The sequence below is a fragment of the Bradyrhizobium sp. UFLA06-24 genome (assembly GCF_054967145.1).
In genome coordinates this window covers 54833-110122 of sequence record NZ_JADFUE010000022.1, presented here as the reverse complement: position 1 = coordinate 110122, position 55290 = coordinate 54833, and the positions used below count along the sequence as shown (strand labels likewise).

At 64.2% G+C, this 55290-nt stretch carries 55 protein-coding genes, 1 tRNA gene and 2 pseudogenes (2 of these 58 only partly in view); 26 read left to right on the top strand and 32 right to left on the bottom strand.

Annotated features, from left to right (window positions below; translation table 11 throughout):
- From IF809_RS19535 to IF809_RS19525, 3 genes are all read left to right on the top strand, one after another.
- Positions 1-534, top strand: partial view of a hypothetical protein gene (locus IF809_RS19535; protein WP_453997646.1) — the 3' portion only. 24 nt of this gene lie to the left of the window's left edge; the window shows 534 of its 558 coding nt (coding positions 25-558); its start codon lies beyond the left edge, outside the window; its stop codon occupies positions 532-534.
- A gap of 159 nt (positions 535-693) precedes the next feature.
- On the top strand, positions 694-1152 hold the full coding sequence (locus IF809_RS19530) for a hypothetical protein (protein WP_453997248.1): 459 nt from the start codon (positions 694-696) through the stop codon (positions 1150-1152).
- Between the two features lie 149 nt (positions 1153-1301).
- Positions 1302-1378 (top strand) — tRNA-Arg (locus IF809_RS19525).
- Between the two features lie 75 nt (positions 1379-1453).
- Here the strand turns inward: IF809_RS19525 and IF809_RS19520 are convergent.
- Both IF809_RS19520 and IF809_RS19515 read right to left on the bottom strand, forming a co-directional pair.
- Entirely contained in the window at positions 1454-2419 is a 966-nt protein-coding gene (locus IF809_RS19520) for an AraC family transcriptional regulator (RefSeq protein ID WP_453997250.1), read from the bottom strand.
- Positions 2420-2869: 450 nt separating this feature from the next.
- Positions 2870-3154: a hypothetical protein gene (locus tag IF809_RS19515; protein WP_453997252.1), complete on the bottom strand. Its 285-nt coding sequence runs from the start codon at positions 3152-3154 to the stop codon at positions 2870-2872.
- Positions 3155-3469: 315 nt separating this feature from the next.
- On the opposite strand from IF809_RS19515, the gene IF809_RS19510 reads away from it, so the two are divergent.
- The gene (locus IF809_RS19510) at positions 3470-3931 is read left to right on the top strand and encodes a baeRF12 domain-containing protein (RefSeq protein WP_462838230.1); all 462 of its coding nucleotides are present in this window, start codon (positions 3470-3472) and stop codon (positions 3929-3931) included.
- A gap of 33 nt (positions 3932-3964) precedes the next feature.
- Here the strand turns inward: IF809_RS19510 and IF809_RS19505 are convergent, their stop codons facing one another.
- Complete coding sequence (locus tag IF809_RS19505) at positions 3965-4225, bottom strand: hypothetical protein (RefSeq protein ID WP_453997255.1); 261 nt, start codon at positions 4223-4225, stop codon at positions 3965-3967.
- A gap of 302 nt (positions 4226-4527) precedes the next feature.
- Between IF809_RS19505 and IF809_RS19500 the strand changes: the two genes are divergently transcribed.
- The 3 genes from IF809_RS19500 to IF809_RS19490 all read left to right on the top strand — a co-directional run bounded on the left by IF809_RS19500 (position 4528) and on the right by IF809_RS19490 (position 6771).
- Positions 4528-4971, top strand: a complete 444-nt coding sequence (locus tag IF809_RS19500; protein ID WP_453997257.1) for a hypothetical protein — start codon at positions 4528-4530, stop codon at positions 4969-4971.
- Between the two features lie 89 nt (positions 4972-5060).
- On the top strand, positions 5061-5939 hold the full coding sequence (locus tag IF809_RS19495; RefSeq protein WP_453983410.1) for a DMT family transporter: 879 nt from the start codon (positions 5061-5063) through the stop codon (positions 5937-5939).
- An 88-nt stretch (positions 5940-6027) separates the two neighbouring features.
- On the top strand, positions 6028-6771 hold the full coding sequence (locus IF809_RS19490; protein ID WP_462838229.1) for a hypothetical protein: 744 nt from the start codon (positions 6028-6030) through the stop codon (positions 6769-6771).
- A gap of 48 nt (positions 6772-6819) precedes the next feature.
- Here IF809_RS19490 and IF809_RS19485 read toward each other — a convergent pair whose 3' ends face one another.
- Positions 6820-7116 carry a histone gene (locus IF809_RS19485; RefSeq protein WP_453997261.1) on the bottom strand — a complete coding sequence of 99 codons (297 nt, stop codon included), beginning with the start codon at positions 7114-7116 and terminating at the stop codon, positions 6820-6822.
- Positions 7117-7184: 68 nt separating this feature from the next.
- The gene (locus IF809_RS19480) at positions 7185-8576 is read right to left on the bottom strand and encodes a cryptochrome/photolyase family protein (protein ID WP_462838232.1); all 1392 of its coding nucleotides are present in this window, start codon (positions 8574-8576) and stop codon (positions 7185-7187) included.
- Between the two features lie 168 nt (positions 8577-8744).
- Here IF809_RS19480 and IF809_RS19475 point away from each other — a divergent pair, with 168 nt between their 5' ends.
- Positions 8745-10475, top strand: coding sequence for a methyl-accepting chemotaxis protein (locus tag IF809_RS19475; protein WP_462838228.1), 1731 nt, complete (start codon positions 8745-8747; stop codon positions 10473-10475).
- A gap of 118 nt (positions 10476-10593) precedes the next feature.
- Here the strand turns inward: IF809_RS19475 and IF809_RS19470 are convergent, their stop codons facing one another.
- Positions 10594-11253, bottom strand: coding sequence for a peroxiredoxin (locus tag IF809_RS19470; RefSeq protein WP_128966773.1), 660 nt, complete (start codon positions 11251-11253; stop codon positions 10594-10596).
- A gap of 391 nt (positions 11254-11644) precedes the next feature.
- Between IF809_RS19470 and IF809_RS19465 the strand changes: the two genes are divergently transcribed.
- On the top strand, positions 11645-12217 hold the full coding sequence (locus IF809_RS19465; RefSeq protein WP_164938738.1) for a hypothetical protein: 573 nt from the start codon (positions 11645-11647) through the stop codon (positions 12215-12217).
- Positions 12218-12256: 39 nt separating this feature from the next.
- On the opposite strand, the gene IF809_RS19460 is transcribed toward IF809_RS19465, so the two are convergent.
- Both IF809_RS19460 and IF809_RS19455 read right to left on the bottom strand, forming a co-directional pair.
- Positions 12257-14122, bottom strand: a complete 1866-nt coding sequence (locus IF809_RS19460) for an alkaline phosphatase family protein (protein ID WP_453997265.1) — start codon at positions 14120-14122, stop codon at positions 12257-12259.
- 217 nt (positions 14123-14339) lie between these two features.
- Positions 14340-14621: a hypothetical protein gene (locus IF809_RS19455; RefSeq protein ID WP_453983415.1), complete on the bottom strand. Its 282-nt coding sequence runs from the start codon at positions 14619-14621 to the stop codon at positions 14340-14342.
- Between the two features lie 287 nt (positions 14622-14908).
- Between IF809_RS19455 and IF809_RS19450 the strand changes: the two genes are divergently transcribed.
- On the top strand, positions 14909-15370 hold the full coding sequence (locus IF809_RS19450; protein ID WP_462838227.1) for a hypothetical protein: 462 nt from the start codon (positions 14909-14911) through the stop codon (positions 15368-15370).
- Between the two features lie 144 nt (positions 15371-15514).
- Here the strand turns inward: IF809_RS19450 and IF809_RS19445 are convergent, their stop codons facing one another.
- A complete protein-coding gene (locus IF809_RS19445; protein WP_462838226.1) occupies positions 15515-15865 on the bottom strand; it encodes a hypothetical protein in 351 nt (116 codons plus the stop codon).
- A 446-nt stretch (positions 15866-16311) separates the two neighbouring features.
- Between IF809_RS19445 and IF809_RS19440 the strand changes: the two genes are divergently transcribed.
- Both IF809_RS19440 and IF809_RS19435 read left to right on the top strand, forming a co-directional pair.
- Positions 16312-17145 carry a hypothetical protein gene (locus IF809_RS19440; RefSeq protein ID WP_453983418.1) on the top strand — a complete coding sequence of 278 codons (834 nt, stop codon included), beginning with the start codon at positions 16312-16314 and terminating at the stop codon, positions 17143-17145.
- 102 nt (positions 17146-17247) lie between these two features.
- Positions 17248-17952, top strand: coding sequence for an SDR family oxidoreductase (locus IF809_RS19435; RefSeq protein WP_462838225.1), 705 nt, complete (start codon positions 17248-17250; stop codon positions 17950-17952).
- A 35-nt stretch (positions 17953-17987) separates the two neighbouring features.
- Here the strand turns inward: IF809_RS19435 and IF809_RS19430 are convergent, their stop codons facing one another.
- The gene (locus tag IF809_RS19430; protein ID WP_462838224.1) at positions 17988-19091 is read right to left on the bottom strand and encodes a serine hydrolase; all 1104 of its coding nucleotides are present in this window, start codon (positions 19089-19091) and stop codon (positions 17988-17990) included.
- 255 nt (positions 19092-19346) lie between these two features.
- On the opposite strand from IF809_RS19430, the gene IF809_RS19425 reads away from it, so the two are divergent.
- Both IF809_RS19425 and IF809_RS19420 read left to right on the top strand, forming a co-directional pair.
- Positions 19347-19751: an ArsR/SmtB family transcription factor gene (locus tag IF809_RS19425; RefSeq protein ID WP_462838223.1), complete on the top strand. Its 405-nt coding sequence runs from the start codon at positions 19347-19349 to the stop codon at positions 19749-19751.
- A gap of 2 nt (positions 19752-19753) precedes the next feature.
- Complete coding sequence (locus IF809_RS19420; protein ID WP_453983421.1) at positions 19754-20245, top strand: SRPBCC family protein; 492 nt, start codon at positions 19754-19756, stop codon at positions 20243-20245.
- Positions 20246-20347: 102 nt separating this feature from the next.
- Here IF809_RS19420 and IF809_RS19415 read toward each other — a convergent pair whose 3' ends face one another.
- Entirely contained in the window at positions 20348-20686 is a 339-nt protein-coding gene (locus tag IF809_RS19415) for a hypothetical protein (RefSeq protein WP_128966764.1), read from the bottom strand.
- A gap of 283 nt (positions 20687-20969) precedes the next feature.
- Between IF809_RS19415 and IF809_RS19410 the strand changes: the two genes are divergently transcribed.
- On the top strand, positions 20970-21467 hold the full coding sequence (locus IF809_RS19410) for a ferritin-like domain-containing protein (RefSeq protein WP_128966763.1): 498 nt from the start codon (positions 20970-20972) through the stop codon (positions 21465-21467).
- Between the two features lie 88 nt (positions 21468-21555).
- On the opposite strand, the gene IF809_RS19405 is transcribed toward IF809_RS19410, so the two are convergent.
- Both IF809_RS19405 and IF809_RS19400 read right to left on the bottom strand, forming a co-directional pair.
- Positions 21556-22407 carry an MBL fold metallo-hydrolase gene (locus IF809_RS19405; protein ID WP_453983422.1) on the bottom strand — a complete coding sequence of 284 codons (852 nt, stop codon included), beginning with the start codon at positions 22405-22407 and terminating at the stop codon, positions 21556-21558.
- 36 nt (positions 22408-22443) lie between these two features.
- Positions 22444-23010 carry a NuoB/complex I 20 kDa subunit family protein gene (locus tag IF809_RS19400; RefSeq protein ID WP_453983423.1) on the bottom strand — a complete coding sequence of 189 codons (567 nt, stop codon included), beginning with the start codon at positions 23008-23010 and terminating at the stop codon, positions 22444-22446.
- 215 nt (positions 23011-23225) lie between these two features.
- On the opposite strand from IF809_RS19400, the gene IF809_RS19395 reads away from it, so the two are divergent.
- Positions 23226-23492 carry a hypothetical protein gene (locus tag IF809_RS19395; RefSeq protein ID WP_453983424.1) on the top strand — a complete coding sequence of 89 codons (267 nt, stop codon included), beginning with the start codon at positions 23226-23228 and terminating at the stop codon, positions 23490-23492.
- Between the two features lie 30 nt (positions 23493-23522).
- Here IF809_RS19395 and IF809_RS19390 read toward each other — a convergent pair whose 3' ends face one another.
- From IF809_RS19390 to IF809_RS19380, 3 genes are read right to left on the bottom strand one after another with little or no spacing between them, the layout of a single operon-like run.
- Entirely contained in the window at positions 23523-24743 is a 1221-nt protein-coding gene (locus IF809_RS19390; protein ID WP_453983425.1) for an ABC transporter substrate-binding protein, read from the bottom strand.
- 22 nt (positions 24744-24765) lie between these two features.
- Positions 24766-25734, bottom strand: coding sequence for a Bug family tripartite tricarboxylate transporter substrate binding protein (locus IF809_RS19385; RefSeq protein ID WP_462838222.1), 969 nt, complete (start codon positions 25732-25734; stop codon positions 24766-24768).
- Positions 25735-25770: 36 nt separating this feature from the next.
- Positions 25771-26649 (bottom strand): IclR family transcriptional regulator, encoded by an 879-nt coding sequence (locus tag IF809_RS19380; RefSeq protein WP_453997288.1) that lies wholly within the window; start codon positions 26647-26649, stop codon positions 25771-25773.
- Positions 26650-26858: 209 nt separating this feature from the next.
- Here IF809_RS19380 and IF809_RS19375 point away from each other — a divergent pair, with 209 nt between their 5' ends.
- Entirely contained in the window at positions 26859-27701 is an 843-nt protein-coding gene (locus tag IF809_RS19375; protein WP_453997290.1) for a hypothetical protein, read from the top strand.
- 3 nt (positions 27702-27704) lie between these two features.
- Here the strand turns inward: IF809_RS19375 and IF809_RS19370 are convergent, their stop codons facing one another.
- The 4 genes from IF809_RS19370 to IF809_RS19355 form a co-directional block, all read right to left on the bottom strand.
- Positions 27705-28913 (bottom strand): ABC transporter substrate-binding protein, encoded by a 1209-nt coding sequence (locus IF809_RS19370; protein ID WP_462838221.1) that lies wholly within the window; start codon positions 28911-28913, stop codon positions 27705-27707.
- Positions 28914-28955: 42 nt separating this feature from the next.
- On the bottom strand, positions 28956-29807 hold the full coding sequence (locus tag IF809_RS19365) for a fumarylacetoacetate hydrolase family protein (protein WP_453983429.1): 852 nt from the start codon (positions 29805-29807) through the stop codon (positions 28956-28958).
- Between the two features lie 24 nt (positions 29808-29831).
- A complete protein-coding gene (gene mhpA, locus IF809_RS19360; protein ID WP_453997292.1) occupies positions 29832-31328 on the bottom strand; it encodes a bifunctional 3-(3-hydroxy-phenyl)propionate/3-hydroxycinnamic acid hydroxylase MhpA in 1497 nt (498 codons plus the stop codon).
- Positions 31329-31402: 74 nt separating this feature from the next.
- Positions 31403-32194 (bottom strand): DNA-binding transcriptional regulator, encoded by a 792-nt coding sequence (locus tag IF809_RS19355; RefSeq protein WP_462838220.1) that lies wholly within the window; start codon positions 32192-32194, stop codon positions 31403-31405.
- Positions 32195-32342: 148 nt separating this feature from the next.
- Between IF809_RS19355 and IF809_RS19350 the strand changes: the two genes are divergently transcribed.
- Together IF809_RS19350 and IF809_RS19345 are read left to right on the top strand one after the other, a co-directional pair.
- Positions 32343-33326 (top strand): VOC family protein, encoded by a 984-nt coding sequence (locus IF809_RS19350; RefSeq protein ID WP_453983431.1) that lies wholly within the window; start codon positions 32343-32345, stop codon positions 33324-33326.
- Positions 33327-33371: 45 nt separating this feature from the next.
- Positions 33372-34334: an MBL fold metallo-hydrolase gene (locus tag IF809_RS19345; RefSeq protein WP_462838219.1), complete on the top strand. Its 963-nt coding sequence runs from the start codon at positions 33372-33374 to the stop codon at positions 34332-34334.
- Between the two features lie 9 nt (positions 34335-34343).
- Here the strand turns inward: IF809_RS19345 and IF809_RS19340 are convergent, their stop codons facing one another.
- Both IF809_RS19340 and IF809_RS19335 read right to left on the bottom strand, forming a co-directional pair.
- Complete coding sequence (locus tag IF809_RS19340; protein ID WP_453997296.1) at positions 34344-34997, bottom strand: response regulator; 654 nt, start codon at positions 34995-34997, stop codon at positions 34344-34346.
- Complete coding sequence (locus tag IF809_RS19335) at positions 34994-36379, bottom strand: sensor histidine kinase (protein WP_453983434.1); 1386 nt, start codon at positions 36377-36379, stop codon at positions 34994-34996. Before IF809_RS19335 ends, IF809_RS19340 begins: the two co-directional genes overlap by 4 nt.
- Positions 36380-36564: 185 nt before the next feature.
- Between IF809_RS19335 and IF809_RS19330 the strand changes: the two are divergent.
- A pseudogene (locus IF809_RS19330) lies at positions 36565-36996 on the top strand (DUF2380 domain-containing protein); the annotation flags it as partial.
- A gap of 5 nt (positions 36997-37001) precedes the next feature.
- On the opposite strand, the gene IF809_RS19325 reads toward IF809_RS19330, so the two are convergent.
- From IF809_RS19325 to IF809_RS19315, 3 genes are read right to left on the bottom strand one after another with little or no spacing between them, the layout of a single operon-like run.
- Positions 37002-38033 carry an L-idonate 5-dehydrogenase gene (locus tag IF809_RS19325; protein ID WP_453997297.1) on the bottom strand — a complete coding sequence of 344 codons (1032 nt, stop codon included), beginning with the start codon at positions 38031-38033 and terminating at the stop codon, positions 37002-37004.
- 24 nt (positions 38034-38057) lie between these two features.
- On the bottom strand, positions 38058-38825 hold the full coding sequence (locus IF809_RS19320; RefSeq protein ID WP_453983436.1) for an SDR family oxidoreductase: 768 nt from the start codon (positions 38823-38825) through the stop codon (positions 38058-38060).
- Between the two features lie 12 nt (positions 38826-38837).
- Entirely contained in the window at positions 38838-40037 is a 1200-nt protein-coding gene (locus IF809_RS19315; protein ID WP_462838218.1) for a mandelate racemase/muconate lactonizing enzyme family protein, read from the bottom strand.
- Between the two features lie 179 nt (positions 40038-40216).
- On the opposite strand from IF809_RS19315, the gene IF809_RS19310 reads away from it, so the two are divergent.
- Positions 40217-40984 (top strand): GntR family transcriptional regulator, encoded by a 768-nt coding sequence (locus tag IF809_RS19310; RefSeq protein ID WP_128966745.1) that lies wholly within the window; start codon positions 40217-40219, stop codon positions 40982-40984.
- 24 nt (positions 40985-41008) lie between these two features.
- Positions 41009-42373, top strand: a complete 1365-nt coding sequence (locus IF809_RS19305; protein ID WP_453997304.1) for an MFS transporter — start codon at positions 41009-41011, stop codon at positions 42371-42373.
- A gap of 52 nt (positions 42374-42425) precedes the next feature.
- Here the strand turns inward: IF809_RS19305 and IF809_RS19300 are convergent, their stop codons facing one another.
- The 5 genes from IF809_RS19300 to IF809_RS19280 all read right to left on the bottom strand — a co-directional run bounded on the left by IF809_RS19300 (position 42426) and on the right by IF809_RS19280 (position 48320).
- Entirely contained in the window at positions 42426-42653 is a 228-nt protein-coding gene (locus tag IF809_RS19300) for a hypothetical protein (RefSeq protein WP_462838217.1), read from the bottom strand.
- Positions 42654-42751: 98 nt separating this feature from the next.
- Complete coding sequence (locus tag IF809_RS19295) at positions 42752-44002, bottom strand: arsenic transporter (RefSeq protein ID WP_453997308.1); 1251 nt, start codon at positions 44000-44002, stop codon at positions 42752-42754.
- Between the two features lie 24 nt (positions 44003-44026).
- Positions 44027-45310 carry an MFS transporter gene (locus IF809_RS19290; RefSeq protein ID WP_462838216.1) on the bottom strand — a complete coding sequence of 428 codons (1284 nt, stop codon included), beginning with the start codon at positions 45308-45310 and terminating at the stop codon, positions 44027-44029.
- Between the two features lie 82 nt (positions 45311-45392).
- Positions 45393-45833: an EamA family transporter gene (locus IF809_RS19285; RefSeq protein WP_453997312.1), complete on the bottom strand. Its 441-nt coding sequence runs from the start codon at positions 45831-45833 to the stop codon at positions 45393-45395.
- A gap of 12 nt (positions 45834-45845) precedes the next feature.
- Positions 45846-48320, bottom strand: coding sequence for a hybrid sensor histidine kinase/response regulator (locus IF809_RS19280; protein ID WP_462838215.1), 2475 nt, complete (start codon positions 48318-48320; stop codon positions 45846-45848).
- Positions 48321-48532: 212 nt separating this feature from the next.
- On the opposite strand from IF809_RS19280, the gene IF809_RS19275 reads away from it, so the two are divergent.
- The 4 genes from IF809_RS19275 to IF809_RS19260 all read left to right on the top strand — a co-directional run bounded on the left by IF809_RS19275 (position 48533) and on the right by IF809_RS19260 (position 53109).
- On the top strand, positions 48533-49615 hold the full coding sequence (locus IF809_RS19275) for a zinc-binding metallopeptidase family protein (RefSeq protein WP_462838214.1): 1083 nt from the start codon (positions 48533-48535) through the stop codon (positions 49613-49615).
- A gap of 178 nt (positions 49616-49793) precedes the next feature.
- On the top strand, positions 49794-51809 hold the full coding sequence (locus IF809_RS19270) for an acetyl-CoA carboxylase biotin carboxylase subunit (protein ID WP_453997318.1): 2016 nt from the start codon (positions 49794-49796) through the stop codon (positions 51807-51809).
- A 137-nt stretch (positions 51810-51946) separates the two neighbouring features.
- Entirely contained in the window at positions 51947-52813 is an 867-nt protein-coding gene (locus IF809_RS19265; RefSeq protein WP_462838213.1) for an isocitrate lyase/PEP mutase family protein, read from the top strand.
- Entirely contained in the window at positions 52810-53109 is a 300-nt protein-coding gene (locus tag IF809_RS19260) for an acylphosphatase (RefSeq protein ID WP_128966735.1), read from the top strand. Before IF809_RS19265 ends, IF809_RS19260 begins: the two co-directional genes overlap by 4 nt.
- A 63-nt stretch (positions 53110-53172) precedes the next feature.
- Here IF809_RS19260 and IF809_RS19255 read toward each other — a convergent pair whose 3' ends face one another.
- Together IF809_RS19255 and IF809_RS19250 are read right to left on the bottom strand one after the other, a co-directional pair.
- Complete coding sequence (locus tag IF809_RS19255) at positions 53173-54693, bottom strand: ATP-binding protein (protein WP_462838212.1); 1521 nt, start codon at positions 54691-54693, stop codon at positions 53173-53175.
- A 298-nt stretch (positions 54694-54991) separates the two neighbouring features.
- A pseudogene (locus IF809_RS19250) lies at positions 54992-55290 on the bottom strand (LysR family transcriptional regulator); it runs 573 nt beyond the window's last position.

Genomic DNA, 55290 nt, shown 5'->3' with positions numbered 1-55290 from the left:
GGACTGCGAAATCTCGTCGGGAATGGCGAGGCTTCGCCGCGATCCGGGTCTGCCACGAACGTTTGGTTCACGCGCGGCCTGTTGGGACTGCTGGCCGGGTTCCTGGTTGGCGGGGCTGTCTGGCTGCTGATGCTGCCCTCTCAGAATAACATTGTGCAAGCCGAGCCGGTGAACTTGGCGCTGGCAAGCGTCGATCCTGTGCTCCCGGCATCAGCCTCAGATACCGCCGCGACCCCAGGGGCAGGCCTCGACGGCCTCAAGATATCATCGCAGACCTGGCGCCGCGGCGGGCTCGGCTCCAAGGCGCTAGTCACGTTCACCGTGCGAAATGACAACGATTATGCCGTAAAGGATATCGAGATCGTCTGCGCTTTCACGCGGCGCGACGGCAGCCATCTGACTGACCGTAGCCGCGTGCTGGCCGACACCGTCGGTATGAAGAGCCGCAAGACCTTTGCACGCGTCTCCATCGGATTCGTCAACGTGAACGCCGATCAGGCGAAGTGTTCACTGGTCACGGCGCGACGCGTCTAACGGCCTGCGTTTCCGCTAGCGGAAACGTTACTGATCTCTCCCCTTGGCCAAAATCTTGGCGTTGCCATTTGAACCGAAGGCTGGGCCCAGGAACCAACTGAAGGATCGCCGGTTAAGGCGAAAAGCCCACGCGGGGATGCGGGGGGCGGAGCGCGGCCAATGCCCATCTTTCGGTATTTCATGTTCGTCGGTGGAGCGCTGCTCGCACTGTTGTTCGCAGCCGATTTCGTCTGGCCTGCGTCGCCGCCCCCGCAGGCTGTTGCGAGTGCAGGCTACGACCAGCCGCTGATCCGGATCCGGTCCGACCGTCATCTACCTGATCGTGTGGTGCTCGATACCAGCCAGCCGACCATTGCCGCGCCAGCGGTCAAGACGGAGGCCGCCGCACCGGCCCAGCCGCCGGCGCAGGCGGATGTGCTGGCCGACATGTCCGCGAAGGCCCGAGTGCGCGAGACTTTCGCCCAGCTCACGCCGAAGGCCGAGGCCAAACCGCAGGTCCATGCCCCCGTTCAGCCCCGGCGCAGGATGGCTCGTTCGCGTCCGACGCCGCAGCGCGGCCAGCCGATGATGCTGGTTGCACAGCAGCCGCATTTCGGCCTTTTCAATACGACTTGGTAAGGAAGCCCGTTCGCCTCGATTCAGGCGGGGAGGGGCTTTTTATTGTCTGACCGCTCTGCTAATTCCATCCGATCCGAGCGTCGTCGATGTGCTGGCCTGCCAGTATATGTCCGTGACGGTTCGGTTTAGCCCGCCACCACCCGGGCAGGGCGCTCGTAGCTCAGCTGGATAGAGCATCGGATTTCGATTCCGAGGGTCGGGAGTTCGAATCTCTCCGAGCGCGCCATTTGTCAGCCCGAAGCCGTCGGAGGCTGGCCTTTGCATCAGTCCGAGTCAGGGCAGGCGTAGCGCGGTACTGTGGTCAATTGGCTGAAAGACCAGTTTGCCGGGCTCGCGCCAGCGTTTCCGAAGGCGTCTCGTGGAAGGTTGCACGGTAAGCTGCGGCAAACTCGCCGAGATGATGAAAGCCATGGGCGCGCGCGCACGTGCCGACCGAGGCACTGCCACTCCTGAGGAGCTGCATGCGGGTGGCCCACAGCCGCTTCAGGCGAATGTATTGATGCAGGCTCATGCCGCGCACTTTGCTCACCGCGCCACTGAGCGTACGGACCGAGACGCCGAATTCGCCGGCGAGGTCGGCGGTATAGATCGGTGCAGTCGGATAGGCCGAGACATAATCGTCGACCTGCTGCACCAGCTTTGCGGAACGCGCGCCTGCGCTCGGCGCTATGCGCTCGGACAATGGGTCGATCTGAAACAGATCGTCGAGGGCGAGCAGCAGGCCCTCCTGGAGATGCGCTGCGACTTCCCGGGTCTCGAACATGCGCGGTTCGACCGCCGCTGTTCTGAGAATGTCTTGCACAAGCTGCCGAGCGTGGAGATGAGCGGCGGGGTCCGCGATGCGGACCCACAGTGAGTCGGCGCGATCGAACCAGCCGCGATCCCTGAGTGTCGGCGAGAAAATCATCAGCGCATGATGATTGATCTGGGGCTCGACGAAATGGCAATGGTGGCTGCCGCGCAGGGCGATGAAGAAGCGCGAGTCGATATCCATTCCGCTCGAACTCGCGCGCAGATTGTCGCTCATCGGCAGGATCACCATGCCGCCTGGTGCGCGATAAGTGGTCTCCAGGATGCGCGCAAACGACCTCGCGACGATGATCCGGCACGCCGGCAGGTTCACGATCGCTCGCGCCGCGGTGAAATTGGCAACGTCGAGAGGAATACTCCGGGAATCTTCCAACGACTCAGCCGGTCGAAATGCGTCGACATCGGTAAACCGTGTCAGCTGGAGGGCGGAGGAAGGGGCGAGAGCGTCGAAGAACATGCGTCTGGCCGGATGCTGCAATGTGACAATGAAATGAACGTCGATACGTGGCCATCATTGGCGAAACACGACGATTGTGTAAACCCGGATTCTGGAACGTAGGATTGCGGACATCATGCCACGAAGCTGTCGATGCGATGCCACCATCATCGGTCGCGGCTCATCGGCTGACCGGTCGTGAGATCAATGAAATGGAGCCTCATACAGGCAGGGCAGGTAAAGGACTCGAGGCTTGGTCCCTCGTGCCCCTGCCGCTTCTCGAGATGTGTTTGCACATTCAAGCCCGTCTGGGGGCACCGGAAAACAATCAAGTCGGCCATTGATACAGAATGACCGCGCCACAATAATTCATCTTTGATCTAGATCAGTTTTGGAATTGCTCCAGGTTCGCGGGCTCCGACGCGTGCTCCGTCTCGCAAAAGCGAAGGGGCCCGAAGGCCCCTTCCAATCCTACCAGCGGCGGTAGCCGAAATAGCCATAATAGCGCGGGCCGTAATAGCGCGGACCGTAATACGGCCTCGGTCCATAATAGCCGGGGCCATAGCCATAGCCGTAATAATAGTTCGGCCGCCACCAGCAACGTCCCCAGGCGTTGCAGACCATGCGGACCTGCTCGACGTTGGAAACCTGCGGTGCTGCAGGGGCTGGCGCGACGGGCATGGCCGACGCCGTCGTCGAGGATGCCACAAAAGCACCGAGCAGAGACGCGGCGACAAGGCCTATCTCAAGCTTCATGATGTCTCCTCCGCTTACGCAATACAGGATATCGAAGTTGTTCGGATCAAATTGTGGCGGGACCGAAATGTAACGCTGGTGAACAAACCTTCAGCCAATCCGCCATGGTCCCGATCAAGCGTGGTCAGCCTATCCCAGGTCGGCGCCGATCGCCACGGGTTCGGCATCGCCCTGGGCTTGATCCTGCGCAATTCGCACGTTCGCCTTCCTCCCTAGTGTTGCCGTGTGGGCCGTCTTCGAGGAATTCGAAGCGCGTTCGGACCGGCCGTCCGCGCCGGTTGGAAGCAAGACGGCCGATTGTTTGGGAGCTGTGCAATGGACAAGATGAGGATCGACAAGGGCGACTGGCTCGTCGTGTGCGACGGACGCAAGGCGCTCATCCTGGAAAATCTCGGCGACGAGATGTTTCCGAACCTTCACACCAAGGAGGTTCGCGAGCAGGCCAATCCATCGACGTCAGCGCAAGGGACCGATGCGCCCGGCAGGCTGCATGCGGCAGTTGGGGGCGCTCGCAGCTCGGCGGAGCAGACCGACTGGCACGATGAGGCCGAACGCACCTTCCTGCGCAGTCTCGCCGAACGCCTCGATGCCGCACTCGGTGCCGGGGAAACCTCGGCCCTGACGGTGGTGGCCTCTCCGCGTGCGCTGGGCATGATCCGTACCGATTATTCGGAGGCGGTGCGCAGGGCGCTTCGAGGCGAGATCGGCAAAGACCTGGTCAAGCTGCCGGTCTACGAGATCGAGAAGCAGTTGCTGTTGTCGGGGGCCGTCGGATAGGGCTCCCGCCGCCAAAGGACGCCGCGGCGCCCCTCAGTAGCAGGGATGCCGCCGGCGGTCCTGGCCGATATAGGCAGCCGCGCTCTGATAGCAGTGATTGGTGGAGGGGCCGTCGTAAAAGGCGAAGGTGCCGGGGGTGATTCCCGGGCCGTAATTGTGCAGATAGCTGATCGGGTAGGGCAGCGGATTGCTGTAGCGATGATACCGGTGATGCACCTGCGCCTCCGCGAAACCAGGGGCTAGGATTGCCGCCGACAGGGCAGCAACCGCGGCTACAAGCGTCAACTTGCTCATCTCGATTCTCCGGAAAACCCGCGCCAATAGGTCAGCCATCTATAGCCATTTCGGGCCGCCGGGGCACCCGTCCGAAGCGCGGAATTAGGGACTGATCCCGCAGATTCCCGGGTGAGTGTGACAGAATTGCCGGAAAGGGCGGCCCGAACCTGCCCATTTTTGGCCTTTTCGGGATGCTTAACGAATTCCCCACATAAGTATGGCCAAAGAGAATCCGGTCAAAGATTCCCGCCGGCCACTTCTGGTTTCGTTGGGGTGTTTTCGAGCCCGGTTCGTTCCCGCAAGGTTTTCGCCGTCACGTCATGCGCATCACGCTCCTTAGCCTGCTGTTGCTCCTCGTCGCCGCCGCGCCTGCGCGGGCGGAGCTGCACATCACTCGCGATCATGGCGGCTATGTCGAGGAATACAAAGCCAAGTACAAGCGCGTCCGCGACACCGGCGAGCGCGTGATCATCGATGGCATCTGCAACTCGGCCTGCACGCTGGTGCTCGGCATCGTGCCGATGAACAAGATCTGCGTGACCCCGCGCGCGAGCCTCGGCTTCCACCAGGCCTATTACGATAAGGCCTTCACCTTCGGGATCAAGGTCACCAGCGCCGAGGGGACCTCCGACCTGATGTCCTACTACCCCGACACGGTGAAGGACTGGATCCGCCGCAATGGCGGGCTCACCACCGACATGAAGAAGATCAAGAACGGGGTCGAACTCTGGAAGATCATCAATCCCTGTCCGGAAGAATGGTGATCGGCTGACCTGAGCCGCCACGTCCGTCGCAGCGCAGCATTGGAAATTCGCATTGCCGCACCGCGCCCGCTCGGGCAATGAGGGCGGCAATGAATCATAATCAAGATCATCTGGCCGCGAGGGCGGCTCCGGTGCTGTTCGTCCTGCTCTGGAGCACCGGCTTCATCGGCACCAAATACGTCGTCAACAACGCCGATCCCTTGACCTATCTCGCCATCCGGATGGCGCTGGTGGTCGGCCTGATGGCGATCATCGCAGGAATTGCTCGCCCCAAATGGCCCGATCGTATCGGCATCGCGCATAGCGCCGTCGCCGGCATTCTGGTCCACGGCTTCTATCTCGGCGGCACGGCGATCGCGATCTCGCACTCGATCCCGGCAGGACTCTCTGCGCTCATTCCAGGCCTTCAGCCGATCCTGACCTCGACCGTTGCCAACCGTTGGCTCGGGGAGAAAGTGACGCCGGTGCAATGGGGCGGCTTGCTGTTCGGGCTCGGGGGCGTCGCGCTGATCCTGCACAATCGCCCGATGACGGGAGAGGCGGGTCTTGGCTGGCTCGCCTCCGTGGTCTCGCTGATCAGCATCACCCTCGGCACGCTATATCAGCGACGCTTCTGTAACCACATCGACTGGCGTGCCGGCAATCTCGTGCAATATGTCGCCGTCACGATCTTCTTCACCATGGGCGCCTTCCTGTTCGAGGACCGTGTCGTGCACTGGACCCGGGAGTTCATGCTTGCGCTCGCCTGGCTTGCCGTCGCGCTCTCGATCGGCTCGATCGGGCTGTTGTACTGGCTGATCCGCCACGCCGCGGCGACGTCGGTCGCGAGCCTGTTCTATCTGGTGCCTGCGGTGACGGCGCTGATGGCCTATCTGCTGTTCGGGGAAAAGCTCGATGCACTGGCGATCGCCGGCATGGCGATGTGCGCGGCTGCGGTTTTCGTGGTCAACCGGCGCTTCGGCTCCTAGAAGCGCTTGCCGGAATACATCCCTGACGTGCAGGGTCCGGCGTGCTATGCTGACCGCATTTCAGCTGCCTTTTCACACGGTGATTTCCATGAAGAAGCCGAGGCGCGCGCTGCTCGGAAGGTCCATGAGGCCGGTCCGGATTGCCTGCATCAATTACGCGAAGGACTCGATCAACGACCACGAGATGACGCAGCTGACCGCAGCGCTGCAAAAGTGTTACGACGAGCATTTCCTGCCTGTGTGGGGCTATCCGGTCGAGCTCTATGTCGCGCGCAAGCCGAAGTGGACGGATTGGCAGCTCGTCTATTTCGACGATGCCTCGCACAAGAATATGCTCGGGCGTCACGAGCTGACGCACCGGGGACAGCCGATCTCCAAGATCTTCGTCAAGGCGCTGGGCGATGAGCCGGTCAGCGTGGCAGCCTCGCACGAACTGTTCGAGATGGTGCTCGACCCCATGGCCAATCTCTGGGCCGACAAGAACCGCAACACCCAATACGCCTATGAGGTCTGCGATGCCGTGGAGGAGGACGCCTTCGTCGTGAACGGTTTTGCGATGTCGAACTTCGTCTATCCGTCCTGGTTCGAGCCCTTCAAGCATCCGCGCGGCACCAAGTTCGACCACAAGGGAACGTTGAAAGCGCCGTTCTCGATGACCGAGGGCGGCTACGTCATCAAAAAGGTCAATGGCAGGAAGGTGATCAAGGCGTTCGGCTCGCCTGCGAAGCGGCGGCGTTTCAACGCCGAAGACCGGCGCGGCCATCGCAGTGAATTTCGCGACCCGAAGGGAAAGCATCACCCGGGCCGGCGCGTCGCAAAACGGCGAGGGTAGGGGAAGGTCTCCGGACGTGCCTGCATCCGGAGACTACTGTCGTTGCGATCAGCGCTTGGCTTTCCTGCTCTTCTTTTTCGATGCGGCCGCTTTCTTGGCGGACTTCTTCGCTGATGTCTTGGTGGCCTTCTTCGCGGATTTCTTCACCGCTTTCTTCGACGACCTCTTCGACGACTTCTTGGCCTTCTTCTTCGAAGCCTTCTTCGGCGGCGCGACTTTCTTTGCGACCTTCTTGGCCGCTTTCTTCACCTGCTTCACAGCGGTGACGGCCGCATCCTTGGTCGCTTCCACGGCGGTGGTGATCGTCTCCATCGCCTGCTCGGTGATCGGCTTAGCGTCATCCATATCGTGTCCCCCACGGTTTGCATGGAGCGATGACGATAACGGGTTTCATGATCGTGTCAAAGCAGCGCTCAACCTTTGCGGATCTTCGCGTAAGCGGCGAGCGCGCGCTCGCGTCCCGCGGCATGGTCGACGATCGGTTGCGGATAGGTCTTGCCGAGCGTGATGCCTGCGCTCGTCAACTCGATCGGCGTTGCCTGCCAAGGCTGGTGGACCAGCTTCGCCGGCAGGTCCTTCAGTTCCGGTACCCAGCGCCGGACGTAGGCGCCATCGGGGTCGAACTTCTGCCCCTGGAGCATCGGATTGAACACGCGGAAAAAGGGCGCGGCGTCCGCTCCGCAGCCTGCGACCCATTGCCAATTGGCAGGATTGCTGCCGGCGTCCGCGTCGACCAGCGTGTCCCAGAACCAAGCTTCGCCAGCGCGCCAGTCGATCAGGAGGTGCTTGACCAGGAACGAGGCGACCACCATCCGAACCCGGTTGTGCATCGCGCCGGTGTGCCAGAGCTCGCGCAGGCCGGCATCGACGATCGGATAGCCAGTGCTGCCGCGTTGCCAAGCGGCGAGCGCCTTCTCGTCGGATCTCCAAGGGAAGTCGTTGAAGCTGGTTTGCAGGTTTTCGGTGGCAAGGCTCGGATGATCGTGGAGCAAGTGGCGGCAGAACTCGCGCCAGCCTAATTCGCTCAGGAACTTGTCGACGCCGGAGCTGATCGCCGGGTTATCGTCCGCGGCAAAGCGTGCGGCGTGAAAGACTTGGCGGGGGCTGAGCTCGCCGAACCGCAGATGCGGCGAGAGGCCTGAGGTCCCCCGGCGGTCCGGGCGGTCGCGGTCGCTGGCATAGCCGCGCACGGTGTGCTTGAGGAAGTCGCGCAGGCGTGTACGGCCCGAGGCTTCGCCGGGCGTCCAGGTCTCGCGCAGGCCGCCCGCCCAGTCCGGCCTGGTCGGCTCGAGCTTCCAGGTCTCCAGCCTATCGCTCCCCAACTTCGGGCCGGGGCGAAGTTCCTTCGGCGCGGAGAGCGGCTTGGGTGGATCGCCGAGCGACAGCACCCGCCGCCAAAACGGCGTGAACACGCGCAGGCCGCGGCCTTCGTTGTTGCGGATCGCCGAGGGCTGCACGAGCAAGTCGCCGGGAAAACTTCGCGAGTCCACGCCAAGCTTTGCCAGGGCGGCTTCGAGCTGTTTCTCGACGGCCCGATGCGGGGCCTGAGCGATCGCATTCCAGTAGACGACGCTGGCGCCGCTTTCGCGTGCTACCTCCGGGATCACCCTGGCTGCCGATCCCTTGCGCAGCACCAGTGATCCGCCGCGTGCCGCGATGTCGGCACCGAGCGCGCGCAGCGACTGCGCCAGCCACCAGCGTGCGGCGCCGCCGGGAGCCCGTCCGGCCGCGTCGTCCAGCACATAGAGGCAGATCACCGGCGCGCCGGATCCGGCGGCGGCGTGGAGGGCAGGATGGTCGGACAGGCGGAGGTCTTCGCGAAACCAGACGATGACGGGCGGGGGGCTTGGCGGGATCAGGGAATATCCTCGTTTACGATTAGGAAAGCGCCCCGCGCAGGGGCTGTGAACCAGCGTTAATGGGGTCGTAAGCGGATTGCATGAATATGCAGGAATTCCAGGAGCAGTCTATTTATGACCACACTACTAACGACGAAATTGGTGCCGCAGATCAAGCTGGGGACCAAGGCCGTCCTCTGCGCGGTCCTGCTGATTGGGATGAACACTGCCCTGGTGGTCGGCGCCGGCTATTGGTCGCTCACCTCGGCTTTCAACGAGCGCGCGCTACGCGACATCGAGGTCAATCTGCGCACGCTGGCGTTGGCCTTCGCCGAGATCGTTCCTGACGCCAGGATCACGATGCGGGATGGCACGGTGGCTCGCGCCGAGATCGCCAAGATGCCGGATTTCAGGGATCACGCCATCGTCGACCGCGTGACGACCTATGTCGGAGGAAGCGCGACCCTGTTCGTGTTCGACGATGCGAGCGGACAGTTCGTCCGCCGCTCGACCAACCTCAAGAAAGAAAACGGCGACCGCGCCGTCGGCACCCAGCTTGCCGCCGACCATCCGGCCCAAGCCGTGCTGCGGCGTGGCGAAGCTTACAAGGGCCCGGCGACGCTGTTCGGCAAGTCCTTCATGATCGCCTATTTCCCGATCGCGGATGCCGCCGGTAAGGTCGTGGGCATCCTCTATGTCGGCAATCCGATGGCGCAGTATGAGAGCATGCTGACCCAGGCGATGTCGAGCATGGCGGTCGCGGCCGGCGTCGCCGCCTTGCTGGTCCTGGTGCTCACCATGCTGGTCGTCCGCCGCGTTACCCGGCCGCTCACCTCGGTCACACATTCGTTGACGGCACTTGCCAACGGCGAGAGCGACGTCGCGATCGACTGCGAGGACCGCGCCGACGAGATTGGCGAGATCGCCCGCACGGTGGCGGTATTCAAGAGCAATTCGCTGGACCGGGCGCGCCTGCGCAGCGAGCAGGCCGCAGCTGCGGCCGCAGCCGTCGAACAACGCAAAGCCGATTTGCGCAACTTCGTCGACGAGTTCCGCGGCAGTGTCGGCGTCATCCTCGACAAGGTGCTGCATTCCTCCGGCGAGTTCGAGCGCGTGGCGCGGCAACTGACCGATACGGCGCGCTCCACTGCCGACCTGTCGGCGAAATCGGCCGGTGCGTCCGAGCAGGCTTCCGACCACGTCCGTTCGGCGGCGGCAGCCTCCGAAGAGTTGTCGCAGTCGATCTCCGAGATCACCCGCCGCGTGCAGGAATCCAACGCGATCTCCGCCGAGGCGGTGCAGCAGGCGGAGGCCACCGACCAGCGCATCGCACAGCTCTCCGAAGCCGGCGCGCGCATCGGCGACGTCGTCAAGTTGATCACCTCGATCGCTGAGCAGACCAATTTGCTGGCGCTGAACGCCACCATCGAGGCCGCACGCGCCGGCGACGCAGGGCGCGGCTTCGCCGTCGTGGCCCAGGAGGTCAAGACGCTCGCCGGTCAGACCGCCAAGGCGACCGACGAGATATCGAACCAGATCGAGAGCATGCAGCTGGCCACCGAGGAATCGGTCGCCGCCATCAAGGCGATCAGCCAGACCATCGAGCGCATCAGCGGCATTGCGAGCTCGATCTCGGCTGCGGTCGAGCAGCAGCGGACAGCCACCCACAACATCGCGGCCAGCGTTCGTGCTGCGGCCTCCGGCACCTCCGACGTCGTCGTCAATGTCCGTCAGGCGGCCGAGGGCGCGGGCGAGACCGGCGAAACGTCGAGCCGGATGTTCGCCTCCGCCCAGGCGCTCTCAGGTGAGAGCCTGCACCTGAAGGCCGAGGTCGACAGCTTCCTCGACCGCGTGCAGGCGGCGTAGTCCAAGGTCGTCATCCCGGGCCGGTCCGAACGACCAGGCCTCAGGTGCGCAATTGCGCACCCGGGCGATATCGAGATTCCGGGTTCGGTCCTGTGGACCGCCCCGGAATGACAGTTGGCTATTTCGGCTGTGGTACGATCCGGATATAGGGCTTCGGCTCTTTCCAACCCTGCGGGTAGATCGTCTTGGCCTCGTCATTGGAAACCGAGCCCGCGATGATGACGTCCTCACCCGGCTTCCAGTCGGAAGGCGTCGCGACGCGATGCTTGGCCGTGAGCTGGAGCGAGTCGATGACGCGCAGGATTTCCTGGAAGTTCCGCCCCGTGGTCATCGGATAGACCAGCACCAGCTTGATCTTCTTGTCCGGCCCGATGATGAACACGTTGCGGACGGTCTGGTTGTCCGCGGCCGTGCGAACGAGGGGATCACCTGAAACCGCGGCCGGCAGCATGCCGTACAGCTTCGAGACGTTGTAATCGGTGTCGCCGATCATCGGGTAGTTCGGGGCCGCGCCCTGCGTCTCCTTGATGTCTTCGGACCATTTGGCATGACGGTCGACCGGATCGACAGAGAGGCCCATCAGCTTGACACCGCGCTTGTCGAACTCCGGCTTCAACTTGGCGAGAGCGCCGAGCTCGGTCGTGCAAACCGGCGTGAAGTCTTTCGGGTGCGAAAACAGGAGAGCCCAGCTGTTGCCGATCCAGTCATGGAACTTGATCTTCCCTTCAGTGGTCTCGGCTTCGAAGTCGGGGGCGGTGGCGCCGATCGGAAGTGTCATGGTTTGACCTCATCACATTGAATTCGCTTGCGAATTATTGTCTGGCCGTCAGGTCTAGTATAGGCACTTCGCGGCCTCAAGTGAACGGCAACTGAACTGCTTGAAGTAAAATGTGAATTCCTCCTCTGAAGGGCCGACTTCCGAGCACGTTTTTGTTACGGCGGCGCGGGCGGCGAAACGTCTCCACCGGGACTTCACGGTCCCGATTGCCCCGATAATGCCTTTTATGACCCGCATCACGCCTGCCCGACGCTCTCCGGAACCGAAATGGTCTTCGCAGCGACTAATCGGCAACCATTGAGAAAACTCGCGATCCCCATATCGAATCGTTAACCACCCCTTTACGCCGGCATGAAAATGCTGGCGATCAGAAGAAATCTGGAAGTGAACTATGTCTGCCGCACTGCTGAAGTCCGTTGAGTCATCGTCCCTCGAACCGTCTTGCCGCGATACCGCGGCCCATGCGCTCTCCATCGTGCGCGACGGCGTGATCACGGGTGAAGGCCCGACCACCAGGGGCCGGGTACACTTTTCCCGCTCCATCGACGCCGATGACGCCGCCTGGTGCGCCCGCATCCTGACCGCCACAGCCGTCAACGACCAGCCGGTCAGCCGCGCCGAGGCCGAGGCGCTGTTCGAGATCAACGAAGCCGCGACCGAGCGCGCCGATGGCGGCCGGTTCGACGATTTGCTGACCAAGGCCGTCGCTCATTACGCCGCGAGCGCCTCGGGTCTGAAGGTGCCGCCGCGCAGCGTCGCGCTGGCGCAGGAGACCGACATCGAGAGCTGGGCGCCGTCCTATGCCTCCAAGGTCAACAGCGAGATGCTGGAGTGGATCGCCGGCCAGATGCGCGGCAAGCGCCAGAACAACCGTCGCCTGATGGCGATGGTGGCGACCTTCCTGGGCGCCACCGCGCTGCCTCTGGCGGGTCAATTGCCGAATGTCTTCGACATCGGCATGTGATTTCTCGCGCCCCTTCGAGGATGCGACGAAACGGCGGGGTTATTTCCCCGCCGTTTTTTGTTTGCCGGCCTCCGGCTCGAGGCCCAGCGTGCGGCCGGGGAAACCGGCGGCGTCGAAATAGCGCTGACTGCCGACGCGCTGCAGGTTGAGCACGGTCTGCAGCCCGTTCTCGGACGGCTTCGACTTCTCGACCGTCTTGAACGCCTTCGGCACGATGCCGTTGGGCAGGGCCTCCGACATCACCCGGCCGACCAGACCGCCATTGTGCGCGCCGTGCAGACCGAGAAGCCGGGCCGCGGTCATGCCGACGTCGGCATTGCTCACGGGCAGTTCGTCGACATAGCCGGCTTTGAAGTCCGGCCCGATCGCGGCCATGAAGTTGTAGGTGTCGCCGCGGCTGAAGCTGCCATGCATGCCCTGGCCCTGGCGCAGCACGGTGTCGGCCACCTGCACCGAGCAGTTGGTCGGCGCCTCGCCACATTCGCTGGCATAGGAGCGGAAGTTCACGACGATCGCCGGGGTCGGCGTCGCCGCCTTGCCGCGCAGGTTGATGCCCGACAGCGGCAGGGTGCCGGGAATGCGGCCGAGGGAGTCGTCGACGAACAGGCCCGAGACGTAGTCCTGCTCCATCAGCGCCTTGATCGTCCTGACGGCCAGCTTCTTGTCCTTGTTTGGCAGGTAGATCAGGTCAGAACCGCCGTTGGTGGCGACGACGAGGTCGGGCTTCTCCGGATTCTTGCCGAGCACGCCGTTGCCGGCCTTCGGATGCTTGTTACCCTCGACCTTCGCGTTCTTGTCGTTGGGGTCGAACAGCGGCAGGTCGAGCGCCTTGGCCAGATCGAGCGCCACGAAGCCCATCGGCAGGAAGTCCTTTGGCGTGTCGTCATAGCCGACCTTGGCCGACGGGCTGGTCTTGCTCTCCTTGGAGATGGTCGAGAAGCCGTGGTCCGCCTGGATCATGATGTTGGTGTTGGCGGCGAGGCCGAGCTCGTCCAGCGCCTTGCGGATCTGGGCGAGATTGTTGTCGACGTTCTTGATGCTCGCCATCGTGCTCGGGCCGTTGATGCCCGGCAGGATCTGGTTGAGGCTGTCGCCCTGGTTGTGCTGGGTGCCGTCGGGATCGCGCGACCAGAACACCAGCACGAACGGCTTGTTGCGCGCCTTGAACATCGGCAGCACCACCTTGGTGGCGACGTCGGCGAAATAGGCCTGCTGCGCCACATTGGCGACCGTCGTACCGGGCGTCTTAGCGTCGCCCGCCTTGGCATTGTCGCCGCGCGATGGCGTCGCGAGGGGGAGGCCCGCCTTGGTCAGCGCATCCTTCATCTCGTCCGAGAGCGCCACGCCATTCTTGCCGCCGGTGGAATCGTCGATCACGACCGAGTGCTGGCCGGGCTTGTCCGGATGATCGGTGTGGTCGAACTGGTAGGCCGGGCCGACCTTGCCGATCGTTGCCGTGCTCAGGCCCTTATCGCGGGCCATCTTCAAGATGGTCTCTTCGTTGAGATAGTCGCCCTTGAAATGCTCGTCGATGTCACCGAGCACGGCGTCGTTCTCGATGAAGGGGACCACGGTGTCTCCGGCGGGCGCCGACGTGTAGTTGGTCCAGATCGTGTTGGAGAACACGCCGGTGTCGCCGAGGTAGTGACCGGTCGACATCGCCGAGCCGTTGGCCATGGTGAAAGTCGGGAACAGCGAATGCGAGTTCTTGAAGTTGACGCCCTTATCGCGGACCTCGGCCATGGCCGGTGCGGTGTCGGGGGTGATTTTCAGCGCGCGCAGCCCGTCGGGAATGAACAGGATCAGGTTGCGGGGCGTGTTGTTCTCGGCGCAGGCAAGGTCGCTGAAAAGTCCGGTGGACAGCACTGTCAGCCCGGCTGACAGCAACACCAGTGAACGTCGCATCAAAATCTCCTAGCGGTGAGGCGGCTTGGCCGCCGAACCGCGGCCCCGGCAATCGTTTAGTTTTGCTGCATGACGGTTTTGTTACAAGAGGGGATCGGCATGCAGAAGTGACGGGGAGGCGGGCGGTGCTTCTGCGATTGCCGAAGCGCAGCCCGCAAAAGACGAGACCCGCGGCTAGATCAAGCCGCGGGTCTCGCCAAGACATGCCGCGCCGGCTTTACCAGCGATAGCCGCCGGTCAGCGTGCCGTTGTTATTGCCCTCAGGTCCCACATCGCCCTGCGTCGAGCTCGGCGTCGGATGGTTGGTGCCGTTGTACAAGGCGTACGGACCCGCAACGTCAGGATAGTACGCTCGCGGTTGAACCGGTTCGTAGGCGGGCGCGGTGCGGTCCGAGCCCACGCGAGGGCCGTTCCAGTCATAGCCTTGCGCCGAAGCGGCCGTGGTGCCCGCAACGAGAGATGCCGTGATCAGGCCGAGAAGTTTTGACGTGTTCTGCATGCGAGATGCTCCTTGCTTCTTGCCGGGGCCAACGACCGCAATGGGGGAGCGTTCCGGACCTATTGGTTGCAGTGCAATCAACTCCGATCAAGAGGTTATGAAGCGGCGTTCCCGGCGAGGAAGTGGCTGAAGTCCGAGGAGAATTTCGGGCCTTGTGCCGCACCCCGTTCCTCGTCAAGTCTCTGCCTTAACTAATAATTAATTATACGTTTGCGGGTGGGTCACAGGGCGGCCTAGCGTGCGGTGGGGAGCCGCTATTCGCGAAGCCAAACGAGTTGGTGCGTATCATGATGTCCAGATCATATGGGGCGTTGCTCGCCTCCTTCAGCGCAGCTGCGCTGCTCCTAAGCTCCGGCGACAGTTTTGCCCGGCCGGCCGGCGTCGCGCCGCAAGGCATGGTGGCTGCAGCTGCGCCGCAGGCTGCCGCACGCCCGCCGATGGCGCCGGGCGGGCGATTCCGCGGCCACGGCAATCGCTTCAACAATCCCTGGGTCTATTGGCCGGGCGGCGGCGGGTTCTTCTACGACGGCGCGAACTATAGCCAGCCGTTCGTTGATGCCGGGCAGCCCGTCACCAGCGACGTTCGCTATACTTACACCTATGACGTTCCCTGGGATTGGGCGCATCGCTTCCCGCCGAAGGTTGTGCCGTCCGACCGTCCCTACGTATCGAGCTGCCCGACCGAGCAGGTGACGGTGCCTGGCCGTGGCGGCGGCGAGCACACCGTCAACATCATGCGCTGCTACTGACGGGCAGAAGCGCCGAAGCGCGATGAGATTCAGATGAATCATCATCGCGCCGCAGCTTTGACCATGATCTTCTCGGAAAACCGCTGCACACGTGACGCGGCCGTCCGGACCCGGGGGGGCTGCATTGGATCGCTGCGAGGAGCGCTACAGAACGCCCATGGCGGCCGCTTCGTCGCGGTCGGTCTGTCGCCGGCGGACGACTGCCAGTTCGCCGCTACAGATCGTGAACTGGGCGGTGTCCGGACTGATGCCGAGCCGGCCACAGACCTCGCGATTCTCCTCGGCAATGGTCCGCTCGTGCTGCTCTTCGGCAGCCACGCGCGTAGCGGGTCCTGAAATGAATAGTGCGTGCAAGCCGCATGCAACTACCGCCGCCATCAGCAGCGCAAGCGCAAGCGTCGGCCGCGGATATTTTTCGGTTTGCTGTGAAGGATTGCCCCCGAACTTGACCGTGGGCTTAATCGAGGGCTTGGCCCTGCTTCCGAGTTCGCTCATGTAAGGTGCTTTCAACAATGAAAAAAATAAGAGTGTGAGAATCTACGCCACTACGGCAACGACAATGATTTCGACGACGAGAAGGATCGCGATCGTCAGGCTCGCAATCAGGTAGCCACGCCGGTAGCCTGGTTGCTCCGGAATGCCTTGCATATGAAATAGGCCACACACGCGCTCATTCCCGGCGTCGATTCACAATCGTGGACCTCTCGAGCCTACGAGACAACCGATCGCAGCGTGCGAAACAGTTTGCGTGCATCTTGCTCCGGCCACTTCTGCGAGAGCTGACGGCTGGGGTTACACGCGGCGCGAGCGGCGAGGCGCTGGTGCTGGCCTTGGCAACAGCTTGCGTATATCGGTGGGATTTCACGGGGGAGCGGCGGATGGAAGGCGCTGAGGTGGCGCGGCTGTTGGGGAGACAGCCGCGAGTCGGGCATGATGACATCGTGCAACATCCCCGCCTCGGCGAGGCGCGGCGGCATTATCTCGACTGCTTCCTGAGGCTCTATGACGGCGAGCCGTTCCTGGTGCGGCTGCTGATCGAGTCGGGCCGGTTCTCGCTCTATCATCTGGCGCTGGTGCTCGAGGCTGCGCAGGATCCTGCGCGGCGCGAGAGCTGGCTCACCATCGGGCTGTTGAAGAAATGGCTCGGCACGCTCGGCATGGCGAGCGGGCGACACGTCGATCACCTCGTCGGCCGGCTCCTGGAAGTCGGCTATCTTGCCTCCGCTCCCTCACCACATGACGGCCGGGTTCGCATCCTGTCCCTCACTGAAAAGGCGCGGGCGCATGATCGAGCCTGGCTTGCGGCCCACTATGCGCCCCTGGAGCTGCTCTATCCCGAGCACGATTATACGGATGTGCTGCGACCGACCGCCGAGTTTCAGGTTCTGCACCGGCGCACGTCGTTAGGTTTTGCGGCGCTCGGTGCGCGGCTCATGCTGTCCGAGCCGCATATGCTGCTGTTCATGAACCATGCGGCCGGCTATCCTATTCTTGCCGCGCTGCTCCAGGCGGCGCTGCGGGCGGACGAGCGGCATGCGACCGTGGGCTATAGCGATATCGGCGATCGTTTCGGCGTCTCGCACACCCAGGTACGCAAGCTGCTGGTTGCCGCCGAAGACCGGGGCCTCTTGAAGCTGCACGCACGGGGCGGGCAGAAGGTGGAAATCCTTCCCGAGCTGTGGGCGGCGCACGACCGCGGCATCGCCGGTGGGATGTACTATCATGACGTCGTCTTCGTCGCGACCATGAACGCTGCCGGCGCGCTGCGGGGCTAGATGCGGTGATCGCTTCAAGCATGGACCTGCCGGCGGGGATGGCGGTAGAAGTCCGGTGACAGGCCGAGCTGGTTGCTCGGCGAAGCAACGGGAATATCAATCATGGCAGCAGAGAAGGTCGCACTCGTCACCGCGGGCGGCAGCGGCATGGGCGCGGGGGCTGCGCGGCGGCTTGCAGCCGATGGCTTTCACGTCGCGATCCTGTCGTCCTCCGGCAAGGGGGAGGCGCTCGCGGCCGAGCTCGGCGGGTTCGGTGTGACCGGCTCGAACAATTCCAGTGACGATCTGAAGCGTCTGGTCGACGGCGCGCTTGCCCAATGGGGGCGGATCGACGTGCTTGTCAACAGCGCCGGACACGGCCCGCGCGCGGCCATCACCGAGATCACGGACGAGCAATGGCACACCGGCCTCGACACGTATTTGCTCAACGTCATCCGTCCAACCCGTCTGGTGACGCCGGTGATGGCCGCGCAGAAGGGCGGTGCCATCATCAACATCTCGACCGCTTGGGCATTCGAGCCGAGCGCGATGTTTCCGACCTCGGCAGTGTTCCGCGCCGGCCTCGCGGCGTTCACCAAGATCTTCACCGATACCCATGCGGCCGACAACATCCGCATGAACAACGTGCTGCCGGGCTGGATCGACAGCCTGCCGCAGACCGACGCGCGCCGCGACAGCGTGCCGCTGAAGCGCTACGGCAAGGTCGAGGAGATCGCGGCGACCGTCGCGTTCCTCGCATCCGACGGCGCCGCCTACATCACCGGCCAGAACATTCGCGTCGACGGCGGGCTGACGCGCTCGGTCTGAGGGGCGACGCGTGGAGTCGCGTTCTTGGTTCCTTGTCAGCCGTGCGCGGTCAGCAACCGCGCCAGTGCGGGCAGGATCTTGTAGCGGGCGATCTCGTGCGGATAGTCGCCGCGATTGGCGAGCAGCACGATGCCGATCCGCCTCGATGGCACCAGGCCGATATAGCCGGAGACGTTGTTGAGGCCGCCCGGCTTGTCGACGACGGTGAGATCTGGCAGGTGCACGGTCTCCCAGGCCATGGCTTGTCCGAAGGTAGCTTGTCCGAACTTCTGGCCGGTACGAAAGCTCTCGCGCTGCGTCATCCGCAGCGCCTCGCGCAAGCGCGGATCGACGGCGCGGCCGTCGACGCAAGCCGCAGCGAAGGTGGAGAGGTCACGCACGGACGAGAACATCTGGCCGGTGCCGGGAAAGTCGAAATAGCTCTGCTGGTTGCCAACAGGGCCGATTGCACGACCCTGGTCGGAATAGCCCTGCGCGACGCGCCGCAGCGCAGCCTCGTCCATAATCGCGCGGTTGTCGGACCCGCGCTCCGGAATCGACGTGGCATGCATGCCGAGAGGCGCGAGAATACGGCTCTCGATCAGTCTTGAGATCGGCGTGCGATAGCAGCGCTCGAGCACGAGCTGCAGCAGCACGTAACCGGCATGACTGTAGATGCGCTGCCTGCCGGGTGCGACGCCGGCGGGCGGCGCGAAGGCGTTGAGCATGTCGATGAATTGCGCCTGCGTGTAGGAATCGTTCTGCCAGGGCGGATGATCGGTCGGCAGCAGCAGTCCCGAAGTGTGCGTGGCGAGTTCGCCGACGGTGATTTTGCGAACATACTCACCGCTCAGCTCCGGCAGATAATTCGGCAGCAGATCGTCGGGCCGCAGCTCGCCGCGGAGCGCGCCAAGCGCCACCAGCGTCGCCTCGAACGGTTTTCTCAGAGAGGCGAGATTGAACAGGGTGTCCGGCGTCACGGGCTGTTTGGTGGCGTCGTCGGCAAAACCGTAGCTGAGGAATTCGACATGGCGGCCGGCATAGAGTGCGGCAGCGAGGCCGCCCGGCTGGTCCGGCGTCGCGGTGGGCGCGAGCTCGCTGGCGACGATGTCGCGCATCTGCGCGATCATGTCGGAATCCGCCGCGGCGCGTCTCGGCACGGCCAGTGCTGCCGCAAAGGGAACAAGCGCGGCGCGGGCGAGGGCTCGCCGAGTGATTTGCGATGAGAGGACAACAGGGGGCACGTGCTCTGACTGATCATGCAATGCGCCCCCGGATGACATTTTAACGAGGTGGGTGCCGCGTCCAATTCACGATTGCGCGTGCTGGGTTCCATATCGACTGTCGTAGAAAATACTTAGCTCATAAGCTAACGATCCTTGACGGCGGATCGTGACTTCTCTATAGTTAGCCTCATGGCTAACCAATTGCCCCAACTCGATCAGGTTTTCGCAGCGCTTGCCGATCCGACGCGGCGGGCCATCGTGATGCGGTTGTGCGCCGGCGAGGCCTCGGTCGGCAAACTCGCAGATCCCTTCGACATGGCGCTGCCGAGCTTCATGAAGCACATCCACGTGCTGGAGCAGAGCGGCCTCGTGCAATCGGAGAAATCGGGCCGCGTGCGCACCTGCCGCCTCAGTCCGGACGCGCTCCTCAGTGCCGAAGACTGGTTCCAACACCAGCGCGCGATCTGGGAGGCGCGCCTCGACCGGTTCGAGGCCTATGTGATGAAACTCAAGAAGGAGAGGGCGGCTGCCAAGCGACCGTCCAAAACAGCCGATAAGGCAACGAACAAGACAAGCAAACGGAAAGGCGCCTGACGATGACGAATTCTGCTAATGCCGCCCTGTCGCAATGGTCGATGGACCGCGAGATCGTGATGTCGCGCGTGATCGACGCGCCGCGCGACCTGGTGTTCGAGGCGTGGTCCGATCCCAAACACCTGCCGCATTGGTTTGGGCCGAAGGGCTTCAAGATCGAGACCTTCGAAATCGACGTGCGCGTCGGCGGGGTCTGGCGCTTCAACATGGTCGGGCCTGACGGTACGGTGTATCCGAACCGCATGCGCTTCCGCCGCATCGAGCGGCCGTCGTTGATGGAGATGGATCATGGCGTCGACCAGGACGACGATCCCGGCATGTTCCGCTTCACCATCACCTTTGCCGAGCAGGCCAACGGCAAGACCGTGCTGATGATGCGGCAGCTCGCAGCGAGCACCGAGCAGCGCGACGGCATGATTGGCTTCGGCGCCGTGGAATACGGCTACCAGACGCTCGACAAGCTTGCCGCCTATGTGGCGGCAATGAAGCGGTAACGTAAGCATCCACTTTTTCGTGGAAGCGGCACCGGCGAGGGAGGATCTCGCCGGGGTCGCTCTTGCGCTGCGTCCGCGAACGGAGCGCGGCTGGTACGTTCGCTAACGGCGCACATTGCCGTTGGAGGGAGGCGTCATCTCGTTGCGCATGCCGGGAGGGCTGGAGGCGCCTTGTCCGCCGCGCTCGACATGCGTGATGCCGCCGCCGCCGCTACCGGCTGCGCCACCTGCGCCCGCGCCACCGTTACCAGATGCGCCACCTGCGCTCGCGCCACCCGCACCTGCGCCCGCACCGCCGGCGCCAGCACCACCGGCTCCAGCACCTGCGCCAGCACCGCCACCGGCACCACCACCACCGCCCGCACCTTGCGCGAACGCTGCGCCAACCGAGGCTCCGGCCAGCACCGCCGCCGTGAAGATCGTCAGAACTGTCTTACGCATATCTTTGCTCCTTGAGATTTCGTAGACGACCCAGTCATCAATCGTGCTCGTTCCAGAACGGGCACAACCTTGCGATGAGGCCGCACCTGCGCAGAACCGCGGGGCGCGTGCGGCGTTCCTGCTGCCCAGAAGCTGTCTGACGTTCCGCTATCGCAGGTTAGCGCCGGGTCCTGCGCCGGAACACGCGCGACTCCTGCGGCGAATCGATCTGGTCCCCTTAGGAACGATCACCGGGAGGAGGCGGTTTGCGGCAACGAGGCCAGTCAAGATGGAGGACCGGAAAATGGCTAATGCAGCCCGCGATACATTCGTTGTTGGACTACGCAACGCGCATGCGATGGAAGTGCAGGCACGAGAGTTGATGGAGCGCCAGTCGGAACGGCTGGACGAATACCCGGAAGTGAAGGCGAAGGTTGCCGCCCACCTCCAGGAGACCAATGAGCAGCTGAAGCGGCTGGAGAGGTGTCTTGAAGCCTGCGGCGAGAGCACCTCCAGCCTGAAGGACACGACGCAGTCGATGATGGCCAACATGCAGGCGATGGCGCATGCGATGGCCGGCGATGAGATCCTCAAGAACACCTTCGCCAACAACGCCTTCGAGAACTTCGAGATCGCCGCCTACAAGTCGCTGATCGCGCTCTGCGGCGCGGCCGGCGTCGCCGAAGCCAAGGAGCCGCTCGAGGCGTCCTTGAAGGAGGAGCAGCGGATGGCGTCCTGGATCGATTCCAATGTCGAGAAGGTGACGATGGAGTTCCTCAGTCACCAGCGCCAGGCAGCGTAGCTTCCACGCGATTGTATCGCCTGTACCAACCACCGGCGCCCGGAATCGCCGGTGGTTTTTCACATCCTGGTGCAGCGACGTGCTTTAACTAGCTACCTCGTTGCTGAGAAGGCACGGCGACCTCGTCGAACCGCTCGGCGAGGGTGTCGAGGGCGCTACGCATGGCCGGTCCCTGCATCGCGGCGCCGTGGCCCGTGATCACGATCTCCGGTGCGAGTGCAGCAAGTTCGCGCACCGAGGCTTTCGCGCTTGCCCAATCCGGCGTGAAGTACATCGGGGGCCCGTGCATCTCCGGCGTCTGCGTCACCGCCGCATAGACCGATTCCTGCCGCGTCGTGATAAACGCATCGCCGGCGATCAGCACGCGATCGCGCTCGCGCCACAGCGAGACGTGGCCCGGCGTATGACCGGGCGTGTGAATCCACCGCCAGTCCTGCATGAACGGCACGCTGTGATCTGCGGGGAGATCGTAGAGCCGTGATGCGACATTGACCGGGCTGGTCGGAAACAGCGGCGAGAGCAGCGCCAGTAGTCCGCCGCCGACGCTGGGATTGGCCGGTGGATAGGATCGGGTGCCGTCGAGATAAGGATGCTCGGCGTGATGGGAATAGACGGGTACGTCCCACTCGTTCGCCAGGGTTTCCAGCGCGCCGACATGATCGAAATGCGCATGTGTCATGATGATGCAGGCCGGGCGGCCATGTCCGCCGAACCGTGCGCCGGCGGCGGAGCGGATGGCACGCGCAGATCCGGGAATTCCCGCGTCCACCAGGACCCAATTGCCGTCGCCGGCGCCCTCGAAGCCGACGAAGACCACGTTGACGATGGCGAGCTGGCGATAGGCGACGTCGGCGACGATCTGCCGCGTCTCGTCGTTGCGGTCGAGGTCGAATTCGGGGTGCTCGGCTGCCGCCGCGGAGGGGAGAGGAATCTGCGCCATGTCGATCCGATTAACCCAATTCTCGGTTGTCGTTCTCTATCGTTCGATAGTGCCGATGCGGCGGATCTTCTGTTGGAGTAGCAGCACCCCGTAGAGCAGCGCCTCCGCAGTCGGCGGACAGCCCGGGACATAGATGTCGACCGGCACGACCCGGTCGCAGCCGCGCACGACGGAATAGGAGTAATGATAGTAGCCGCCGCCGTTGGCGCAGGACCCCATCGAGATGACGTAGCGCGGCTCCGGCATCTGGTCGTAGATTTTGCGGAACGCGGGGGCCATCTTGTTGGTCAGGGTGCCAGCGACGATGATCACGTCGGACTGCCGCGGCGAAGCCCGGGGCGCGAAGCCGAACCGTTCGGCGTCATAGCGCGGCATCGACATCTGCATCATCTCGACTGCGCAACAGGCCAGACCGAACGTCATCCACATCAGCGATCCCGTCCGGGCCCATGTGATCAATTCCTCGGCGGTGGCGGTGAAGAACCCCTTGTCCGAGAGGTCGTCACGGATCCGCATGAAATAGGGATCGGATGAATTGACCGGTTGCCCATGGCCAGGACGCTGGATGGACACATTGCCGGCGGGTCGAGAAGCATCGATCATCAGTCGTCTTCCGCTCGTTGGGCGCAACTTCGCGAAGTGGTTGCAACCTGCTGAGAACCGCCTGTCGCGGCCCGGCGTTCCTGCGGCCGAGAATCTGTTTGCCGTTTTGCTATCGCAGGTTAGCGCAAAGTCCTGCCGCCGGAACACACGTGGGTTTGAGGCGCGACGCGCTCACCTCCCGGAGGAACGATAGCGGCGCTCAGGCTTTGGCCGTGATGGCGCACATTATCTTCAGTGACTACCGCAGCCCGGCCGCCGAGCAGGCTTACGAAATCGCCTGGGACTTTCTCGCGCGGACCGGCGCCATCCGCGATGAGTTCGAGGCCTGCGTGTTCCTGGCGCAGCGGATCACCATGATGGTGGAAGAAGGCCAGGCCCACCGCATCCGGATGGCCAACCGGGCCATCTGTGAATACCAGCGCCATCTTGAGGAGTCCGACAGTCTCATCCGGAGTGGCGGCCGCCGCGCCGAAGGGCAGTGAGCGCCGGACCGGGCATGAAGCCCGCTTGCCTCACTCTTTCGCCTCGTCCGACACGATGTCCCCAAGCTTCTGCCAGTGCAAACCGTCGAACTGCACCATCTGGAATTGCTTGATGACGCGATAGTCGGTGGGCGTCGTTGTGACGGAGATACCCGGCAGGGTCAGGTCGAGTGCGACGTCCTTGAGATTGGAGGCCTGCCGCATCACGTTTTCGCGGGTGAGGTCATTGCCGCATTGCTTCAGCACCTGAACCAAGAGCTGCGCGGTGATGTAGCCGTAGACGTTCAGGTTTGAATCCTTGTCGCCGTCGGGATAGTACTTGGTCATGAAGGCGAGATAGCGCTTCATGCCGGGATCGTCCTTCCATTCCGGGTCGGCAGCATCCTTGACGTAGCCGACGCTGACGATGCCTTTGGCGTTGTCGAGACCGGCCGGCTTCAGCACGGCGCTGACGGAGGACGCGTTGATGTCGATGATGTGCAGCGGCTTCCAGCCGATCTCGGCGACCTTCTTGATGGCCTGCGCCGCCTGCTTCGGCGTCGTGGCGCTGAACAGCACGTCGGCGCCGGCATCCTTCAGCCGCAGGATCTGCGAGTCGATGGTCGGCTCGGTGATCTCGTAGGACGTCTCGGCGACGATCATCTTCGCCTTGTCGCCGAGGCCGGCCTTGAGACCGGCGAGATAGTCCTTACCGAGGTCGTCGTTCTGGTAGAGCACGCCGATCTTCGCGTTTGGATGGTTCTTCAACAAATACTGCGCGTAGATCCGTCCCTCGACCAGATAGGATGGGTTGAAGCCCATGGTCCAGGGAAAGTTCTTGGGATCGGTGAATCGCGCCGCGCCGGTGGCCGCGAAGAGCTGCGGGATCTTCTTGGCGTTGAGATATTTTTGCACGGCGACATTCGGCGCGGTGCCGATGATCTGGAACGTCAGCAGCACCTCGTCGCTTTCGACCAGCTTTCGCACCTGCTCCACGGTCTTCGGTGGTGAATAGGCATCGTCGTACTGGATCAGCTGGATCTTGCGGCCGTTTACGCCACCCTGGTCGTTGATCATACTCATGTAGGCGGCCTGGGTCTTGCCTATCACCGCATAGGACGAGGCAGGACCGCTGAGCGGTACGGTCTGGCCGACCTTGATCTCGATATCGGAGGCGCCGGGATCGTATTTCTTCTGCGCGTGGGCTTGCGCGATCATCATCAGCAGCGCCAGCGCCGAGGCCGCGGCGCGTTCAAGAAGTCGTTGTTTCATTTCCATTCCCTGTTGTTGGCAGTCATTCGCCCTTGAGCCCGGCGTCGTGGATCACCCTGGTCCACTTCTGCGTCTCGCTGTCGATGAACTGGCCGAATTCGGCGGCGCTGGCGGCGCGAACCTCCAGCCCCTGAGCGGTCAGCTTGTCCTTGATCCCAGGGTCGGCAAGGGCGCGCAGGACCTCGGTCTGGAACCTGTCGATGATCGCGCGCGGCGTCGTCGCCGGAGCCATGAAGCCGTACCAGCCGGCGGCGGCGACGTTGGGAAAACCCTGCTCGCGCAGTGTCGGCGCCCGTGGATAGAGCGGGCTACGCTCGGCGGATGCGACGCCGAGCACGACGAACTTGCCGCTCTGGATATAGGACAGTGCGGTCGGCAGCGCCGTCAGCGTGGCATCGACGCGGCCTGCGAGCAGCTCGGTGTAGGAGGCTGCATCGCCCCGGAACGGGATGTTGAGACCCTTCACACCGGCATCGCGAAACAGCAGCTCGCCCGCCAGATGCGGCTGCGAGCCGGCGCCGGGCGAGGCGAAGGTCAGTCCGTCCGGCTTGGATTTGCCGTAGGCGATCAGCTCGGGGAGCGTCTTGAACGGCGCCTCGGCGCTGATGATGAGAAAGAGCGGTGCGACAACCGCCATGGCGACCGGTTGAAGATCCTTGCGCTCATAGGTCAGCTTGCCGAACAGCGCTTCCGCCGTTGCGTAGGGGGCCGCCACGTAGAGAAAGGTGTAGCCGTCGCCGGGCGCATGGGCGACCGTATCATTGGCAATGCGCGTGCCGGCGCCCGGTTTGTTCTCGACGATGAACTGTTGATGCAGATTGCGGCCGAACTCATCGGCCAGCAGGCGCAGAGAGATGTCGTTGGAGCCGCCGGGTCCGTAGGGCGAGATCAGCCGTACCAGGCGTGACGGCCAGGCGTCCTCAGCCCGTGCGGCGAATGGGACGGTGGATGAGAGCGCGGCTCCTAGCAATGTCCGGCGCGTGACGGTCATGGTGGCCTCCCGGGCATGGAGCGCCGTTGTTTTTGGTCATCGATTGGCGCTCTTCTTGTTTGGTCTTCGCGTATCGATCGCAGGCTCGGCGGCATGGACCACCGCGCGGATGCTGTCGGCGAGCGCTGCGATCCGCGGCCCGATCTCGCCTTCCAGCTGGCCGGGCTGGAGCCGGAACGCAGGGATGCCGCAATTGATCGAGAACGACTGCTTTGCCTCGCCGGCGTGAAACAGCGGTGCGGCAACGGCATGGATCGAGCCGATATATTCGCCCCAGCAGGTGCAGAAACCGCGATTGGCACATTGAACGAGGCCGGCGCGGTACTTGTCCTGGAAAGCGGCCCACAGCTCGCCGTCTTCGGCGGCGATACGCCGTTCAAGCCGGGCGGCCTCTGCGGCCGGCAAGGTCGCTGCCGCGGCCCGCCCCATGGCGGTCATCACCACCGGAATGGGCATGCCGATGTCGGGCGCGTGGGGGCCGACATCGCCGGAGCGCGCGGTCTCGACATAGATCATCGAGGTCGCGTCGAGCAGGCCGATCGAGACGGTGCCGCGGACACTTTGCGCCAGCTCCTGCATCATGGGCCGCGCCATCTGGCGGAACTGCATGCCGGCGAGCAGCGGATGTGCCATCCGCAGGGCGCGGGCGCCGACCTGGTACTTCGCGCGCCCGGCGTCGTAGCGGAGGTAGCCAAGCTCGGCCAGCGTGTGCGTCAAGCGCGCCACCGTCGGTCTTGGAATGCCCGTCAGCGTCGACAGCTCCATGTTGCCGAGCAACGTGCTTCCCGCCTTGAAAGCCTCGAGCACAACGAGTCCCTTGGCGAGTGTCGTGGCGAAGGCCGCATCATCGCCGCTCTCCGCCAGCACCGCGGCAGCGGAGGAGGGATGAGGCGGTTTGGAGTAAGCAGCAGCCATCCCTGTCGTATCGGACGGATTGGCTCATCCTGTCCAATAAATTCGCAGATTTGATCACAATTGTCCGATATGTGGACGGGCTAGTCGGGTGCACGGCTTGCGGAGGGCGCTTCGGAACGATCCACAGCACGGATTTTTGTCGTGATTCCCTGGCTTGTTGTGACAGGATTGTTACGTCGAGATGTCAGGTCGATTACACGGAGCTCATCATGTTGCGGTGGCAGGCACGATCAAATCCCCTCGCGTGGTGGTGGGGGTCCCTGACGCTGGTCAGCGCTGCCAATATCCTCGTCTGGTTCATGCTGTACCGCGAGTTCTATCCGAGCGTGGCCAGCAGCGTCGGGGGCCGCTCGGACATCGGCCTGATGTTCCTGCTCTGCGCAGCCTACGTGTTTGGCTGTGCCTTCCGCTCGGTGCTGCCGCGCGCCGACGTGCAGCGCATCTGCCTGTTCGACACCTGGCTGTCGAGCGTGTTCGTCGGCCGCACGGTTGCGACCATCGCCGAGGTCTGCTTCGCCGCGCAATGGGCGATCATCCTGCATCAACTCGGCAAGATGACCGGCGCGGAGACGGCGGTGAACATCGCGCTCGTGATCGTGCCTGTTATCGTCATCGCCGAGTGCTTCTCCTGGTATGCAGTGGTGACGACCAACTTCCTGTACAACGCGATCGAGAACTCGCTGTGGGCGGTGACGTTCTTCCTTGCAGGCATCGCGCTGTGCCGGTTGATGCCGGAATTCCAGGGCGTGGTGCGCTGGGCATTGATGTCAGGCATCGTCGGCATCGCCTGCTTCCTCGCCTTCCTCGTCACCGTCGACGTGCCGATGTATCTCAGCCGCTGGCGGGCAGGGCATGAAGAAGGCAACAGGTTGCTCGGCTTCCTCGAAGGCCTGCATGACGTCTCGACGCGATGGGTGGTGACCCACGACATCGCGCACTGGAAGGGCGAACTGACCTGGATGTTCCTGTATTTCAGCGCCGCCGTCTGGTCGAGCCTCGCGCTCTGCGCGCTCTACGCCATGGAAGGCTATCTCACGCGCTATCTCGCCTGAGGGTCATTTTCCGACCAGGCTGCACCTGCTGCGGTCGAGCGGGCGAAAGGCCTGGTCGGGCGGGATGGTCGCGACCAGCTTGACGAAGTCCCACGGGCCTTTGGATTCCTGCGGTGTCTTGACCTGAACCAGATAGAGGTCGTGCACCATGCGTTGGTCCTCGCGGATGCGGCCGCTCGTCGTATAGGCGTCCGAGACCGGTGTCGCCTTCATCTTCGCCATCACGGTCGCGCTGTCGTCGGAGTCGCTGTCCTTGACGGCCTGCAGATAATGGCGCACGGCGGAATAGACGCCGGCCTGAATCTGCGACGGCATCGCCTTGCGGCGCTCGTAGAACGCATCAGAAAACTTTCGGGCGGCCGGGGAAACATCTTCGAAGAACGAAGTGACGATGAGGTCGCCGCGCGTCGCCTTCAGGCCAACGGCCTCGATGTCGACGTTCTGGAACGACATCGGCACGATCTTCATGCCCTGCTCGGCGAGGCCGAACTCCTCCGCCTGCTTGATGGCGGTGGCGTTGTCGCCGGCGACGTTGATCGCGAGGATCTTGGCGCCCGAGGACTGCGCCTGGAGCAGGAACGATGAATAGTCGGGCGTGCCGAGCTGGGCCTTGACGCTGCCGGCGACCTTGCCGCCGAGCGCCGCGATACGATCACGTGCGGTCGCTTCGATCGAATGGCCGAAAGCATAGTCGCCGGTGATGAAGAACCACGGCTCCTTGCTGGTCTGCATCACGCCGGACACCACGGCTGTCGCGGTCGAATAGGCGTCTTGCGTCCACTGTACGCTCGAGGGCGCGCAGGCCTCGTCGGTAAGCTGATTGGCGCCTGCGCCGGAGACCAGGAAGATCTTGCCGTTGCCGCGCACCAGTTCCTGCACCGCGAGCGCCGCGCCGGAACTGCCGCCGTCCGCGATCGCCTGCACGCCGTCGCTGAACCATTTTCGCGCGAGGGAAGCCGCCAGGTCCGGCTTGTTCTGGTGATCGGCCTGCAGGATTTCGATCGGCTTGCCGTTGATCCTGCCGCCAAACTCCTCCGCCGCCATCTGTGCCGCTTCGACCGAACCGGGCCCCATCGCGGTTGCGAAAATGCCGTTCATGTCGGTGAGCACGCCGATGCGAATGGCGTCGCCCTTGATTTCGGCGCGGGCTGTGCCGGCGAGCGCCAGCGTGATCAGCAGGATGGCGGTGGACGTGGTGCGGATGATGGCCATGGCGTTTCCTGATTTTTATGATTGGTCGATGGTCGCAGTGGGTCAGGCTGCCTCGGCGATGACCTTGTTTCGAAGCGTTCCGATGCCGGAGATTTCGACCTCGACGGTGTCGCCGGGGCGCATCCATAGAGGCGGTGTGCGCTTGGCGCCGACGCCGCCGGGCGTACCCGTGACGATGACGTCGCCCGGCACGAGCGGGCAGATCGTCGAGATGTAGGCGATGAGGTCGGGGATGCCTGTGATCAGCAGATCGGTCGTGGTGTCCTGCACGACCGTGCCGTTGAGGCGCGTCTGCAAGGTCAGCTTCGAGGGATCGGGGATCTCGTCTGATGTCACCAGCCACGGGCCGAAGCTGCCGCTCTCCGCAAAGGTCTTGCCGGAGAGGAACTGGCTGGTGTGGCGCTGCCAGTCGCGAATGCTGCCTTCGTTATAGCAGGCATAGCCGGCGATATGGTCGAGCGCGCGGCTCGCAGGTATGTGGCGGCCCTGCTTGCGGATGACGAGTGCGAGCTCACCCTCATAGTCGAAATCGTCGCTCACATCAGGCTTCACGATCGGCTGGAGATGGCCGACCTGGCTACATGGAAAGCGGACGAACAGTGCCGGCTTTTCGGTGACGGTACGCCCCGTCTCGGCGACGTGGTCGCGATAGTTGAGACCGACGCAGATGATCTTGCCGGGGTCGGGGATGACGGGCGCAAAGCTGATCGCTTCGAGCGGATGATCGGGGGCCGTGGATGCGACTAGCCTAGCGGCCTCGGCCATGCGACCGGTTTCGAGCAATTGCCGCAGCGTGGTGCAGGGCGCCATGCGGGTGCCGAGATCGACGACGCCATTGTCCTTGACGGCGCCGAAGGAGGCATGACCGTTGGCGATGAAAGAAAGCAGCTTCATTGGATATCCTTAAGAGACGTTCGGTCAGGCCGCGGACGGCACCTGGGTGGGTGGCGTGATGGCGGCGATGAGCCGGTCGAGCTCGGCATCGTTGCGGGCGGTGGCGCGGATGTAGCGGTCGGGGCGAACCAGCGCCGCGATGAGGCCATGCTCGTGCAACCAGGACCCGACACCTTCGGCATCGTCGCTGGTGAGAATATTGATCCCCGCCTGCGAGAGACCGGGACGCCCTGCGCTGTCCGCGAGTAGGACATGGCTGTAGCCGATCCGGTCATCGCTGCGGTTGCCGTCCTTCAGCACGAACTGTGGCGCGAGATGTCCGGCGAGGGGCAGGTCGCCGAGCGCGAGCCCGGGGCCGAGCAGGGGCTTCTTGACGTCGAGTTTGACCGGCGCATTCTCGCGCGCCTCTCCGGCGGCGAGGCCGGCCTCGATCGCCTTGGTATTGATGACACCGCCGAGGCGAATGGCGAGCTCGATGAACTCGCGCACGTGCGGCAGCCGTTCGCTCTGGTAGGTGTCGAGCAGGCCAGCCGTGGCGTCGCCGCGAATGATCGCGGCCAGCTTCCAAGCGAGATTGGCAGCATCGCGGATGCCGGCGCACATGCCCTGGCCGAGGAAGGGCGGGGTTTGATGCGCGGAATCGCCAGCGAGCAGCAGCCGGCCGCTGCGCCAGTGCTCCGCGATCGCGGAATGAAATGTGTAGACCGCCGCGCGCTCGAGCTCGGCATCCTGAGGCGTGATCCAGCGCGACAACAATTCCCAGACCTTGCTGGGCTGTGCGACGTCATTCGAATCTTCGTCCGGGAGAACCGTGATCTCCCAGCGCCGGCGCGTGCCGGTGCCGCGGACATAAGTCGCCGGCCGGCTGGAATCGCAATGCTGGAGGCTGTAGTCACCGAGATCGTCGCGCGCGCGCTTGAGGAGGACGTCGATGACCAGCCAGCGCTCGTGGAAGCCGAGGTCGTCCATGGCGGAGCCGATGAAGCGGCGAACCAGAGACCGTGCGCCATCGCAGCCGATCACATAATGGGCGCGGACTTCGCTGGGCTTGCCGTTGGAGAGATCCTCGTAGCGGACGCGCACGCCGGTCTCGTCCTGATCCAGCGCGAACACGTCGCAGCGGTTGCGCAAGGTGACGTGCGGCCAGCGCGCGAGGCCGGAAATCAGCACGTCCTCGAGATCGGGCTGGTGGAAGCGATAGCTCAGATTCCAGCCCATCGGCGTCGGGGTCTGCGGCCGCGACCAGTCCAGCAGCAGCTTGCCGGCGGCGTCGAGGAACAGCATGCCGGGGCTGAGGATGACGTGCGGCAGGATCGCATCGGCAAGTCCGATGGTCTGGAACACGCGCATGCATTCGTCGTCAAAATGCACCGCGCGGGGCAGATGATAGGTCCGCGCCTCGCGCTCCAGCACCAGCGTCCGCACGCCGCACAGGCCGAGCAGATTGGCGAGTGTGACGCCGACCGGGCCGCGGCCGACGATCACGACATCAAACTCTTCATAGGCGGATTTATCTTGCATGGGGCTATCTCTTCCCCATCAAGCGCGGCAGCATCAACGCCGCCGGCAGAAGTGTCCGCCCAGCGGACGGTCTCCTATGCCTCGACTGGAATGGCCGCCGCCGCCTCCTGAAGCTGACGGACGAATTGCGCCGTGGCTTCCTCGATCCGCAGCGCTGACCGGATCCAGATGATCGAGATGCAGCCGAACACGGTTCCATCGCGAACAATCGGCACTGCGATCGAAGCCGTCTTTGGATTATATTCGCCCTCGTTGCGGATGGCATAACCGCGCGCCTGCGTTTCCGCGATCATCTGATCGAAGCGGCCCTGGTCGAGAAAAGGGCGGTCGTCGGCCTCGTCGATGCGGCGGAGATGGCTGACGATGAGGTCGCGCTCGCGCGCTGGGCAGGCGGCGAGATAGGCGCGGCCGGCGGAGGTCCGGAGCATCGGCAGGCGTTTGCCGATCATGCCGCGGTCGATCGAGAGCGGGCTGCGCGAATGGGTGGTCTCCTGCACGACCATCGCGGCGTTCTCGTAAGTGGAGAGATCGACCGGCCAGACCAGGCTCTTGCTGAGCTCGGCAAGATGAGGCGCGGCGGCCTGGCAGATCACCACGCCGGGGTCGTAGCCATCGCCTAGGCTGAGGGCGAGCCGGGTGACGCGAAAGCGATCGTCGCTGGCGCTGCGGGCGACATAGCCGAGCTCCTCCAGCGTTTCGAGCAGACGATAGACGGTCGGGCGGGGCAGGTCGAGCGCGCGGGCAACGTCGCCTGCGCGGATGCCGCCGGAGCGGTTGACCTCCTGCAGCACGTCCAGCCCGCGCTTGAAGGCGCGAACGCCCTCCGACTGTCGGGGCTTTCCGGTCCGCGTCCGCTCCTTGGACACTTCGTATTTCCTCCCTTGTGGCCGCCAGCCTCGCTACTATCGTCCTTGCGAACGCGAAGCGATTGCGAGACACCATCGTAAGAGCGCGCGCGACCGGTATCAAGTTCGCCCATACTGCGGCGAGCGCGATGCCTCCGGGAGGACATCGATGGAAATCACTGCGCTCGGCTATATCGGCATCAATTCGGCGCAACTCGATCAGTGGGGCCGGATGGCGACCGGGCTGCTCGGCATGCAGCAGGTCGATCGCGGCGGCAAGATGCGCGCCTTCCGCATGGACGATCGCAAGCAGCGCCTGATCGTCGACGGCAGCAGCGATGCCGGCCTTGCGGTGATGGGTTGGGAAGTGCCTTCGTCGACCGAGCTTGACCAGCTCGCCGGACGGCTGGAGGGGCATGGTGTGAAGGTGACGCGCGGCTCACGGGCGCTGGCCGACGAGCGGCACGTCTCCGAGCTGATCATCTTCGCGGACCCCGCCGGCAACCGGCTGGAGGCCTTCTGCAAGCCCGACCTTGCGACCGAGCCGTTCAAGCCGGGGCGCCCGATCTCGGGATTTCGCACCGGGGCGCTCGGCATGGGCCATGTCGTGCTCAATGTGGAGGACGTCGAGCCGCTGTTGCCGTTCTATCGCGATGTGCTCGGCTTTCACGTCTCCGATTTCGGCCTGAAGCCATACGGGCTCTATTTCTTCCACGTCAACGGTCGCCACCATTCCTTTGCGATGGTGGGTTCGGGCCGCAAGGCGATGCATCACTTCATGGTCGAGCTCGGCAGCCTCGATGATGTCGGGCAGGGCTACGATCTCGCGCAGCTGGAAGATGGCCGCATTGCCTACACGCTCGGCCGGCACACCAACGACCACATGACCTCGTTCTACGTGAACACGCCGTCCGGCTTCTTCATCGAATATGGCTGGGGTGGGCGCGTGATTGATCCCGAGACGTGGCAGCCGCACGAGACGTTCGACGGCCCGTCGCTGTGGGGACACGAGCGTCTCTCGATGCCTGAAGAGCAGCGCAAGCGCCTGCGCGACATGCGGCTCGATGCTGCGGCCAGAGGCGTTCGCGTCCCCGATCCGCGCGTGCCACCGCTGAACTGCGCGTGGCTGGACCAAGTGATCGCGCGCGAATGATCCGCGGTCACGCCGCGGGAAGCTGATACCCAAGGAAACGACGATATGCTCAAAACGCTCCTGAGGGCAGCCCTTTTGCTGCTCGCGTTCGGCACGGCCGCCTCGGCCGAACCGGTCAAGGTGACGCTGCTCGGCACCGGCGTGCCGACGCCGCGACCGACCAGCTTCAGCGCCTCGACTCTGGTGGAAGCGGGGAACGAAAAACTGCTGTTCGATCTCGGCCGCGGCTCGACCATGCAGCTCTACAAGCTGAAGATTCCCCTCGGAGCGATTACCGCCAGCTTCCTCACGCATCTGCATTCCGACCACATCGTCGGGCTTCCAGATATGTGGCTGACCGGCTGGCTCGCTACGCCTTGGGCCTCGCGCAAGGCACCGATGAAGCTGTTCGGGCCGAAGGGCACCGTCGCAATGACGCAGAACCTGACCAAAGCTTTCGCCGACGACATCCGCATCCGCATTGATGACGAGCATCTTGATCCAAAGACCGTCGAATTCGCGGCCAAGGATATCGAGCCGGGTCTGGTGTACGACAACAACGGCGTCAAGGTCACCGCGATCGAGGTCAATCACGGCGAGAAGATCAAGCCGTCGTTCGGCTATGTCGTCGAGTATGATGGTCACAAGGTCGTGCTCTCGGGCGACACGAAATACGACGAGCGCATCGCCAAGGCGGCCGAAGGAGCGGATCTGTTGATTCACGAAGTCGCGGTCATCGAGCCGGAGCTGCTGGTCAAGAATTCTGTCTACAAGGACATCCAGGCCCATCACACTTCGCCCGAGGAGGCGGGCCGCATCTTCGCATCAGCCAAGCCCAAGCTTGCGGTCTATTCCCACATCGTGTTCGGCACGGTGAAGCCAGGACCTGATATTCCCGAGCAGCCGCTCATCGACCGCACGCGGACGGTCTACAGCGGGCCGCTGCTGGTTGGGCGCGACATGATGTCGTTCAGGATCGGCGACACGGTGGAGGCGTTCGCGCCCGATGGCGCCAAGCTTGCGCCGTAATGCAGGCGATCAGGCCTCGCCGAGATCGAGCTGCGTCAAAATTCCCTGACGCAGCGCCAGCCGGACGAGCTCGATGTCGGAGCCGACGCCGAGCTTGTCCTTGATCAGCGAGTGCAGATTTGCCACCGTCTTCGGGCTGACGTGCAGCGTCTCGGCGATCTCTTCCGTCGTGTTTTCGGCGAGCAGCAGCCGCAGCACCTCGAATTCGCGCGGCGTGAGCACGTCGGCGGCTGAGCTTTCGCCGCTGATCCGGCTCAGCGCCAGTTCGTGGTCGATGTCCGGGCTAATGGCGATCTTGCCGGCGAGCACGTCCATCACCGCGCGCACCAAGGTCTCGGGCGGGCTGGTCTTGGTGACATAGCCTCGCGCACCGGCACGGATCGCCTGCATGGCGAAACCGGCATTCTCATGCATCGTGAAGACGAGGATCTTTGCCGCCTTGTCCCATTGCCGGATACGCCTGACGGCTTCGACGCCACCAATGCCGGGCATGCTGAGATCCATGATAACGAGGTCGGGGGCCTCGGATTTGTACAGACGGTAGGCTTCTGCGCCGTCGCCAGCTTCGGCGATGACGCGCAAGCCCGGCTGCTTCTGGAGCACGGACCGATAGCCTTCGCGAACAACCGAATGGTCGTCGACCAGCAGGATGGTCGCGGTCATGCCGCGTGCTCCAGCGCGTGGGGCGTGGCGGCTGCGAGCGGAATGACGACGCGCAGCGCCGAACCGCCGTTGGGACCGGCCTCGAACCTCAATCGCCCGCGCAGGGCCGCGACGCGTTCGCGCATGCCGAGCAGGCCCATGCCGGATTTCGCGGCCGGATCGTGCGAGCGTCCGTCATCGTCGATCGCGAGCGCGATTTCGTCGGCATGCATCGCGAGTTCGAGATTGACCCTGGTGGCACCGGCATGCTTGGCGGCGTTGGTGAGCGCTTCCTGCACGATGCGGTAGATGTTGGCGCTGATCGTGGCCGGCAGGGTCTCGAACGTGCCGTCGAAGCGGATCGTAATGCGGGTCTCGCCGCGGCTGCGCCCGTTCCACCCCGCCACCAGACCTTCGAGACTGGCAACGAGGCCGAGCTCCTCTATATCGGGCGGGCGCAGCCGGAATAGGGCGCCGCGCAGCGTCTCCATCATGCCTGTCGCGGTGCGCGCGATGCCGTCGCATTCGCCGAGTAGGGAGGGGCAGTCCTGCGCGGCAGTCTGGCGGGCGGAGGAGGCGAGCGCTCGGATCGCGGCCAATGACTGCCCGAATTCGTCGTGCAGCTCGCGGGCCAGATGGCGGCGCTCCTCGTCCTGGAGCGCGATCAGTTTCCGCGTCAACTCGGCGCGTTCTGCGAGCGCGGTATCGAGGCTCTCGGCGAGATGGTTGAAGACATCGCGAACCGCGGAAAGCTCGGCGAGATCGAACGGCGGCAGCCGGGCGGTGAGATCGCCAGCGGCAATCTGCTCGAGCCCGGAACGGATCATCCGTGTCGGGCGCAGCGCGCGCGCCAGCGCGGCATAGACCAGCACGCACAACAGCGGCAGGGCGATGGTGAGCGCCAGCATCAGACGGCCGGCCTCGTGCCAAGCCTCCGCCGTCTGCACCGCAGGGTCGATCGAGACGACGGCGTCGCCCAGCTTCGTTCCGCGCAGGATCACGGGCCGCGCGGCCTCGCGGCCGGGATCGAACAGACCACGGTAAAATGCCGTGAAGATCTGCGGGGGCGGGTCCTCCGCGACAGGCGCGCCGCTACAGAAGCGCTGGAGCATGTCGCCGCTCGGCCCGCGGAAGGCGAGGCACAGGCCCGGTGTCATCACATATGCCGATACGGGGTCGAGGTTCGGGAAGTCGGAGCGGGGGCTTGCGGTCCACAGCACCTTGCCCTGCTGCAGCTCCAGGGTCTTCGCCACAATGGCCGCGATGCCGTCGATGCGCGCGTGCGCCGCGCGGTCGGTCGTGATGAGGAAGTAGGCTGATATCGCAGCGAAGCAGGCCGCCGAAATGGCGGCCACGCGCAAGGTCAGGCGGACCTTGAGATCGAATCTTTCGCGGTTCCACATCGGCGGCACCTGAAGCGAACGGAATTGTCGCTGCCCGCATTAAAGGGCAGAACGCTTGCCGCGCAAAGCGGCACGCTTGCCGCAGTGCAACGTCGTGAAATTTTCCCGGTCTCGGCCGGGACGGTAACGGCTGCGGTGCGCGAAGCGTCCGGCTAGCGTACGGCGTCCGTCATGCGAGGCCCACGATGCGCCGTACTCTTTCGTTGCTGTCGTTCGTTGTTCTTGTCGGCGCCGGGCTGAATGGCCGGGCCGCCGCCGCTGACACCACCGCAATTGCTCTCGACGACTTCAGTTACACCGATACCTCGGCCGAGCCGGCCGACCAGAGAGCCGCCCATGAGCGACGGCTCCAGGCCTTCATGGTTGCGCTCCGGCGAGACATCGCCGCCGATCCGCGCTACCGGCTTGCGCCGTCGGTGCAGGATGGCGCGGCCTTCAAGGTTATCGGCGGCATCCAGAAGACGAGCACGCTGGTGCAATGGGCCAAGGTCGCCGTGATCGACGTCGGCGCCAGGACGGTCGTGATGGACAAGCTCTACACCTTCCGCGGCGACAACGACGAATCGTGGGAACGCGCCGAGATGTTCGTCTCTCGCGAAATCATGGGCGCGCTGGCGCCGCGTTAGAACGTCAGCTGCACCTTCATTGACTGCGAGCGGTCGCTGGCGAGTTCAAACGCGGCGACCGCGTTATCGAACGGCATGGTGGCCGTGATCAACGGTTTGACGTCGATCAGGCCTTCGCCCATCAACCGCACCGCGAGCTCGAATTCGGGATCGAAGCGGAAGGTGCCGCGGAGCTGAAATTCCTTGGCGACGATGGAATTGATCGGCAGCGTCATCTCGCCGCCGAGGCCGAGCTGTACCAGTGTTGCGCCGGGGCGGAGCACGTCGAGCGCGGTGCGGAGCGCCGCCTGGTTACCAGAGGCTTCGAACAGCGTGTCGAACACGCCCTTGCCGGCGCGCCAGGGATCGAGCGCGGCGGCATCGGTCGTGACATTGATGGCATGTCTTGCGCCGAGCTTCCTGGCTACCGCGAGCGGCGCCTCGGCGATATCGGTCACCACGATCTCGGACGCACCGCCGAAGCGCGAGACCAGGATCATCAGGGCGCCGATCGGACCGCAGCCGGTGATCAGCACGCGCTTGCCGAGCAAGGGGCCGGCCTGCTTGCCGGCATGCAAGCAAACGGCGAGCGGCTCGGCGACGGCGGCTTCCGCCAGCGACAGTTTGTCGGCAATCGGCACGGCCTGTGTGGCATCGACCGTGATGAACTCGCGGAAGCCGCCCTGCACATGGGGAAAGCGCATCGCGCTGCCGAGGAAGCGCATGTCGAGGCACTGGTTGCGCATGCCTTCCTGGCAATGCAGACACTGGCCGCACGGCTTGCTCGGATTGACCGCAATGCGCGTGCCAGCCTTTACGCTGGTAACCCCGTCACCAACCGCCGCGACCACGCCGGCGATCTCATGCCCCAACGCCATCGGCTGCTGGATTCGGACCACGCCGAAACCGCCGTGATGGTAGTAATGCAGGTCGGAGCCGCAGATGCCGCCGTTGGCGATCTTGACGCGGACCTCGCCCGGACCAGGCGCCGGATCAGGATAAGGGTCGATCCGCAGATCCTTGGGGGCGTGAATGACGACGGCGCGCATGGTCTCGTTCCCTGGTGTTAGCGATCACATCGCGGCGATCATGCCGCCATCGACATAGATGATCTGTCCGTTGACGTAGGTCGAGGCATCCGACGCCAGGAAGATCGCCGCGCCCACCAGTTCGTCCGGCTTGCCCCAGCGCTTGGAGGGGATGCGGCCCATCAGCCAATTGTTGAATTCGGTGTTGTTGACCAGCGCCTCGTTCATGTCGGTCAGCATGTAGCCCGGGCCGATCGCGTTGGCCTGGATGCCGTGCTGCGCCCATTCCACCGCCATCGAGCGGGTCAGATTCTTGATGCCGCCCTTGGCCGCGGTGTAGGGCGCGATCGTCGGGCGCGCCAGTTCGCTGCCGAGCGAGCCGATATTGATGATCTTGCCGTGCTTGCGCGGGATCATGCGCTTGCCGGCCTCGCGGCCGATCACGAACGCGCTGGTGAGATCGGTCTCGATCACCTTGCGCCATTCGTCGGTGGTGAATTCCACCAGCGGCTTGCGATGCTGGATGCCGGCATTGTTGACGAGGATGTCGACGGCGATGCCCTTCTTGTCGAAGTCGTTGAAGGCCGCGACGATCGCGGGCTCGTCGGTGACGTTGAACGCGGCGCCTTCGGCCTGATGGCCGGCGGCGCGAAACTCGGCGACGGCCTGCTCGACGCGCTTAGGGTCGACGCCATTGATGATGATTTTTGCGCCGGCCTTGGCCAGACCTTCGGCGATTGCGCGGCCGAGCCCGCGGGAGGAGCCGGTCACGAGCGCGGTGCGGCCGGAAAGGTCGAAGAGGGCGGTGCTCATTTCAAAAGATCCTCAAGCGTTGGAGCGGCGCACGATCAGATCGGAGCGCTCGAATACGGCGGGCAGAAGGTCGACGCCAAGGCCGGGACCTTCCATCGGGAAGACATAACCGTCCTTGATCACGGGCATCGTGGTGACGAGCTCATTGTACCAGCCCTTGTAGAAGGCGCGCACCGATTCCTGGATCAGCGTGTTGGGTTGGCTGAACGACATGTGGATGGCGGCGATGAAGCCGATCGGGCCGATGCAATCATGCGGCGCGAAGGGCCGGTGATAGGTCTCCGCCATCGCCGCGATCTTGCGGCCTTCGGTGAGGCCGCCGGTCCAGCACAGATCCGCCATCACCACGTGCATGGCGTCGCGGTCGAGCATGTCCTTGTAGGGGAAGCGCGAGCCCAGCGTCTCGCTGGCGCAGACCCAGACGTCGGTCGAGCGGGCATATTCGGCCAGCGCCTGCGGCGAGTTCATACGGATCGGGTCTTCGTACCAGGTCGGCTTGTAGGGCTCGAGAGCGCGGGCGATCTGTTTGGCGGTCGGCAGATTCCACAACGAATGGAGCTCGACCATGATCTCCATCTTGTCGCCGACGGCCTTGCGGATCTTCTCGAACGGCTCGATCGCCTGCTTCATTTGAGCAGCGGTGATGTAGAGGCCTTTGTTCTCCTGGGCCGCGGGATCGAACGGCCAGATCTTCATCGCGCTAATGCCGCTCTCCAGCAGGCTTTCGGCGAGCGCGTCGGCGCGGTTCATGAAGCCGTCGAGGTCTTCGTAAGGCCCTTTGGACGCCCCGAGATTCCAGTTCGAGACCGGGCTGATGTTGGTGGAGCGGACATATTGCGTGCCGGCGCAGGTGTTGTAGATGCGCTGCTTGTCGCGGCAGAGGCCGCCCAGCATCTGGTGCACCGGCTGGCCGCAGACCTTGCCGAACAGGTCCCACAGCGCGATGTCGATGGCGGATGCAGCGCGGTATTCGACACCCGTCGAGGACTGCGCCATAGGCAGGTTCAGCATGTCGCGATGGATGGCTTCGATGTGGAGCGGATTGCGGCCGAGCAGGCGGCCGGCAAAGGTGTCGTGGATTTGTGCTTCAACTGCGCCGGCACCGTAGAACGTCTCGCCGAGGCCGATCAAACCCGTATCTGTGTGAACGCGCACCCAGATGACATTGGAGAATTCCTCGGTTCGCAGCGTCTCGATCGACGTGATCTTCACGGCCTTTGCTCCCATCGCAGGCGCGGTGCGCGCGCCTTGTTGTCGATTTTTGCACCGCAACATGTTGCGGGCCGATGCGAGTCTTACGCTCGCTTGTAATATATCACAACATGTTTTAAGAGTGCCACAAATAGGGCGCCACCCAGCAACGAGAGCGCGGGCTGACAGGAGAGGACGACATGGCACGGCGCAAGCGCGCGCTCGAGGTGGTGAGATCAGACGACGACGGCGAGGGCAGGCCCTCGCGGCGCAATCGTCTCAATTTCTTCGAGCTGGCCTATCAGAAGATCGAGGAGCTGCTGGTTCATTGCGAGCTCAAGCCCGGTCAGTTCATGACCATGCTGGAGCTGCAGCAGATCACGGGCTTCGGGCGCACGCCGGTGCACCACGCCGTTAACAGGCTCTCCGCCGACACGCTCATCATCATCCGTCCGCGCCACGGCCTGCATATCGCGCCGATTGATCTCGCGCGCGAGCGCATGCTGCTCGGCCTGCGCCGCGATATGGAGCGTTTTGTCATTCGCCTCGCGGCCGATCGTGCCAGCCTCTCGCATCGCAATCAGGCGCTGCACATCGAGCGGGTGCTGCGCGAGCGCCGCGCCACGTTGAGTCTCGACGAATTCAACAGCATCGACCGGCGCATCGACGCGCTGGTGCTGGAAGCGGCGGGTGAGCCGTTCCTGGTGCATACATTGCGGCCGCTGCACACCCTGTATCGCCGCATCGGCTACATCCACCACCGCTTCATGCCGGGGCAGGCCGATCTGTCAGGAACGATCGATCACCATCTCAGTATTCTCAACGCGGTCGCGAACCGCCGCGTCGAGGATGCCGTGAAGGCGAGCGACGCCCTGATCGACTACATGGACGAGATGTTCACGGGCATGGAGGCGGGGATTGATCCCCGCCTGCTTGATTGCAGCATCGAGCCGCTGCTCGGCGCGTAAGATATTCTGAAGAGAGGACCAAACATGTCAACGATGGCCCTGCCACAACCGACCGCGAGCGAAGCCGCGGTCCGCTACCTCATCACCAATTACAGTCCCAAGGGCAGCAAGGTCGGCTGGCTGATGATGGCCTCGATCCTGGTCGAGGCCTGGGACCTCTATTCGATCGCCTTCGTGCTGATCTTCATCAAGGAGCAGTACAATCCCGATCCCCTCATGCTCGGCCTTGCCGCGGCTGGCACGCAGGGCGGTGCGCTGATCGGCGCGCTGCTGGGCGGCTGGCTGTCCGACAAGATCGGCCGCCGCGTGATGTTCCTGGTGACGATGGTGATGTTCATCGTGCTGGCACTGGCGCAGGCCTTCGTTCCCAACGTTACCTGGCTGGTCGTGATCCGCTTCCTGCTCGGCATTCCGCTCGGCTCGGACATCTCGACCGGCTACACCTACATCATGGAATCCATGGCCAAGGGTGAGCGCGAGGTCATGGGCAACCGGTGGCAGTTCATGTTCGCCGTCGGCGAGGTGCTGACCATCGGCGTCATCGTGATCTTCCTGCTGCTCGACATCCATCACGAGACGCTGTGGCGCGTGACGCTCGGCCTCGGTGCGGTGCCGGCGCTGATCATCCTGATCATGCGCCACGACGTGCCGGAGACGGCGGTGTGGCTGGTGCAGAAGGGCCGCTTCCGCGAGGCCAAGCAGGTCGCGCGCGAGATGTTCAACGATGATCTCGCCATGCTGCCGGACCAGGACCAGGTCGTGCCCAAGGTCTCGACCCGTGCCTTCCTCGCCGATCTCAAGAAGGATCCGATCCGCTGGCGCGCCACGATCTACGGCTGGATCGCCTGCTTTGCGCAAGGCAGCGAGTTCTCGACCTTCGCGTTCTATCTGCCGGTGTTGTTCGTGATGGTCGGCGTGTCGAGCGTGCTCGGCAACAATCTGGTGACGATGGCGCTGTTCTGCTTTGCGGCGGTCTCGGGCTGGGTCGGTCCGCTCCTGACGCCCAAGATCGGCCATCGCGGCATTGCCATTGCCGGCTTCTCGATTGTGCTGGCATCACTCTTGGTCGCGGCCTTCGCGCTCTACACCGACAACAAGATGCTGCTGCCGTTCGCGGCCGCCGCCATGCTGTGGGGGCATTACTGGGATGCGTCGAACTGCATGACGATCCCGACCATGGTCGCCAAACCGAAATACCGCGGCACCGCCAGCGGCTTCGCCTACATGTTCGTGAAGCTGCCGTCGTTCCTGGCGATCTTCCTGTTCCCGTCGCTGTTCGCCGCGATCGGGCAGGCCAACGCCACGCTGTTCGTCGCCATCTTCCCGCTGATCGGATTGCTTGCGGCAATCTTCATCCTGCCGGAGGTCTACGGCTACGAGAACGACTAGCGCATGGGTGACCCGATCGCGGCAGCCGTGGCTGCGATCGGGTTGTCCGAACCTACGGGCCCAGGAACACCGGATCGATTCCGGTGGCAGCCTGGCCAAGCAAGCCCATCGCCTGAAGCTGCGCGCTGTGCAGGTCGATCTGCACGATGGCGAGCAGCGCCAGCAGCACGACGACCGTAACGACGAGCATCGGGTGAGAGCCGTCACTTGCCGGGGCGAAACCCTGGATCGAGCGACGCAGCGAAAAACTTTGCGGCAATGCCTTTGACTGGATCTGCATGATGAATCTCCTCGCCGCGCCCGATAGAGGCTGCGCGACGAAATGAAGTATAGGCCCCCGCCTGCCGGCCACATTGATGCGCCGCAAACAGCCCGCGATTACCGGATGGCCGCCGCGAGCGCGGCAATCAGCGCAGGTGGTGTGACCAAGAGGCCAAGCTTGAGAAACGGCCAGGCGCCGACCTCGATCTTCTCCCGCCGCAGCGCCACCAGCCAGAGAATGGTCGCAAGCGAGCCAGTGACCGACAGATTGGGCCCGAGATCGACGCCGATCAGAATAGCGCTGACGACAGATGCCGGCAGATGATCGCTCGCGGCGACCGAGCCGGCGACGAGCCCGACCGGCAGGTTGTTGGCGATGTTGTCGGCGATCGCGGTGGCGATCCCGACGCTCCAGCCCGCTTGCGGGACCGATTGCGCGACCGCTTGATGCAGCAGCGCGCTGAGCTGTCCGATCACGCCGGTCTTCACCAGCGCCTCCACCATCACGAACAGGCCGCCGACCAGCGGCAGCACGCTCCAGGAGACACCGCGCAGCACAGGCAAGGGCGATTGACGGCTGATCAGCAGCACGATGGCGGCCGTGACCACGCCGCAAATGAAGGTCGGCAGGCCCAATTGCTTGTCGAGTGCCGATGCCGTGACCAGCACGAGACCGATGGCGACGATGCCGACGGCCGTGAGCTTGCCGCCGCGGCCGAGCTTTGAATGCGGCACGCTGCGGGCGATGCTCTCTTCCTTGAGCGCGCGATGCTGGGTCAGACGCAGCACGAGGTAGGTCAGCACAATCGAGGCCACTGAGGGCAGGGCGAACAGGCGCAGCCATTCACCGAGTTGCGGCATGCGTGCGCCGAACACGACGAGATTGGCGGGGTTCGAGATCGGCAGCACGAAGCTGGCGGCATTGGCGATGAAGGCGCAGACGAACAGATAGGGCAGCGGTTTCGCGCCGGCCGCGCGCGTTGCCGCATAGACGGCGGGCGTCAGCACGATCGCGGTGGCGTCGTTCGAGAGCAGCACGGTGACGAGCGTGCCGACGAGGTAGATCAGCAGGAACAGCCGTTGCGGCGAAGCATGTGCATGTTCGACAGCGAACGCCGCCAGATAATCGAACAGGCCCTCGAGTCGCGCCAGTTCGGCGATCAGCATCATGCCGATCAGGAAGAGGTAGACGTCAACGCCCTTATCGATTCCCGTGAGCGCATCCCGCCAGGGCAGGAAGCCGAGCAACACCAGCAGGGCCGCGCCAAGCACGGCCCAGATCGCCTCGGGTAGGCGAAAAGGGCGGATGATGACGCCGGCAGTCGTGGCGACGATGATGCTCCAGGCCCAGATGGCGTCAGACGGCACGTTCAGTCCTTGCGATGGAATGGGTCATTCGGCAGCGATAGCGGAAGCCGACGCCGCTGTCTTCCCCCGCGCGCGGCGACCGTCATCTCCGACTTGTCGCGTCTCGGGGAGGGCGAGGAGGCAGATCACGGCACCGATCGCGGCAACCGCACCGAGGCCGATGAAGGCCGCGCTGTAGCCCGCCCCGACGACGACGAAGCCTGCCAGCGTCGTCGAGAGGGCGGCGCCGATGCTCTGGGCAGTGATCACGGCGCCTTGTGCGACGTTGAAGCGTCCGGTGTTGCGCATGAGGTCGGCGACGATCACGGGGAAGATCGCGCCGAAAATGCCGGCGCCGACGCCATCGAGCAGCTGCACGCCGACCAGCCAGAACGGATTATCCGCCAGCGTATAGAGCGCGGCTCGGATCGGCAGGATCAGGAGCGCAGCGAGGAAGAATCGCTTGTGGCCCCAGCGATCGGCCTTGGCGCCGACCAGCATCGCAAACGGCACCATCACCAATTGCGCCGCGACGATGCAGGCCGACATCAGGCTGGTGCCCATGTTCTTGTCCTGCAGCGCCAGCTTCTGCCCGACCAGCGGCAGCATTGCCGCGTTGGAGAGGTGAAAAAGCGCCGTGCAGATCGCGAAGACGAGCAGGGGCCGACAGCTCAGGAGCACGCCGAGGCCGGTGGGCTGCTCGTGTTCGCGGCTGCTCTCGGCGCCGTGCAGGCCACGGGCCAGATCGTGATCGATAGCGGCTTCGGGGATCGCGAGGATGCTGACGAAACTCGCGACTGCCATGGCGCCGAGCAAATAGAACACCACGGTCGGACCGAACCAATAGGCGGACACGCCCGCGAGTCCTGCGGCGACGGCATTGCCGGCATGATTAAACGTCTCGTTGCGGCCGATTCGTCGGGTGAAGGCCGCGTGACCAAATATGCCGAGCGAGACCGCGGCAATTGCCGGCGGAAAAATCACGGCGGCCGCCTGCGCAATGCCTTGCGAGACCGCGACCGGCAGGAAGGTCGGAAACAAGGGTAGCGACAGCGAGGCGAGTGTTACCATGACGGCAGCCAGCGCCATCACCAGGCGCTTTGGCCTGATCGCATCGACCAGCGCGCCGGCCGGCGTCTGCGCCACGATGCCGGCGATGGTGGCGATCGACATGACCACGCCGATGCGCGCTTCGTCCCAGTGCTGCTCGGTAAGAAGATAGACGGCCAGATAAGGTCCGAGCCCGTCGCGAACGTCGGCGAGGAAGAAGTTGGCCGCATCCAGCGCGCGGCCGGCTCGCTTTGCCTGATCGGGATATTGGCTCGACATCGGTGTCTCGATCAAGGCTTCCTACGGCTCCGGCAGCAACCTTCATGCTAACTGCCGAGTTCCCCTGATCACGTAGGGCTCATCAAAACTTGACCGCCAGCAGCACCGCGCCAGCGCCGATCATGGTGATGCCGATCCAGCCCTGCGCTGTCGGCCGCTCGCCGAGAAAGGCGAAGGCGAACAGAGCAACGAGAACGACGCTGAGCTTGTCGATCGGTGCCACCAACGTGGCGGGCCCGAGCTTGAGCGCCCGGAAATAGCACAGCCATGACGCGCCGGTCGCTAGCCCTGAGAGCACCAGGAAGAGCCATGTTTTCGCGGAGACCGCGAATGGCACAACGAACTGCCCGGTGACGAACAGCAGCATCGAGAAGGCGAGCAGGACCACGATGGTGCGGATGAACGTCGCCAGATCCGGATTGATGTTCTCGACCCCGATCTTGGCGAAAATCGCGGTTAATGCGGCGAAGCAGGCGGAGAGGAGCGCCCAGGTCTGCCAGGCGGAGAGGAGGGCGGGTTTCATAAAAGAAGATCCTTAGCGCGCCACCGACAGTTTCTCGGTGATGGCCTTGCGCAGGATACGCGAGAGCGATTCCACCGAATACGGCTTCTGGATCAGCTCGAAGCCGCGATGGGCGTTTTCCGCGAGCACGTTGCTGTAGCCGGAGGTGAGGACGACGGGCAGGCCCGGATAGCGCTCGCGGATGATGCCGGCGAGCTCAACGCCGTTCATGCCGGGCATGATGACGTCGGAGAACACCAGATCGACCGCGAATTCGTTCTCGCCGAGGATGGCCAGCGCCGCATTGGCGTTGGCGACGCGGCGGGTGACATAGCCGAGGTCTTCCAAAAGCTCGGTCGAGAACTGGCCTACATCGTCATTGTCCTCGACCACGAGCACGCGATAGCCGCGGCCGGTGGTGGCTTCACTGGTGAGCGCTGCGGCTTCCTTCTCGGCGACGGGACTCTGCGCCTGCGGCAGGTAGATGGTGAAGGTCGCCCCTTGGCCTTCTGTGCTCGTGACCGCGATGTCGCCCTCGGACTGCTTGGCGAAGCCGAAGGCCTGGCTGAGGCCGAGGCCGGTGCCTTTGCCGACCTCCTTGGTGGTGAAGAACGGCTCGAAGATGGCATCGATGTTTTCGGGCGCGATGCCGCTGCCGGTATCGGCGACCGAGATCGCGACATAGTCGCCGCTGCGCGCCGATTGCGCCCGCAGGTTCGGGATGCCCCGGACCTTGCGGACCGAAATGGTGAGGCGGCCTTCGCCATCCATGGCGTCGCGGGCATTGATGGCGAGGTTGATCAGCGCAGTCTCGAACTGCGCGATGTCAGCGACGGTAAAGCAGTCGGCATCGTCGATCTCGACCACGATCTCGATGCGGCCGCCGACCAGCGGGCGTACCAGCTGCGCCACGCTTTCGACCTGGCTGCCGACGTTGAAGATCTGCGGCTTCAGGGGCTGCCTACGCGCGAACGCCAGCAGTTGGGCGGTCAGCTTCGAGGCGCGCTCGACGGTATCGGAGATGGCGTCGACATAGCGGCGACGGCGCTCTTCCGGCAGCTCGCGGCGGCGCAGGAAGTCGGTCGCCGAGCGGATGATGGTGAGGAGATTGTTGAAATCGTGCGCGACGCCGCCGGTGAGCTGGCCGATGGCTTCCATCTTCTGCGACTGCCGCAGCGCTTCCTCGCCGCGGCGGCGCTCGGTGATGTCGACGGCCTCGGGCACCGCGCCGGTGATGTTGCCGTGGCGATCGAGCACCGGGCGCATGCCGAACTCGAAATCGCGCTCGCCGATCGGTAGCCGCAGCCGCATCTCCATACGCACAGGCTGGCCTTTCAACACGGTCTCGAAGGCCTCGCGTACGGCGGCGCTCATGCCGTCTGTGCCCGTGAACCAGGGCGTTTCCCAGAACGGCTTGCCGATCACATCCTCACTGCGCGCCTTGATGCCGTCGAGTGCGGTAGTGTTGGCGTAGAGCAATTCGCCCTCGAGGTTGACCAGGCCCTGGTACTGGTTGCTGGTCGCCAGGATCGCGCGCAGCCTTGCCTCGTTGGATTCGAGCTCGGCGGTGCGTTCGGCGATGCGCTCTTCCAGCGTCTCGTTGAGCTTGCGCAGCTCGATCTCGGCCTGTTTGGCGACGGTGATGTCGTGGGCGACGCCGATGAAGCCGATATGCTTGCCGGTCGGATCCCAGCGTGGCTGCGATTCCGAGCGCAGCCAGCGCCATTCGCCGGCGGCATTCTTGTAGCGCGCCTCCAGCATGAACGGTTTGAGCGAAGCTTCGCCCTGCACGGATTGCTGCAACACATGCGGCAGGTCATCGGGATGCAGCACCTTGCGCCAGTCGAACGCGATGGCCTGCTCGTAGGGCAGGCCGACGAAATCGACATAGGCCTGATTGGCGAAGGAGCGTGTGCGGTCGAGCTTCGTCACCCAGATCGGCACCGGCGCGCTGTCGGCGATCAGCCGAAAACGTTCTTCACTCTCGCGCAGGGTCTCGCGCGCGAGCGCCTGGTCGGTGATGTCGATATGGGCGCCGACGAGGCGGATGGCGCGGCCATCAGCGTCGCGCTCGATTTTTGCCACGACGCGTATCCAGCGGGTCTGGCCGTCGCTGGGGCGGATGATGCGATATTCGGCGGTATAGTCCTCGCTGGCGCCGGCCAGCGCATCGAAGAAATGTTTGACGGTGGCGTCGCGGTCGTCAGGATGGATGCGGCTGACCCAGTCTTCATGGGTCTCGTCGGCGGCCTCGGCCGGCAGCCCGTGGATCATCAGATATTCAGGCGAGCGGCGGTTCTTGAAGCCTTCGCGGAAGTCGACCTCGAGCCCGCCGACTCTGCCGATGCGCTGGATGCGCGCAAGCTCGGCCTCGCGCTCCTGGAGCGCACGATAGGCATTGTCGCGCTCGCGCGCGATTTCTTCGAGGTGCTGGCGCAGCCGTTCGGCGGCGATGGTCTCGGGCAAAGGATCGTTCAAGGCGTCGGCCGTTGTGATGCGAGAGCGCACGTGCCGGGCCGATATTCACACAGACAAAGCGTGATAGCCATTGCTCGAAGGGAAATAGATCAGAAAATGCCCGCCGAGCGCACGTGGCGGGTAGGGGAGAACGCCGGAGCTGGCTATTTGTTCCAAACGTTGGAACGAAGAGGCATCGGCGCGCGTATCTGCGGGCGTCACAACTGATGTTGGTAGAACTCCATTTTCCAAGAGGCTAAAACTTGAAGCTCTTTGTCTGCCAGGACTGCGGCAATGTTCTCTATTTCGAGAACCGCGCTTGCGAACGCTGCGGCCATCGGGTCGCCTTCCTGCCCGAAAAGGAAACCATGTCGGCGGTCGAGCCGGATGGGGAGGGCTGGAAGACGCTTGCGGACAAGGGAGAGAGCCGCATGCTCTGCCGCAACGCCGAATACGACGCCTGCAACTGGCTGACGGATGTTAGCGATACCACAGGTTTTTGCCGCGCCTGCCGCCACAACGGCATCGTGCCCGACCTCTCCGATCCGGCGCAGCTCGCTGGTTGGCGCGAGCTGGAGGTGGCGAAGCACCGGCTGTTCTATTCCCTGATCCGCTGGAAACTGCCGCTCCACAGCCGGCAGGACGATCCCGAGCATGGCTTGACTTTCAATTTCCTCGCCGATGATCCGAGCACCGGGCAGAAGATCATGACCGGCCACGACAACGGCCTGATCACGATCGCGCTCACCGAGACCGACACCATCGAGCGCGAGCGGCGCAGGCTGGAGATGGGCGAGCCGTATCGCACGCTGCTCGGGCATTTCCGCCATGAGGTCGGACATTATTTCTGGGACGTGCTGGTGCGCGATGGTGGGAAGCTGGAGGAATGCCGCGCGGTGTTCGGCGACGACACTGTCGATTATGGTCACGCCCTGCAGCGCCACTATGCCGGAGGCGCGCCGCCGGACTGGCAGCAGAATTTCGTGTCGGCCTACGCCACCATGCACCCCTGGGAAGATTTCGCCGAGACCTGGGCGCACTATCTCCACATCGTCGATACCCTGGAGATGGCCGGCGAGTTCGGCATGGAGGTGCGCCCCAGGGTCGACCACGGCGGGGAGCTGACGGCGCGGATCCGCTTCAACCCCTACGAGGCGAAGGGCGTCGAGGCGCTTGTCAACGCATGGCTGCCCTTCACCTTCGCCATGAACAGCGTCAACCGCGCCATGGGCTTGCGCGATCTCTATCCCTTTATTCTGTCCCCGGCCGTAGTCGCCAAGCTGGGCTTCATCCACAGCCTGGTCCGGGATGTCGCCAAGGATAAGACCAAGGCCGGGAGGCCGTAGGCCGTCAGAGGCGCTTGCCCGGCCCGTACGGGTCTTGCGCTGGTACGCCAGAGCGGGGCGGATTTAGACCGTTGCCTCCGGCCGATTTTGCTGTACCACGACAGGATACGGCCCCGTCCGGTTGGCCCGCCAACGGCCCGGGAGGGGTCCCGCCCAAGGGACGAAGCTCAAGACAATCATGTTCAAACGCATCCTGATCGCCAATCGCGGCGAAATCGCCTGCCGGGTCATCAAGACCGCCCGCAAGATGGGAATTCAGACGGTGGCCGTCTATTCCGAGGCCGACCGCGACGCCCTCCATGTCGAGATGGCCGACGAGGCCGTCTTGATCGGCCCGCCCGCGGCGGCCGAGAGCTATCTGGTGATCGACAAGATCGTCGAGGCCTGCCGCAAGACGGGCGCCGAGGCCGTCCATCCCGGCTACGGCTTCCTGTCCGAGCGCGAGGCGTTTCCGCGGGCGCTGGAAGCCGCCGGCATCGTCTTTATCGGCCCGAACCCGGGCGCCATTGCAGCGATGGGCGACAAGATCGAATCCAAGAAGGCAGCGGCGAACGCCGACGTCTCGACTGTCCCCGGTTTCCTCGGCGTGATCGAAGACGCCAAGCACGCGGTCCGGATCGCCGACGCGATCGGCTATCCCGTCATGATCAAGGCCTCCGCCGGCGGTGGCGGCAAGGGCATGCGCATCGCCTACTCGACCGGGGAGGTCGAGGAGGGATTTGGCCTCGCCAAAGCGGAAGCGAAGGCCTCGTTCGGCGACGACCGCGTCTTCATTGAGAAGTTCATCGTCGATCCCCGCCATATCGAGATCCAGGTGCTGGGCGACAAGCACGGCAACGTGATCTATCTCGGCGAGCGCGAATGCTCAATCCAGCGCCGCAACCAGAAGGTCATCGAGGAGGCGCCGTCGCCGCTGCTCGACGAGGCCACCCGCCGCAAGATGGGCGAGCAGGCGGTCGCGCTGGCCAAGGCGGTGAATTATGATTCCGCCGGCACGGTCGAATTCGTCGCAGGGCAGGACAAGAGTTTCTACTTCCTGGAGATGAACACACGCCTCCAGGTCGAGCATCCCGTCACCGAGCTCGTCACGGGGGTCGATCTCGTCGAGCAGATGATCCGTGTCGCCGCCGGCGAGAAGCTCGCCATCGCGCAGAAGGACGTCACGCTGACCGGCTGGGCCGTCGAGTCGCGCCTCTACGCCGAAGACCCGTTCCGCAACTTCCTGCCGTCGATCGGGCGTCTGGTGAAATACCGTCCGCCGGCGGAAGCCAGCAAGGATGGCATCACGATCCGCAACGACACCGGCGTGCAGGAGGGCGGCGAGATTTCGATCCATTACGATCCGATGATCGCCAAGCTCGTCACGCATGCGCCCTCGCGCGCGGCTGCGATCGAAGCGCAGGCGACTGCGCTCGACTCGTTCTATGTCGATGGCATCAGGCACAACATCCCGTTCCTGTCGGCGCTGATGCATCATCCGCGCTGGCGCGAGGGCCGGCTGTCGACCGGCTTCATCGCCGAGGAATTCCCCAAGGGTTTTGCGGTGCGCCTGCCCGAAGGCGAGGTCGCACGGCGCATCGCCGCGGTCGGTGCCGCCATCGATCACGTGCTCGGCGAGCGCAAGCGGCAGATCTCCGGCCAGATGGGCGGCAGGATTGTACAGCGCGAGCGCCGCCGCGCCGTCTGGCTCGATCGCCAGGAGATCCAGCTCGAGGTGGGACGCGAGGGTGAGGCGATCGCGATCCGCTTCGTCGATGCCGAGGGCAAAGTCGGCAACGCGCACCTCCTGCAGTCGCCGTGGAAGCCGGGCGATCCGGTCTGGCAGGGCACCATCGACGGCCATTTCGTCGCGGTGCAGGCGCGGCCGATTCCGAACGGCATCCGGCTCGCCCATCAGGGCGTCGAGGTGCCCGTCTATGTCTGGACCGAAACGGAAGCGACGTCCGCACGCCTGATGCCGGTCGCCGCGGCTTCCGACACCGGCAAAAAGCTGCTCTGTCCGATGCCCGGCCTCATCGTCTCGATCGCGGTGACCGAGGGGCAGGAGGTCAAGGCCGGCGAAACGCTGGCCGTGGTCGAAGCCATGAAGATGCAGAACGTACTCCGCGCCGAGCAGGACGGCACCGTGAAGAAGATCCACGCCAGCGCCGGCGCGACGCTCGCGGTGGACGCGCTGATTCTGGAGTTTGCGTAACAAACCCACGCTCGTATCCCGGACGCGATGCAATCCACCAGCGTTGCTTCGCAGAGCCGGGGCACGGGAGGCGCCATAGTTACGTTGCTCGCAATGACGGAGTATGTTGCGGCTGCGTCGCAACAGGTGAGGGCACCATGACCTTTCGTTCCCGCCGCGAGAAATTGCGCCACATCCTGTCGGCCTCGGCTTGCGTCCATCCGGGCTCGGTCTACGACGCAATCTCGATCCGTATTGCCGAGGATCTCGGCTTTCCGCTCGGCATGTTCGGCGGCTCGGTGGCCTCGCTCGCGGTGCTCGGCGATCCCGACGTCACCCTGATCACGCTCACGGAGCTTGCCGAGCAGATGCGGCGGATGTCGCGCGCCGCAAGCCTGCCGGTGCTGGTCGACGCCGATCACGGCTATGGCAACGCGCTCAACGTGCGCCGCACGGTGCAGGAGCTGGAGACCGCGGGCGCTGCCGGCCTCACCATCGAGGACACGCTTCTTCCTGCAGCTTTCGGCGAGGCGAAGGCGCAGTTGATCTCGCTGGAGGAGGGCGTCGGCAAGATGAAGGGCGCCCTCGATGCGCGCGGCGATGCCTCGCTCGTCATCATGGGCCGGACCGGCGCGGCCTCGATCACCTCGATCGAGGATGCGATCGAGCGCGCCAGCGCCTATGAAGCGACCGGTGTCGATGCGCTGTTCTTCACCGGGATCAAGTCGCGCGCCGAACTCGAGGCGATCGCGTCCGCCACGCGTCTGCCGATCGTGCTTGGCGGCGCGCCCGACGAATTGAACGCGATCGACTATCTCGCCAGCCAGCGCGTACGCATCGCGCTCCAGGGCCACGCGCCGATCGCTGCGGCGACGCAGGCCATCTACGAGGTCCAGAGAGCGTTGCGCGAGGGCACGCCGCCGAAAAACCTCAAAGGCCTCGCATCGTCCGAGCTGACCGGCCGCATCATGCGCGAAGCCGATATCAAGGCGCGCAGCGCCGCTTTTCTCGGGCTGAAGAAATGAGCCGGGCCATTCTCCAGGTCATGATCCGCGGCCGTGTCCAGGGTGTCGGCTATCGCGCCTGGGTCGAGCACACGGCGAGCACGAGCGGGCTCGAAGGCTGGGTCCGCAACCGCCGCGACGGCAGTGTCGAGGCGCTGTTCGCGGGCACGCCGAAACTCGTCGCCGACATGGTCGCGCTATGCCGCCACGGCCCGCCGTCCTCGCATGTCGATAGCGTCACCAGTGAAACCGCCAGTGTCGACGAGCTGAACCTGCGCAGGGCAGGGGAGACCTTCTCGGTGTTGCCGACGGTTTGATGGGAACGATCGGCGCTCGCGCCCGGCGCTTACCTCTCCCCTTCGGGAGAGGTGCAGAAAAACTCACCTCGGCAGCTTCGCAATCGCTTCGCTCAGCTCGTGGATCTCGTACGGCTTGCGCAGGATCGGGAAATCGCCGCGCACGCCGGCTGCGACGTCGCTATAGCCGGTGGCGAGCAGGACTGGCAGGCCGGGGCGGATCTGGCGGAGGCGATGGGCGAGGCTGAGCCCGTCCATCTTGCCGGGCATCACGATGTCGGAGAACACGAAGTCGACGCTGTTCTGCTCGACCTCGTGCAAGGCGGCTTCGGCATCGGCGACGCGGCGTACGCTGTAGCCGAGCTGCTCCAGAAGCCCGGTGCTGACCAGGGCGACGTCGGGATTGTCCTCGACCAGCAGAACTGTGCCGCTGCCGCGCAGGGGCGCCGTCCCGGACGTCTCGCTCGGTGCGGTCGCGGTTTCACGCGGCAGCAGGATGGTGAAAGTCGTGCCCTTGCCGAGCTCGCTTGCAACCCTGACCGTGCCGCCGGCCTGATGCGCAAAGCCGTGCACCTGCGACAGGCCGAGACCGGTGCCTTTTCCGACCGGCTTGGTCGTGAAGAACGGCTCGAAGATCTTGTCGACGACGTCGGAGGGGATGCCGAAGCCGGTATCGGCGACAGTGATGGCGACGAATTCGCCGCTATGCAGCGGATCGTTCAGGACGATGTTGTGCGCGCCGATCGTGACGGTGCCGCCATCCGGCATCGCGTCGCGCGCGTTGATGACGAGGTTGAGCAGTGCCGTCTCGAACTCCGAGACATCGGCCTTGATAGGCCAGATTTCCCGCTCGATCTCGAAGGCGAGGCGGACAGCGCTGCCGACGCCGGCGTGAAGCACCTCGCGGATCGCCTCGATGCGATCGCCGAATTGGATCGGTTGCGGATTGACGCTCTGCCGGCGCGCGAAGGTCAGGAGCTGGCCCGTCAGCGCGGCGCCGCGCTTGGTGGCGGTCTCGATCGCCGAGATCGCGCGCTGCAATCTGGAATCCTCGGACTCGCCCCTCTTCAGGACATGAAGGCTGCCGCTGATGATCATCAGCAAATTGTTGAAATCGTGCGCGACGCCGCCAGTGAGCTGGCCGAGCGCATCGAACTTCTGCGACTCGGCAAGCTGTCTCTGCATCGCCTCGAGCTTGAGCTGAGTGTTGCGGCGCTCGGTGATGTCGCGAGTGATCTTGGCAAAGCCGACGAGGGTGCCGCCCTCGTAGATCGGGTCGATCACGACGCTGGCCCAGAAGAAGGTGCCGTCCTTGCGGACACGCCAGCCTTCCTCCTCGTAGCGGCCCTGGTCCCGCGCGATGCCGAGCGCACGGGCAGGCTTGCCGTTGGCGCGGTCGGTCTCGGTGTAAAAGCGCGAGAAATGCTGGCCGAGGATCTCCTGGGGCGAATAGCCTTTGATCCGCTCGCCGCCGATATTCCAGCTCGTGATGATGCCGTTCGGGTCGAGCATGTAGAGGGCGTAGTCCGCGACTCCCTCCACCAACAGCCGGAAACTCCGTTCGCTTTCGAACAAGTCTCTCTGTTGATTGAACTTTTTGATCATTCCAGACCCCGCCTGCAACGGGACCAAACGCGCGAGGCTGCGTTTGGTTCCGCTTCTCTGGGACGTTTTTGGGCAAATGGACCGGACGGTATGCAGGAGGCGGGGCCGGGGGCGGCGCTGACCCGCACGGCATCGCCTGGGCCAAGGTCCGGCCGAGGCCGACACCTGGCCGAGGCGGACTTCTGCGAAGCCGCGACCCGCATGCGCTCGCTGCGCTGCGACATCGGCTCGTGTTTGGGAGTTGTCGGCACGTGCAGGAACGCAACGCCCGTTGTGGGAACCCCGCGGGCGAGGCAGCCTAATGCTTGCCGCCAAGGCGTGTATCGGTCGCACTTCTAAACGTCGCCGCCACCGCGCGCAGGGCCGCGAGCTTGGCGGGATCGCTCACTTTCGAGTGCAACATCACTTTCGAGCCGCCGAGTTTCGGCAGCCTGTGCGCGGGCCCGATGTCGATCAACCCTGGCGGCGCGATCCGGCGGGCCAGAGGCGCGACAGCGAGGCCGGCGAGTGCGGCGGCGACCACCGCGGTGACACCGCCGCCAACAAACCGTTCGCGCCAGGCGAGGCCGGCCTTGTCGAGTGCGCGCATGGCAACTG

Coding starts and splice junctions, on each gene's coding strand:
- IF809_RS19530 (WP_453997248.1), top strand. CDS start 694: ATGCCCATCTTTCGGTATTTCATGTTCGTCGGTGGAGCGCTGCTCGCA.
- IF809_RS19520 (WP_453997250.1), bottom strand. CDS start 2,419: ATGTTCTTCGACGCTCTCGCCCCTTCCTCCGCCCTCCAGCTGACACGG.
- IF809_RS19515 (WP_453997252.1), bottom strand. CDS start 3,154: ATGAAGCTTGAGATAGGCCTTGTCGCCGCGTCTCTGCTCGGTGCTTTT.
- IF809_RS19510 (WP_462838230.1), top strand. CDS start 3,470: ATGGACAAGATGAGGATCGACAAGGGCGACTGGCTCGTCGTGTGCGAC.
- IF809_RS19505 (WP_453997255.1), bottom strand. CDS start 4,225: ATGAGCAAGTTGACGCTTGTAGCCGCGGTTGCTGCCCTGTCGGCGGCA.
- IF809_RS19500 (WP_453997257.1), top strand. CDS start 4,528: ATGCGCATCACGCTCCTTAGCCTGCTGTTGCTCCTCGTCGCCGCCGCG.
- IF809_RS19495 (WP_453983410.1), top strand. CDS start 5,061: ATGAATCATAATCAAGATCATCTGGCCGCGAGGGCGGCTCCGGTGCTG.
- IF809_RS19490 (WP_462838229.1), top strand. CDS start 6,028: ATGAAGAAGCCGAGGCGCGCGCTGCTCGGAAGGTCCATGAGGCCGGTC.
- IF809_RS19485 (WP_453997261.1), bottom strand. CDS start 7,116: ATGGATGACGCTAAGCCGATCACCGAGCAGGCGATGGAGACGATCACC.
- IF809_RS19475 (WP_462838228.1), top strand. CDS start 8,745: ATGACCACACTACTAACGACGAAATTGGTGCCGCAGATCAAGCTGGGG.
- IF809_RS19470 (WP_128966773.1), bottom strand. CDS start 11,253: ATGACACTTCCGATCGGCGCCACCGCCCCCGACTTCGAAGCCGAGACC.
- IF809_RS19465 (WP_164938738.1), top strand. CDS start 11,645: ATGTCTGCCGCACTGCTGAAGTCCGTTGAGTCATCGTCCCTCGAACCG.
- IF809_RS19460 (WP_453997265.1), bottom strand. CDS start 14,122: ATGCGACGTTCACTGGTGTTGCTGTCAGCCGGGCTGACAGTGCTGTCC.
- IF809_RS19455 (WP_453983415.1), bottom strand. CDS start 14,621: ATGCAGAACACGTCAAAACTTCTCGGCCTGATCACGGCATCTCTCGTT.
- IF809_RS19450 (WP_462838227.1), top strand. CDS start 14,909: ATGATGTCCAGATCATATGGGGCGTTGCTCGCCTCCTTCAGCGCAGCT.
- IF809_RS19445 (WP_462838226.1), bottom strand. CDS start 15,865: ATGAGCGAACTCGGAAGCAGGGCCAAGCCCTCGATTAAGCCCACGGTC.
- IF809_RS19435 (WP_462838225.1), top strand. CDS start 17,248: ATGGCAGCAGAGAAGGTCGCACTCGTCACCGCGGGCGGCAGCGGCATG.
- IF809_RS19425 (WP_462838223.1), top strand. CDS start 19,347: ATGGCTAACCAATTGCCCCAACTCGATCAGGTTTTCGCAGCGCTTGCC.
- IF809_RS19420 (WP_453983421.1), top strand. CDS start 19,754: ATGACGAATTCTGCTAATGCCGCCCTGTCGCAATGGTCGATGGACCGC.
- IF809_RS19415 (WP_128966764.1), bottom strand. CDS start 20,686: ATGCGTAAGACAGTTCTGACGATCTTCACGGCGGCGGTGCTGGCCGGA.
- IF809_RS19410 (WP_128966763.1), top strand. CDS start 20,970: ATGGCTAATGCAGCCCGCGATACATTCGTTGTTGGACTACGCAACGCG.
- IF809_RS19405 (WP_453983422.1), bottom strand. CDS start 22,407: ATGGCGCAGATTCCTCTCCCCTCCGCGGCGGCAGCCGAGCACCCCGAA.
- IF809_RS19400 (WP_453983423.1), bottom strand. CDS start 23,010: ATGATCGATGCTTCTCGACCCGCCGGCAATGTGTCCATCCAGCGTCCT.
- IF809_RS19395 (WP_453983424.1), top strand. CDS start 23,226: ATGGCGCACATTATCTTCAGTGACTACCGCAGCCCGGCCGCCGAGCAG.
- IF809_RS19390 (WP_453983425.1), bottom strand. CDS start 24,743: ATGAAACAACGACTTCTTGAACGCGCCGCGGCCTCGGCGCTGGCGCTG.
- IF809_RS19385 (WP_462838222.1), bottom strand. CDS start 25,734: ATGACCGTCACGCGCCGGACATTGCTAGGAGCCGCGCTCTCATCCACC.
- IF809_RS19380 (WP_453997288.1), bottom strand. CDS start 26,649: ATGGCTGCTGCTTACTCCAAACCGCCTCATCCCTCCTCCGCTGCCGCG.
- IF809_RS19375 (WP_453997290.1), top strand. CDS start 26,859: ATGTTGCGGTGGCAGGCACGATCAAATCCCCTCGCGTGGTGGTGGGGG.
- IF809_RS19370 (WP_462838221.1), bottom strand. CDS start 28,913: ATGGCCATCATCCGCACCACGTCCACCGCCATCCTGCTGATCACGCTG.
- IF809_RS19365 (WP_453983429.1), bottom strand. CDS start 29,807: ATGAAGCTGCTTTCTTTCATCGCCAACGGTCATGCCTCCTTCGGCGCC.
- mhpA (WP_453997292.1), bottom strand. CDS start 31,328: ATGCAAGATAAATCCGCCTATGAAGAGTTTGATGTCGTGATCGTCGGC.
- IF809_RS19350 (WP_453983431.1), top strand. CDS start 32,343: ATGGAAATCACTGCGCTCGGCTATATCGGCATCAATTCGGCGCAACTC.
- IF809_RS19345 (WP_462838219.1), top strand. CDS start 33,372: ATGCTCAAAACGCTCCTGAGGGCAGCCCTTTTGCTGCTCGCGTTCGGC.
- IF809_RS19340 (WP_453997296.1), bottom strand. CDS start 34,997: ATGACCGCGACCATCCTGCTGGTCGACGACCATTCGGTTGTTCGCGAA.
- IF809_RS19335 (WP_453983434.1), bottom strand. CDS start 36,379: ATGTGGAACCGCGAAAGATTCGATCTCAAGGTCCGCCTGACCTTGCGC.
- IF809_RS19325 (WP_453997297.1), bottom strand. CDS start 38,033: ATGCGCGCCGTCGTCATTCACGCCCCCAAGGATCTGCGGATCGACCCT.
- IF809_RS19320 (WP_453983436.1), bottom strand. CDS start 38,825: ATGAGCACCGCCCTCTTCGACCTTTCCGGCCGCACCGCGCTCGTGACC.
- IF809_RS19310 (WP_128966745.1), top strand. CDS start 40,217: ATGGCACGGCGCAAGCGCGCGCTCGAGGTGGTGAGATCAGACGACGAC.
- IF809_RS19305 (WP_453997304.1), top strand. CDS start 41,009: ATGTCAACGATGGCCCTGCCACAACCGACCGCGAGCGAAGCCGCGGTC.
- IF809_RS19300 (WP_462838217.1), bottom strand. CDS start 42,653: ATGCAGATCCAGTCAAAGGCATTGCCGCAAAGTTTTTCGCTGCGTCGC.
- IF809_RS19290 (WP_462838216.1), bottom strand. CDS start 45,310: ATGTCGAGCCAATATCCCGATCAGGCAAAGCGAGCCGGCCGCGCGCTG.
- IF809_RS19285 (WP_453997312.1), bottom strand. CDS start 45,833: ATGAAACCCGCCCTCCTCTCCGCCTGGCAGACCTGGGCGCTCCTCTCC.
- IF809_RS19270 (WP_453997318.1), top strand. CDS start 49,794: ATGTTCAAACGCATCCTGATCGCCAATCGCGGCGAAATCGCCTGCCGG.
- IF809_RS19265 (WP_462838213.1), top strand. CDS start 51,947: ATGACCTTTCGTTCCCGCCGCGAGAAATTGCGCCACATCCTGTCGGCC.
- IF809_RS19260 (WP_128966735.1), top strand. CDS start 52,810: ATGAGCCGGGCCATTCTCCAGGTCATGATCCGCGGCCGTGTCCAGGGT.
- IF809_RS19255 (WP_462838212.1), bottom strand. CDS start 54,693: ATGATCAAAAAGTTCAATCAACAGAGAGACTTGTTCGAAAGCGAACGG.